This is a genomic window from Nonomuraea recticatena, from assembly GCF_039533245.1.
GTDB lineage: Bacteria > Actinomycetota > Actinomycetes > Streptosporangiales > Streptosporangiaceae > Nonomuraea > Nonomuraea roseola.
Genome location: NZ_BAAATE010000030.1, coordinates 53,636 through 107,998, shown reverse-complemented (window position 1 = coordinate 107,998; position 54,363 = coordinate 53,636). Strand labels below are relative to the sequence as shown.

Here is a 54,363-nt window from a genome sequence, read left to right as displayed (position 1 = left end):
GGTCCAGCCGCCGCAGCGGCAGCCAGGCCTCCAGCTCCTCCCCCGCTGCGCCGAAGATCTCGGCCAGGACCCCCGGCATGGTCAGCACCGAGGGCCCGGTGTCGAAACGGTGAGGGCCGAGCTCCGCCGTGCCGCAGCAGCCGCCGGGCTCCTTCCGCGCCTCGATCACGGTCACCTCGCGTCCGGCCGCGGCCAGGTGAACCGCCGCGGACAGGCCGGCCAGCCCCGCCCCGATCACCACGTCCATCAAGCTCTCCTGTCCGTGACCTGGCGGGCCAGCTCCGCCAGCGCCGCCGAGGCCTCCTCCGGCAGTCCCGCCCTCTCCAGCGCCGCCGTCGCCTTCCTGGTCAGCAGGTCGATGCGCCGCTCCACGGCCTCCAGGGCGCCGCACGCGACGATCAGCTCCCGCGCCGCCGCGACCTCGGCCTCGTCGCGCACGTCGTCCACCGGCGTGTGGCCGTGACCCCCTGTGCGCCGCCTGGCCTCGGCCAGCAGATAGGTCTGCTTGCCGAGGAACAGGTCGGCGCCGGCGGGCTTGCCGGTGAGCGCGGGATCGCCGAACACGCCGAACACGCCGAGCACGTCGTCACGCAGCTGGAACGCCGGTTGCCTCAGGCACCGCTCCTCGCCTCGCGTGCCGTCATGTGGCCGGCCTGAGCCGGACCGTCGAGCGCCCCGGCCGGGGCACCCTCTTCGGCGGCGTCGCCGTCAGCGGCGGCCTCGGCGCTCGCGCTCGTCACGCACGTCGCCGTCGGTCTCCACGCGCTCCCTGCGCACCTGGCCCGAGACGGTCTCCTGGTCGGTCACCTGCTCCTTGGCCAGCCGCACCCGCTCGACGGGGACGGCCTCGGTGTCCACGACAGCGCGCTCCTCGTAGAGGGTCTCGTCGTACTCGGCCTCGGAGATGTCCTTTCCGCGCATCGCGGCGTCCCTGTTGGCGTCGGTGATCGGCTCCCGCTCCAGCCGTACCTCCTCGCGGGTGACCGGTACGGTCACCTGCTCGGTCTCGGTCACCACGTACTTGCGCAGCCGCGCCCTCCCGCTCTCGCGACGCTCCTTGCCGACGCGCAGGTGCTCCTCCGAGCGTGTCATCGCCTCGTCGGACCTGCCCGCCTGGGTGGGAAGGCCGGCGCCGGAGGTCCCTGTGTCGCCGGACCGTCCGGTCTTCCTGCCTGCGCCCTGACCGGGGACCGGGCCGCGGCCGTCTCCGCTCTGCCTGCCCGATGCCGCGCTCCAGTCGAGCCCGTAGTAGCGGTAGAGCTCGCGCTCCTCGTCCAGCGAGAGGTGGCCGCCGGACTCGACGTCGACGCGCGGCGCGCCCTTGATCATGGCCTTGTCGTAGGTGACGTCGACCCGATCACCGTCCACCCGCGCGGTGCGCAGCGGGACGAAGGACTCGTGCATGCCGAACAGCCCGGTCCTGACAGTCAGCCACTCGGGCTCATTGGTGTGGTCGTCGAGGTAGACGTTCTTCACCTCGCCCACCTTGGCCCCGTCGCGGTCGAAGACCGTCCGCCCGATGACCGTCTGGATCTGCTCCTGCGTGATCACGTGCAACTCCCCCTTGTGTGGTTCTCCGAGGGAATTGCCCGCGCCTGTCAGGCGGTTATCGCGGTTTGCCGGAGTGTGGACACAATGCGTACCTCGCCGAGGGAGAGCTTGGAACGGCGGCGACGGCGGCAAAGGATCGCCGCGTCCGGACAGGCGGTCTCTGTGCCGGTTGTTTACGTCCCCTCACGCTACCTTGAGGGGGTCCCTGGCGTCGTCGAGCCGGTCGGCGCTCAGGTTCCTGGTCAGGCTCTCTCCCTCGATGTCGAGATCGGGCAGGATGCGGTCGATGGGGCGGGGCAGCCACCAGGCCGCGCGGCCGAGGAAGGACATCACGGCCGGCACCAGGGTCAGCCGGACGACGAACGCGTCGACGAGCACGCCGACGGCCAGCGCGAAGCCGATGGACTTGATGATCGGGTCGTCCATGAACACGAACCCTCCGAAGACCGCCGTCATGATCAGCGCGGCGGCGGTGACGACACGGGCGTTGTGGCCCAGGCCGTTGACGGTGGCCTGCTGCGGGCTGTCGCCGTGGACGAAGTCCTCGCGCATGCGGGAGACGAGAAAGACCTCGTAGTCCATGGCGAGACCGAACAGGATGCCGATGAGCAGGATCGGCAGGAAGCTCACCAGCGGTCCCGGCACGTCGACGCCGAACAGGCCGGCCAGATGGCCCTGCTGGAAGATGGCCACGGTGATGCCGAACGTGGCGCCGACGGTGAGCAGGAAGCCCAGCGCCGCCTTGATCGGCACCAGCAGGGAGCGGAAGACCAGCATGAGCAGCAGGATCGACAGCCCGGCGACGAGCACCAGGTAGACGGGCATCGCCGCGGCGAGCTTCGCCGACACGTCGATGCCGATGGCGGTGGCGCCGGTCAGGGCGATGTCGGCGCCCCTGATGCCCGCCACGCGCTCCCTGATGGCGTGGACGGCCTGCTCGGTGGCGGCGTCGGCGGGACCAGCCTCGGGGATGACGGTCATCAGCACGGTGGTGCCCTGCGGGTTCGGCTGCGGCCGGGAGACGTGCAGCACCCCGTCCGTGGCGTCGATCAGCTGCGCGGCCTGGGTGGCGGCCGCGCCGGTGGCCGCAGCGGTGTCGCCGGTGACGGCGGCGATCAGCCGTCCGTTGAAGCCGGGTCCGAAGCCCTCGCTGATCAGGTCGTAGGCCTCGCGGGCCGGCGAGCCAGGGGCGGCGGTGCCCGCGTCGGGCAGTGCCAGACGCATGTCCTGGGCGGGCAGGGTCAGCGCGCCGAGCCCCACGACACCGGCCAGCAGGATCGGAACGCGCAGCCGGGTGACGATCCTGCCCCAGCGGAAGCCGAATCCCTCGCGACCCCGGTTGTGCGCCTGTCCGCCGCGCTGCCTGCGGGGCAGGACACGGGAGCCCGCGAAGCCCAGCATGGCGGGGAGCAGGGTGAGGGCGACCAGGACGGCCAGCGCGACGGTGCCGGCCGCGGCCAGGCCCATCACGGTCAGGAAGGGAACGCCGACCACGAAGAGGCCGGCCAGAGCGATGACGACGGTGGCGCCGGCGAAGACGACGGCCGAGCCCGCGGTCCCGGTCGCGCGCCCCGCGGCCTCCTCCTGCGCCATGCCCTCGGTGAGGTACTGGCGGTAGCGGGAGGTGATGAACAGCGAGTAGTCGATGCCGACGGCCAGTCCCAGCATCAACGCGAGGATGGGCGCGGTGCCGGTCAGCTCCAGCACGCCGCTGAGGGCGAACAGCCCCGCCATCCCCGCCGCGACGCCGATCAGCGCGTTGAGCAGCGTCATGCCCGCGGCGACCAGGGAGCCGAAGGTGACGACGAGCACCAGGGCGGCGACCAGAACACCGAGCGCCTCGGTGGAGCCGATCTCCACCTCGGCCCTCATGACCTCGCCGCCGTGCTCCACCCGAAGACCCCGCGCGGAGGCGCCGACCTGCTCGTACGCCGTGCGCTGGGCGGCGGTGACCTCGTCGACGGCGGTGGCGAACTGGACCTGGACCAGCGCGTAGCGGCCGTCCGGCGTGACCGACCCTGCCGTGAAGGGGTCGATGGCGGCGATCACGCCCGGAACCCTGCCCGCCTCCCCCACGACCGCCGCGACCGCGGCCTTGTCGAGCTTCCCGCCCTCGGGCGCGGCCATGACGATGGTGCCCGTCGCGCCACCCGCCTGCGGGAACTTCTCGCGCAGGGAGTCGAGCGCCCGCTGGGACTCCGTGCCGGGCATCGTGAAGTTGTCGCTGGTGGGGCCCATGAAGGCGGCCGCGGCCCCGCCCAGCAGGGCCAGCGCGAGCAGCCAGACGGCGAGCACGCGCCCTCGGCGGCGGAAGGAGAACCGGCCGAGCCGGTACAGCACAGAAGCCATGAAAGTGGACGTCTTTCTCGAAGTTCAGCGGGGTTGGCGGCCGAGGGTGCGCAGAGCGCCCTGGATCAGCTCGGCACGCAGGTCGTCGTCCCCCACCGACACGTCCGCCGCGCAGGTGACGGCGACGGCGCCGACGACCATGTACGCGGTGACCAGGGCCTTCGGCTCGGTCGAGCCCTCCACCATCGCGGCCATCAGGCGGGCCACGACGGCGGGCACGGCGCCCAGCGCGGGGTGGCCGGCCAGCACGGGGATGTCCTGGAACAGCACTTTGACCTCGCGCCGGAAGCGCATGGCCAGATCGACGAAGCCGGTGACGGCCGCCTCGGCCGCCTCCTCGCCTTCCAGACCGGACAGCCGGGCGTCGAGCGCGGCCAGCCCTTCGCCCGCGGGGGTCAGCAGTTCGGCGAGGATCGCCTCCTTGCTGACGAAGTGGTACAGCAGGGACGCCTTCGAGCAGCCCGCCACCTGGGCGATGTCATGCAGCGACGCGCCCTTGTAGCCCTGCGTGGCGAACAGCTGCAGGGCGGAGTCAAGGATGTGGCCACGTAGGGCGGAGGGAGGACGTGCCATACCCCCACAATAGCTGTCCGATCGGTCAGCTCTGACCGATCGGACAGGACTGCGCGGGCGGCTTGTTATTAGATCAATTCTCTAGAAAAATGCTCTACTATGGCATCCACGGCGGTGGTGACCGGCGGCAACAGGGGCATCGGGTACGCGGTGTGCGAGCGGCTGGCCGGCGAGGGGTTGCTGCTGGTCGCGAGGGATCCCGAGGGTGGCGCCCGGGCGGCGGCGGGCATCAGGGGCGACGTGGAGCTCGTGACCGGCGACCTCGGCACGATCGCGGCCGTCAGGCGGCTGGCAGGCGAACTGCGCGACAGATGCCCTCGCGTGGACGTGCTGGTGCACAACGCGGGGCTGTGGCCGAGCCGCCGCACCCTGACCGAGGACGGTCTTGAGGAGTCCTTCGCCGTCAACCACCTGGCTCCGTTCCTGCTCAACCATCTGCTCGAGGACAGGCTCGGCCGCGTGGTGCAGGTCAGCGCCGGGCTCTACGTCAAGGGCAGGGTCGAGGTGGGCAGGACCGCCGTGGGCGCGGACTTCCACCAGATGCGGACATATGCGGATACCAAGCTGTGCAACCTGCTGACCGTGCCGCTGTTCGCCGAGCGCTGGCGGGCCTCGGGCATCACGATCGACGCCGTGCACCCCGGCGTGATCCGCACCGGCCTCGGCGACCGGAGCGGGCCCGTCGGGTGGCTGCTCAAGCTCGTCAAGCGCAGGTGGGCCGCTCCCGAGGAGGGCGCGGGCCCCGTCGTGGGGCTGGTCCACGACGGCACGGGCACGGGCAGGTACTTCCACCTGACCGAGGAGGTCCCCCTGGAGGGACCCGCGCAGGACGGCGAGCTGGCCGGACGCGTGTGGGAAGAGGCCGAGGCGCTGACGTCGGCCAGGTGACCAGGCACAAGCGCAGCGAGGAGACCATGAGGCGGCTGCTCGACACCGCACTCGAGGTCTACCCCGGCGATTTCACCCTGAGGGCCATGACAACGCGCAGCGGCGTGAGCATGGGCAGCCTGTACCACCACTTCGGCAGCCTCGAGGGACTGGCGGCGACGCTCTACAGCCGGTGCATGGGCGACCTCCTCGACACCCTGCTCGCCGCCGTCGCGGACGCCCCGAGCGCGCGTGACGGTGTACGGCGGGCGGTGCTCGCCTATCTCGGATTCACCGCCGACCACCCGGACAAGGCCCGCTTCATCCACGCGGCGCCGTACGCCATCGACCTCGGCCCGCACGCCGAGCGGATCGCGGCGGACAAGGCGCCGCGCCTGGAAAGGCTGACCGCCTGGATCCGGCCGCACATGGACGAGGGCACGGTCGCGAGCCTGCCGATGGCGCAGGTGGAGATGCTCCTGATCGGGCCGGTCGCCGAGGTGACCAGACGGTGGCTGGCAGGCGCTCCGGAGATCGACCTGGCCGAGTCCGCGCGGGTGCTGCCGGACCGGATCTGGCAGTCGCTGCGCGGGTGACCTGTCCCAGGCTCTCCTACTCGGAGAGATGAGTCGGGATCGCGCTGGTTGGCGCTGAGGCGCATTCGTGATCAAGCTGCGGAAACTCGGTGGCTGCCGGGTGGCCGGGTCTTTAGAATCCGGGCTGTGATCAAGCGTGGGGTGGCGCGGGGTGCGGGCCGGTGACGCAGGCCGAGGACGTCGCGCGCCTGGTTCGGGAGGTGTTCGGCGAGGATGTCGTCGGGGCCTACCTGCACGGGTCGGCCGTGCTCGGCGGTCTGCGGCCGTGGAGCGATGTCGACGTGCTCGTCGTCGTGCGAAGGCCCCCGACGCCGGACGAGCGCAGGGCGCTCGTCGGCGAGTTGCTCGAGATCTCCGGCGAGAGGGCTCGGCGCGGGCCCGCCCGTCCCGTCGAGCTGACGATCGTCGTGCAGTCCGACGTCCGCCCCTGGCGCTACCCGCCGACCTGCGCGTTCCTGTACGGCGAGTGGCTGCGGGACGACTACGAGCGCGGCGAGGTGCCGTCGCCGTCACCGAGTCCCGATCTCGCGCCGTTGATCACGATGGTGCAGCTCGGGAACGCCCCGCTGTCCGGGCCGCCGCCCGCCGAGGTGCTCGACCCCGTCCCGTCCGGGGACCTTGTCCGCGGCATCGTCGCGGGGCTGCCCGCGCTCCTGGAGGACCTCGAGTCGGACACGCGCAACGTCCTTCTCACGCTCGCCCGCATCTGGACGACCGTCGCGACCGGGGTCATCAGGTCGAAGGACGCGGCGGCGGACTGGGCGCTCGCCCGGCTGCCCGCCGAGCATCGGCCCGTGCTCGCCCGCGCGCGAGCCGTCTACCTCGGAGCCGAGGACGAGCGCTGGGACGACCTCCTGCCCCGCCTGCGACCACACGCCGACCACGTCGTCGGCGCGATCGAGCGCCTGACCACGCCCGGCGGACCCGGCGGACCCGGTGGACCCGGTGGAGCACGGCGACGGTGACCGCGCTCCGTAGAGCCATCACGCCGCCCACGACCACATTTCTGGCCGCCTCCTGCGCCTGCGGGCCGAAGCCGCCCACCGACGAGGCGCCGCGCGACGACACCACGGCGTTCGGCCGGGCCGTCCGCCAGTTCTCGGGCGGGGGTCACCTCGGCTCACAGCCGGGACCGGGCGCCCGTGGGGCCGTGGACAGGCGATCGTCGCGAGCCTACGCCGTCCCGGCGGCCAGATCGTCGAAGTAGGGCTTCATCGCCGGGAAGTAGTCGTCGAAGTCCGGCGTGGGCGAGCCGTCGCGGGCGGCCACGAGCAGGTCGAGGTAGTACTCCCACCCGGGCCCCACCTCGCCGAGGCCCTCCTCGCTGTCGAGATGGTGCACGAAGCGCAGCTCCGTCGAACCGTCGTTCTCCGACAGCAGCAGCTCGATCCGCCACCTCCCCCACTCGTCGGTGGCCGACACGGCCAGCCGCCGCGGCGGGTCGCACTCCTCGACGAGCAGGTCCATCCACGGAGCCTGCTCCTCGAACACCAACTGCACCTTGATCGTCCGGCCGGGGCCCGCGTCGCCCTCCCACGGGCCGTACCAGCGGGCCGTGCGTTCGGGCTCGGTGAGGCTGGCCCACACGTCCTCGGCAGGGGCGCGGAAGGTGCGGGTGAGGACCAGATCGCTTCCCTCACCGGTGCGGAAGAGGCGGCCTGTGGGTCTGGGACTCATGCGGTGTTCTCCTGGGCTCGGGCCGCCGGTCCACGCGTACGGCGTTCGCGGCGGGTGCGGTAGACCTCTGTCTCCAGCGCGTCGAGACGATGTTCGAGGCCGGAGGGCTGGACGAAGGGGGTGAGCCATTCGACGAGTTCAGCGAACCGCTCGGGGGCGAGCACGTAGAACCGCCTCCTGCCGACGAGCTCGTCGCGAACCAGCCCACTCTCCCTGAGGACGCGCAGGTGGCGGCTCACGGCGGGCCTGCTGATCTGGAAGCGGTCGGCGATCTCCCCTGCGGAGAGCCGCGAGTCGCGCAGCATCGTCAGGATGGCCCGTCGTACGGGATCGGCGATCGCGCCCGCCACCTCGTCCATACCTGGAAGCGTAACCTACAAGTTACGCTTTCGGTAGAGGTCCCGATGCTCCTCAGCCGACCTTGGGCGTGGCCCGCATGCCGACGTAGCAGACCTGGGAGCCGTCGGTCAGGGTGGAGAAGACCACGGGCATGTAGTCCTCACTGAAGGAGGGGCCGGCGCCCGAGGCGGCGAACACCGTCTCCGACACCGGGGTCAGCTCCATGTCCAGCGGCGGCGAGAGGTCCTTCATCCCGTCGACGAACTCGTACAGCATGCGCGCGCCGCCGCCCTCCCCCTGGGTGACGGTGATGACGACGCCCTCGCGCCTGTAGCTGCCGACCAGCCGGGACATGTCCACCACGGGCGGCTCAGCCGGCGGCCCGAAGGCCTCCGGCATGCGCACCCCCGCCAGCTCCTCCAGCAGCTCCCTGAACAGGTCGGCGTACAGCTGGCGGGCGCCGCCGCCGTTGGTGAGCAGGACGACGGCCACGCCCGCGTGCGGGACGACCCGCAGGTAGCCATACTGGCCGATGGCCGCGCCGTCGTGACCGTAGCCCGCGATGCCGTTCCAGTCGTAGAGCGTCCAGCCCAGTCCCCAGGCGTCGGCGCTGACGGTCCACTTGTCGGGGACCTCGACCTCGCGCCGCTGCATGGCCGCGACGGCTTCGGCCGACATCAGGCGGGTGCCGTCGGGGGCGAGCCCGCCGTCCAGGTGCATCCGGGCGAAGCGGGCGACGTCGCCCGCCGAGACGATGACCCTGCCGTACGGCCCCGCCGAGCGCGGCATCAGGTCCCAGGCGGGGGCGGGGTCGGGACGCCGGCCGGGCTCGCCCAGGTGGCTCATCGCCACACGGTGGCGCAGCGCCTCCTCGGGCAGCGTCATCGAGCGCTCGAGGCCAAGCGGCGTGAACAGCAGGTCCTTCAGCGCCTGGTCCCAGGTGACGCCGGTCAGCACCTCGACGATGCACCCCAGCACGACGTAGCCGAGGCTGCCGTAGGAGACCGCCGTGCCAGGCGGGCAGTCGAGCGCCACCCCCTTGGCGGCCTCGACGTAGGCGGCCAGGCAGTCGTCGCCGCGGCCCGAGTCGAAGGTGAAGTCGTTGGTCACCCCACCGGTGTGGCTGAGCAGCTGCCGCACCGTGATCGAGGCGGTGGCCTCGGCGTCGGGGGTGGCGAACTCGGGCAGCACGCTCACGACCGGCGCGTCGAGATCGAGCTTGCCGGAGTCGGCCAGCCGCATGATGAGCGTGGCGGTGTAGACCTTGGCGATCGACCCGGACAGGAACACCGAGTCGGTCGTCGCCTCCACCCCGGTCTCGGTGTTCAGCACCCCGCTGGCCAGCTCGTGGATCTCGCCGTCGACCAGCACGGCCAGCGTCGCCCCCGGCACGTGGTGGGCGGCGCGCAACTCGTCGAGCCTGGCCTGCCAGCGCCCGCGGGAGAAGCCACGGCCCTCGGCGTCCAGCGATCCCCAGCCCCCCGCGGCCTTCCAGTTGCCGGCGGTGTCCCAGTTCAGCTTCGTCATGATCTCTCCCAGCGTTGCGCACGACGTCCTCGCGATGCGAACACTGTACGCATATGGGTAGAGTGTACGCAAGGTGCGGGTGCGGGATGGTCAGTCGCGCTCGGCCCACGCGCCCGCCAGGCCGGCGACCGCCTGGTCGAGCAGTTAGGGGGAAGGGCGAAGCTCAGACGCAGGCGGTCGCGGTGGCGGCCGTCCGGGGAGACCGTCCACGCCGCCGCGCTCTTGACCAGCGCAGGAACGGTCGCAGCGGGGAACCGGCGGCCGGTCGGGCAACCTGACGTGTCCGGCGCTCAGCGCTCGGCGGCGAACCTCGCGATCCAGCGGCGTTGCCATGGCGTCTCGACGGCGCGGTGGTGATGGTGCTCGCGGGTCCAGGCGACGGCGTCGGCCGGGTCCACCCCTGACAGCACGGCCAGGCAGGCGATGACGGTGCCCGTCCTTCCGACGCCGCCACCGCAGGCGACCTCGACCGCCGCACCGGCCCTGGCCCGCTCGTGCAGCGCGCGGATGCGCAGGACCGCCACGTCATGGCTGCGCGGCAGCAGGAAGTCCGGCCACTCGATCCACTCGCACGGCCAGCGCAGATCCTCTTCGTGGCGGCGGCGGAGCCGCTCTGAGCCGAGGTAGAGGCCGAAGTCGGGCACGGGCCCCTCGGGCAGCGGACGGCGCAGCCCACGACCGCGAACCCAGAGGCCGTCCGGCAGCCGGATGGCGCCGACGAGCGAAGGCCCGCTCATGGCGCCACGCTCCCCAGCCGCCGCCTGGCGCGGTGGTTGGCGACGTTGAGGCGGTTGCCGCACAGGTCGCCGCAGTAGCGGCGGCGGCCGGGCCTGCTGGTGTCGACGAACACGCCGCGGCACCCGGGAGCGTCGCAGGGGCGGAAGCGCTCGTGACCGAGGGCCCTGACGACGCCGAGCAGCCCGATGCCGACGAGCGCCGCCAGCTCGTCGGCGAGCGACGCGCCCCGCGCGGTCGGGACGTACCACTGCCACCGGCCGTCGGGCTCACGCTGGAGGACCGGGCTGAGACCTGCGCGCATGGCCAGCACGGTCCCTCCCGCGACGGCGTGCTCCTCCGTGGCGGTCTCCAGGACGCCCCGGACCTCCCTCCGGAACAGATGGACCTCTCGGAGGTCGTCCTCGGTCGGCGGCCGGTCCGCGAGCGCGTCGAGCCGGAGATCGCGCTCGGCCAGGAAGCCCGCGAGCGCTTCCGGGTCGGGCAGGGCCTCGCCCATGGTGGAGCGCACGGTGGGCGAGGTGTTGACCAGGTCGCCGGCCACCCCCGCCCCCACCGTGTAGTCGCTGATGGAAATCCGCACGCCTCCCCCTCAGTCGGTAACCGATTAACCGCAACTATAACCCTTACATTGGCATTCTGTGTCGAGCCACTCATGGCTGGAGTGGCTGACGTGGCGGCCCGGCTGGTGCGGCGGCCCTAGCGTGCCGTCCGCCGTCCGCGCAGTAGGGTCCACCCCCCAGCCGTCGTGGGTGCCAGCTGGATTTCCGGTGGAGGGCGGCTCCAACAGACTCCTTCCATGACGATTGATCAGACCGTGCGGCCGGCCACCGGCAGCGACTACGCCAGGCTCCTCCAGCGCGTCACGGCCGCTGGACTGATGCGGCGCAGGCCCGGGTACTACGTGGCCAGGGCGGCCGTGGTCGGCGGCCTGTACGCCGGTGGGCTCGCCGCCTTTCTCGCGCTGGGCGACTCCTGGTGGCAGCTGCTGGTCGCGACTTTCTTCGCGGTCGTGTTCGCCCAGGTGGCGCTCATGGGGCACGACATCGCGCACCGTCAGATCTTCCGCACCGAGCGGCCGAGCAGGATCGCCGGGTGGTTCGCCGGCAACCTGCTCGTGGGCATGGGCTACGGGTGGTGGATGGACAAGCACACCCGCCACCACGCCAACCCCAACCACGAGGAGCTCGACCCCGATGTCGCCCCCGACGTCCTGATCTGGTCGACCGACCAGGCCAGGGCGAGCAGGGGTCTGCCGCGGTTCATCGGCCGGCGGCAGGCGGCGCTGTTCTACCCGCTGCTCCTGCTTGAAGGCCTCAACCTGCACCTCTCGGGCTTCCGGTCGCTGCGCGACCCGAGGACGAAGCACCGCCTGGTGGAGGGGACGCTGCTGAGCATCCACGTCGCCGGCTACCTCGCCGCGCTGTTCCTGGTGCTGTCGCCCGGCAAGGCGCTGGTCTTCTTCGCCGTCCACCAGGGCCTCTGGGGGCTGTACATGGGCTCGGTGTTCGCGCCTGGACACAAGGGCATGCCCACGCTGAAGCCGGGCGAGAAGCTCGACTTCCTGCGCAAGCAGGTCCTGACCACGCGCGGGGTGCGCGGCGGCTGGTTCGTCGACGCCGCCATGGGCGGGCTCAACTACCAGATCGAGCACCACCTGTTCCCGAACATGCCGACGCCGCACCTGCGCCACGCCCAGTCCGTCGTCCGCGCGCACTGCGCCGAGATCGACGTGCCCTACTACGAGACGGGGCTGATCGAGTCGTACCGGCAGATGCTCAGGCACCTGCACGCGGTGGGCGCGCCCCTCCGCGCCTGAACACGCGATCCCCGATGGACGCTGACCGCCCTCCGCCCGGTCCCCGGGGAGGAGGGCGGTCAGCGCAGCAGCTTGTCGAGGCGGATGGGCAGGTCGCGGATGCGGATGCCGGTGGCGTGGTGCACCGCGTTGGCGATGGCCGCCGCGGTGCCGACGATGCCGATCTCGCCGATGCCCTTGGTGCCCATCGGGTTGAGGTGCGGATCGTCCTCCTCGATCCAGACCGCCTCGATGTCGCGCACGTCCGCGCACGCCGCCACGTGGTACTGGGCGAGGTCGCGGTTGAGATAGTCGCCGAACTCCCTGTCCATGAGGCTCTCCTCGAACAACGCCGTCGACAGACCCATGGTCATACCGCCGATGAACTGTGAGCGCGCGGTCTTCGGGTTGACGATCCTTCCCGCGGCGAACACGCCGAGCAGCCGCAGGACCCTGGCCTCCCCCGTGTCGACGTCCACGCCGACCTCGGCGAACTGGGCGCCGAACGCGTGCCGGGAGAAGCGCTCCTGCGCGCCGACCTCCTCCTTGGTGTCGGCGGCGGCCTCCAGACCGGCCGAGGGCAGGTCGCCGCTCCTGGAGACCTGTTCCCGCAGCGCCTCACAGGCCCGTACGACGGCCGTGCCCCAGGAGGCGGTGCCCATCGACCCGCCCGCGAGAGTGGCGGGGGGCAGCGCGCTGTCGCCGATCTCCACCGTGACCCTGTCGGGTGAGGTGCGCAGGGCGTCGGCGGCGATCTGGGTGAGCACCGTGCGGGCGCCCGTGCCGATGTCCGTGGCGGCGATCCTGACGGTGTAGCGGCCGTCGGGCTCCAGCCGGGCGCTCGCCTGGGAGGGGCTGCGATAGGCCGGGTAGGTGGAGGCGGCCACCCCGGTCCCGATCAGGGTCCGTCCCACGAGCCGCGCGCCCGGCGTGGGATCACGGTCGGCCCAGCCGAACCTCCGCGCCCCCTCGCGCAGGCAGGCCACCAGGTTCCTGGAGCTGAACGGCTCGCCGCTCTCCGGATCGGCGTCGGGCTCGTTGCGTACGCGCAGCTCGACGGGGTCGATCCCGCAGGCGATCGCCAATTCATCCATGGCCGACTCCAGCGCGAACATGCCGGGGGCCTCTCCCGGCGCGCGCATCCAGCTCGGGGTGGGGACGTCGAGCTTGACCACCCTGTGGGTGGTTCTCCGGTTGGGGGCGGCGTACATGATCCGGGTGGGCGTGGTGGTCTGCTCGACGAACTCGCGGATGGTGGAGCACTGCGCGATCGCCTCGTGCACGATCGCGGTCAGCCGGCCGTCCACGTCGGCGCCGAGCCGTACGCGCTGGATCGTCGGGGTGCGGTAGCCGGTCACCGCGAACATCTGCTGGCGGGGTACGGCGAGCTTGACCGGGCGGGTGACGTGCTTGGCGGCCAGCGCCGCGAGCACCACGGGGGCGAGGGGCTGCCCCTTGGACCCGAACCCGCCTCCCACGTGGGAGGCGATGACCCTGACGTTCGCCGGCGGCATGGTGAACAGCGCCGCCAGGGTGGCGCGGACCGCCGACGCCCCCTGGGTGGAGTCGTACAAGGTCAGCCCGTCGGCGTCCCACCTGGCGACGGTGGCGTGCGGTTCCATCGGGTTGTTGTGCTCGGCGGGCGTGCTGTAGGTCGCGTCGACCCGGATCGGCGCCGCCTCCATGGCCGCGTCGGGATCGCCGTGCTCGCTGTCGGTGGGGTAACCGGCGTTGACCTTCTCCGGCCGGTACAGCCCCGGATGGTCGGCGCGCAGCTCGGTGTCGTGCGGTTCGCCGGCGTAGTCGACCGACAGCGACCTGGCCGCCTCCCCCGCCGCCTGCAGGGTCTCGGCCACCGCGACGGCGATGTACTGGCCCCGGTAGGCGACCCGCGCGGACTGCAGCACGGACAGCTCGGCGTTGTCGGCCGGCGCCAGCCTGGGCGCGTTGCGGTGCCAGATGATCGCGATCACGCCGGGGATGGTGAGCGCCGCCTGCACGTCTATCGCGCGCACCTCGCCGCGGGCTATGGACGCCTGCACGGGCACCGCGTAGGCCAGCTCGTCGGGAGAGTGCTCGTAGGCGTAGCGGGCGCGGCCCGTCACCTTCTCCATGCCCTCGACCCTGTCGAGCGCCGTGCCGACGTACGGCCTGGCCGTGGTGGTCATGACGCCAGCTCGCTGAGGACGCGGACGAGGACGTTTCGGACGAGCGGCACCTTGAAGGCGTTGTCCGGCAGCGGGCGGGCGCCGGCCAGCTCGAGGTCGGCCGCTCTGGTGAACTCCTCGGCGGTGGCGGGCGCGCCGCGCAGCGCCGACTCGGCCAGCGTGGCCCGCCATGGCACGTGGGCGACCCCGCCCAGCGCGATGCGGCAGTCGCGGACGACCCCGTCGGCCTCGTCGAGCGCCACCGCGACCGACACCACCGCGAACGCGAACGACGCCCGGTCGCGCACCTTGCGGTAGCGCGAACGGGAGGCGTACGGCAACGCGGGCAGCTCGACCGCGGTGATCAGGTCACCGGGTTCCAGCACGGTGTCGCGCTCGGGCTCGTCGCCCGGCAGCCGGTGCAGCCCCGGCATCGGCACGGTACGCGCCCCTTGGACGCCCTCGACATGCACGCTGGCGCCGAGCGCGGCCAGGGCGACGGCCATGTCCGAAGGATGGGTGGCCACGCAGCTGCTGGAGTGCCCGATGATCGCCAGGTTGCGGTGGTCGCCCTCGCGGGCGGGGCAGCCCGAGCCTGGCCGGTGCTTGTTGCACGGCTTGGCGATGTCCTGGAAGTAGGAGCAGCGGGTGCGCTGCAGGAGGTTGCCGCCGACGGTGGCCATGTTGCGGATCTGGCCGGAGGCGCCCGCCAGCACCGCCTGCGCGAGCATCGGGTAGCGGCGGCGCACCACGGGATGGGCGGCGAGGTCGCTGTTGCGCGCCGCCGCGCCGATCAGCAGGCCGCCGCCTGAGCTCTCCTCGATGGCCTCCGACGTGGCTCGGGTCACGTCCACCAGCACGGCGGGCGTGGCCACGCCCAGCCGCATCAGATCCACCAGGTTCGTGCCGCCGCCGAGGTACATGGCCTCGGACTGCCTGCTCAGCGCGGCGACCGCCGACCGCGCGTCGGCCGCCCGCTGGTAGTCGAAGGGTTTCACCGTGCCACCTCTCCTATCGCGGCGACGATGTTGACGTAGGCGCCGCAGCGGCACAGGTTCCCGCTCATCCGCTCGCGGATCTCCTCCTCGTCGAGGACGGGCTCGGCGCGCACGTCCTCCGTGACCACGCTCGGCCAGCCCGCGGCGGCCTCGGCCAGCATGCCGACCGCCGAGCACAGCTGCCCCGGCGTGCAGTAGCCGCACTGGAGGGCGTCGTGCGCGATGAAGGCGGCCTGGAGCGGATGCGGCGTGTCCCCGTCGGCCAGCCCCTCGACCGTGGTGATCTCCCGATCGTCCAGGGTCACCGTGAGCGTCAGGCACGACTTGACGCGCCTGCCGTCCACCAGCACCGTGCACGCCCCACACTGACCGTGGTCGCAGCCCTTCTTCGCGCCGGTCAGGTCGAGGCGTTCCCTGAGCGTGTCGAGCAACGTCTCGCGGGTGTCCACGACCACCGGGTACTCGTCGCCGTTGATCGACAGCAGCATGTCCGTCATGACCGGAACGTCGGGCCCTGAAACAATCACGGGCGCTTCCTACCCGCCCGTTCTCGCCGCGCATCCCGACTCGCCGACGATTTCCACGGAGCGGACCCATTCATGGCCCGCAGGTGAGACAACGCCCCTGGCGAAGCGATCTCAGGGGAGGACGGCGAACTCAGACGTAGTAGCCCTCGACCGGCACGCGGGCCTCCTCGAACAGGGCGGGCCCCTCGAGCCGCGCCCCCGCGACGGCGGCGGGCGGCTTGAGCGTGCCGAGCTGCTCGGTCGACAGCGCGAAGACCACCCTTCCCAGCCCCGACCGCTCGATGGCGCCCGCGCACATGCCGCAGGGCTGGCAGCTGGTGTACATCGTGGTGCGGGCCGCGCTCTCGGCGGCCAGTTCGCGCCCCGCCCATCGGGCCAGTTTCAGCTCCGGGTGCGCGGTGATGTCGGCGTCGGAGAGGCTGCTGTTGCGCTCCTCGAGGAGCACCTCGCCGTCCGCGCCGACCAGGAGCGAGCCGAACGGCGGGTCGCCGCCCTCGCGCGCCTCGGCCGCGAGCTCGATGGCCCTGCGCAGGAAGAGTTCGTCGGCGTTCGTCATGGTCGCTCCGTTGATCGGGGTCGGTGGGCGGCGAGCGCGGCGAGGGCCTGCCAGGCCGTCTCGGGGCGGCAGGTCTCACGCGGGTCGCCGTTGAAGGGGTCGAGCACGACGGTGTCGGCGCCGAGGCGACTCAGTTCGTCGAGGTCGTCGAGGATCTGGTCGATCGTGCCCTCTCCTGCGAGCCTGTCCGCTCCGGTGACCGGCTTCTCGGTGAGCCTCAGGGCGATGCGCGGGACCATGCCGGGGCTGGGCCGTCCCTGCTCGTCGGCGAGGTCCCGCAGCCGCGGGGCCGCCTCGCGCAGCCAGCCGAGGGTGTTGCGCAGGGGGTGCCATGGCTCACCCAGGCGTATCGCCCTGCGCATGCCCTGGTCGCTGTTGCCGCCGATCCAGATCGGGATCCGGCCGGGGCCGTAGTCCTCCTCGTCGGCCCATGCCGTACGCAGGGTCCGCACGTACTCGTCGGTCAGCGCGCCGCGCCGGTGGAAGTCGACGCCGAGCGCCTCGAACTCCTGCCGCGCCCACCCGATGCCGACGCCCAGGACCAGCCGCCCGCCACTGAGCTGGTTGAGGTTGGCCGCCATGCGGGCGACCAGCAGCGGGTGACGGTAGGGCATGATCAGCACGGTGGTGCCGAGCCGGATCCTGGGCACCACACCGGCCAGCCAGGACAGCGTGGTGAAGGGCTCGTAGAAGGGCGCCGGGTACTGCTCGGCCACGTCGGGCGTCACCACGAGATGGTCGGACAGCAGCAGCAGGTCGTAGCCGAGCCCCTCCACGTTCTGCGCCCATCGGCGCAGCACGGCGGGGTCGGTCCCTGGCCCGAAGTTAGGTACGTTCACTCCCAGAAGCACCCGACCAGGCTATTGCCGACGTCCGGGGCGCCGGAAGTGCGAGCTACCGGTACATGGCGGCTCCTGCCGGGAATCTGCCGGTAATCTGGCGCGATGGCCGAGAGTCTCGATAGCACCGACTGGTCGATCCTCGCCGAGCTCCAGCGCGACGGCCGCCTTCCGCTCACCGAACTGGGCCGGCGGGTCAACCTCAGCTCCTCGGCCGCGACGGAGCGGGTCAGACGGCTGGAGGCCGAAGGCGTCATCACCGGTTACCGGGCCGAGGTGGACCTGACGAAGGCGGGCTTCGCCGTCCTGGCGGTGGTGCGGCTGAAGTACCCCGGCAGCCGTCACGAGCCGCTGCACCGGCTCCTCGAGGAGCGCTCAGAGATCCTGGAGTGCCTGCGCGTCACCGGCGAGGACTGCTACACGCTCAAGATCGCCGCCACCACCATGAGACATCTGGAGCGGCTCGTGGACGAGCTGGCGCAGTTCGGCAGCACCACCACCAGCATCGTCTACAACCAGACCCTGCCCTACCGAGGCCCCCAGCGGGTCACCCCCGCGTGACCGGGTCACGCGTTCCGCGACGGCGAACCGGGTCCTGGCTCGGTGCGCCCGGCCCCAGGCCTACCGCCTTCAGCCCTCGGGCTCAAGCGGTTCCTGTCCGACGCGCCGTGAGCGTGGCGCCGGGCGGCACCCGCCGGGTGAGCCCGCAGGCCGTCCAGGTGTAGGTGAGGTGCTCCGACAGGTTGGTGAGCGTGGTCGTGCCGCCCTCGTGGCGGACCGCCACGCTCCCGCCGCCGACCGGGATGCCTGAGACGGCCAGCCAGTCGACGCCGGCGGGCAGTGAGGGCTCCGTGGCGATCGCGCCGCCGTGCGGCCGCACCCCCAGCAGGCCCTCGACCACCTGGCTGACCAGCGTGAACGACACCTCCGGATAGTCGCCGTTGCGCCCGCCCGCCACGTGCTCGCCTTCGCGGGAGGCGTAGATCTCCCTCATCCACCGCCAAGCCGCCTCCGGTCTGCCGTGCCGGAAGAACGTGTCGGGCAGGTACGTCCACGCCTCCACGTTGTGCGGCCTGCCGGGACCGCCGGCCTGGGCGTCGATGTGGTCCAGCAGGTCGTCGTCGGCGGTGAGCCGCTTCAGCGCGGGGAACCAGCTGCTCTCCATGCCCCAGCCCGTGACCGGCGTGCCGTCCCTGGTGAAGCCGCGCACGCCCTTCCACTCGGAGGCGTAGTGCCGGCGCAGGTCGAGAGCTCGCCGCTCGTAGTCGTCGCCGTCCAGGCCGCGCGCCCTGCACAGCTCGGCCATCGCCAGGAAGGCGGCGTACCGCGCGGCGACGCCGTCACCTGCCACCGCCAGCGGCTCGCCGTCCTGCTCGTTGTAGGTGGCGGTGCCGTCGAAGATGCCCTCCCCCATGGCGGTCGGGGGCAGCTCGACCGCCCGCCGGTAGTAGTCCCACAGCACGGGGTCGTCGACGTAGGCGCGGTCGCCGGTCCACCGGTAGGCCACGGCGCCGGCCTCCACCAGCTCGTACACCGCGGGCGCCTCCCTGACGAACGCGCCGGGACCGCGGTAGTCGATCGCGAGGTAGGAGCCGTCGAAGTTGAACGCCCACACGGGGCGGTGGCCGTGTTCCTCGGTGGCGGAGGCGGCGAAGCAGCGCAGCATCGTCAGGTTGGCCTCGTCGAGGCCGAGCAGGTGGGCGCCGGGGAGCTGGTGGACGAAGTCGCGCAGGTAGAAGCCGCTGCGGTGGGCGTACCCCGCCCAGTACGAGGGCAGGTAGACGCCCTCGCCCGTGCCGGACGGCTGCCGCTCGTCGACGTCGAGCGGGCCGCGCGAGCCCGCCGGATGCGCCCAGCGCAGCGCCCTGTCGCACGCCCACTCGAACATCGCCACCAGCTCCTCGTTGGAGGAGTCGATACGCATGAGAACCTTCCGATCAGGGGCCGAGGCTCGGGCGGACCACCAGCTCGCCTGGGAGCAGGAGGCCGGCCTGGGGGGTGACGCCGTCCTCGACGATCCGCAGCAGCCGGCTGACCAGCGCCTCGGCGATACGGCGGAGCGGCAGCCGTACGGTGGTCAGGGCGGGTTGCAGGAACGCGGTGACGGGAAGGTCGTCGAAGGCGACCAGGGCCAGGTCGGCGCCGATCTCCACGCCCTCGGCCCTGGCGGCGGCGTAGACGCCGAGGGCGAGCCAGTCGCCCCCGGCCACGATCGCGGTCGGGCGGGCGCGGCCCGCGAGCAGCTCACGGGTGGCCGCGACGATCTCGCCCGGGTCGTCGCCCGGCACGGAGAACTCCTGCCCCGCCATGCCGTGGCGGCGCACCCCCGCGAGGAACCCGTCGCGCCGGTCGTCCATCCACGGCTGCCCGGAGGAGGAGCCGAGGAAGGCCACCTTGCGGTGCCCTCTGGCCGCCAGCAGGCCTACCAGCTCGATCACCGCCTGGACGCTGTCGACGTCCACCCACGACTGCGGGTGCCCTGGCTCCGTGCGGCCGAAGGCGGCGAAGGGGAAGCCCTCCGCGGCCAGATGGGCCACACGGGGGTCGTCGCGCAGTATGTCGGACAGCAGGAAGCCGTCCACCGTGCGCCCGGCGATCAGCTCGTCGAGCGCCTGCTCCTGGCTCTGCCCAGGGCGCGGCCTCACCAGCAGGATCCGGTAGCCTGCCTCGCCGGCCGCGGACACGACCGCCTCGAGGAAGCCGCCCATCAGCGGGTTGGGGTTGGCCGGATCGTCCACCGGCGTCGGGTAGGCGATGATCCGCCTGGTGCCGGACTTCAGGGCGCGCGCCGACTGGTCGGGCCGGTAGCCGAGCTCCTCGATCAGCGCCGTCACCCGCTCCAGCGTCTCGGCCCTCAGCCGGTGCGGGGCGTTGAGCGCGTTGGAGATCGTCTGACGTGACACGCCGGCCGCGCGCGCGACGTCCTCGATGGTGACCCCGCGCTCGCGTGGCCGACGTGTCGTCACCTAGTCTCTCCTCAGCTTGAGCAGGCCGCCCATGGGCACCTCGACCAGGCACGCTCCCGCCTCGAACCGCAACCTGTCGGCCCTGACGAGCGACCCTCCGCAGTCGAAGACCTCGGCTCGCGCCTCGCCCTCGCCGTAGAGGACCACGCGGGGGTCGGGGTCGGCGTTGGCGACGAGCACCTCGCCCGTGCCCGGAACGTCCACGGCGAAGGGAGCGTAACGGGCGATGATCGTGGTCTCCCCATCGTAGGCCCGCACGAGCGGGTAGCCGTGCTCAGGCTGGGCCGGCTCCAGCACGCCCAGCTGCAGCGCGTCGAGGTGGCGGCGGAAGACCCCCAGCCAGAACCCGACGGCGGCGAGCTGGTCGGGCCGCTGCGCCGCCAGGTCGACCGACAGCTGCGGCACCGAGAACAGCGCGTTGATCAGGTGCACCGCCACCTGCTCGGCGGGCTCGTCCGGGTGCCAGAGGATCATGTCCGAGTGCACGGCGACCGGGCCGGCGGTCAGCCGCAGGTCGATCGTGCGCTGCCGGTTCTCCTGCGGGCTGAGCGGGCAGTCGGTCGCCCGCACCATGTTCGCGTACGGCCACAGCCCGGGGCTCGTGTACGGCTGGCGGTGCTCGATCAGCACCTGCGGCCTGGTACGGCGCAGCCGCGCGTCGAGGTCGTGCAGCAGCCGCCGCACCCCCTCGTCGACCTCCGCGCAGTCGGCGCCGTCGGCGGGCGCCGGATCGCCGCCGGGTGTGGCGAACCGGTCCACGAAGTCGATCTTCAAACCGTCCATGCCCCACAGCTCGACCGCCTGGGCGAGCCTGCCGACGAGGAACGCGCGCACCTCGGGGTGGCGAGGGTCGAGCACCGCCGCGTCCATGTGGTCGAGGTAGCGCAGGAACCTGCCCTCGAAGCGCTCGAAGGCCGCGTTGTGCTTGCCGACGAACGGCAGCGCGTACCACAGCATGTAGGCCATGCCGTCGCTCTGGACCCTGCGCACGTGGCTCGCGATGTCGGGGAAAGCCTCCTTGTTGGGCTCCCAGTCGCCGCAGAAGGCGTAGCCGCGGGCCCGGTCGGCGGTCTGCCAGCCGTCGTCCACGATGATCGTCTCGCACCCGAGCCGCTTCGACAGCCTCGCCTGCAGCTCCACCGCCTCCTCGGTGAGCTCCTGGTGCATGCTGTACCAGGTGGAGTAGACCGGCAGCCTGGCCTGACGCGGCGTCGGCGGCAGGTGGCGGCCCTGCTGCCACCACTCCGCCACGCCGGCCAGGGCCGCGGAGTACAGCCGGTCCGACAGGTCGATCCTGACGCGCAGCCCGTCGCCCTGCAGGGTGAAGACGAACTCGCCGGTCTCCTCGATCAGTCCTCCGGTGAAGCTCACCGGCGCCACCGACTCCGCCAGCGCCGCCGTGCACACGTTGGCGCCCGCCGTACCGACCAGGCTCACCACGGGCGCGCCGACGGTCAACCTGGCCGACATCGGCGCGTTCCAGATCGGCGGCACCCAGCGGGTGCCGCTGCCCGGCGTCCAGAAGGCGACGGTGTTCACGCACGGCACCTTCCACTGCACCCCCGTCGCCTCGGGGGCGTCGATCAGCCAGACGCCCTCGGCGACCGGCGTCACCGTGACGTCGGTGGTCCCCGCGACCGCCACCTCGACCCCGCCCGCGTGGACCACGGTCGTCTCGCCGAGCGCGTGCGGCTCCCAGATCTGCATGTCTATCCCTTCGTGGCACCGGCCAGCAGGCCGGAGATGAACTGTCGCTGGAGAACGAGGAAGAGGATCATCATGGGCAGCGAGGAGATCGCCGTGCCCACCATGACCTGGCCGAAGTCGGTCCTGGCCAGCCCCTGCAAGGTGGCCAGCGCGACCGGCAGGGTGTACATCTCGGGCGTGCGCAGCGCGATCAACGGCCACAGGAAGTCGTTCCACGCGCCGAGGAAGAGGAAGACCGCCAGCGCCGCCAGCACGGGCCGCATCACCGGGACCACCACCCGCCACAGCACCCGCAGCTCACCCGCGCCGTCCACCCGCGCCGCGTCCAGCAGCTCGTCGGGTATGGCCAGCAGCGACTGCCGCATCAGGAAGATGCCGAACGGCACCGACAGGCTCGGCAGGATCAGCGCCGGATAGCTGTCGATCAGCCCGAGGTCGTTCATCATCTCGAAGATCGGGATGATGGTCACGCCGCCGGGGATGACGAGCGTCGACAGCAGCAGCACGAAGAGCAGGTCGCGGCCCTTGAAGGAGAACTTGGCGAAGGCGTAGCCCGCCAGCAGCGACACCACGATCGCCCCCGCGGTCTGCACGACAGCGACGTACAGCGTGTTCCCCAGCACCCGCACGAGACCGATCGACTCCTCCAGCTGGGCCGTGTTCGCGGCCAGCTGGTCGCCGGGGTAGAACTTCGGCGGCCAGGAGAAGATGTCGGCCGTGCTGTGCGTGGCGGCCATGGCCAGCCAGTAGAACGGGCCCACGCACAGCCCGAACACCACGGCCAGCGTGAAAGTGAGCGTCCAGCCCTTCATTTCTTCTGCAACCTCATCTGTGCGATGCCGAACACGGCCACGATCAACGTCAGGGCGTAGGCGATCGCCGCCGCGTAACCGAAGTCGAAGTAGCGGAAGCCGTTCTGGTACAGGTAGAGCGAGATCGTCAGCGTGGAGTTGTCAGGGCCGCCGCCGGTCAGCACGAACGGCTCGTCGAACAGCTGCAGCGTCCCGATCGTCGACAGCACCACCGTCAGCGCCAGGATCGGCCGCAGCTGGGGCACCGTGATCGACCAGAACCTGCGGGCCGCGCCCGCGCCGTCCACCATGGCCGCCTCGTAGAGTTCCTTGGGGATGCTCTGGAGGCCTGCCAGGTAGATGACCGCGTTGTAGCCGGTGTAGTGCCAGGTCAGCGCGATGACGATGGAGATGCGGGCCCAGAACGGGCTGCCCAGCCAGTCGATCGGCGTCACGCCGAAGAGACCGAGCAGCCAGTTGAGCAGGCCGGCGTCCTTGCGCAGGATCACCGAGAACATCACGCCGTAGGCGACCAGGCCCGTCAGGCTCGGCATGAACACCCCGAGCCGCCACAGGCCGCGCAGCCGTACGAGGGGGGAGTTGAGCCCGAGCGACAGCAGCAGCGCGAACAGCAGCATGATCGGCACCTGGACGACCAGGATCAGTCCGGTGTTCCAGAGGGAGGTCCAGAACAACGGGTCGTTCACCAGCCGGACGTAGTTGTCGAGCCCGACGAAGCTGCGGGCCCCGCCCGCGCCGGTGGTCAGGCTGATGTACATCGCGGCGATGATCGGATAGGCCTTGAAGACCAGGAAGCCGAGCAGCGCGGGCATGATCAGCAGGTAGGGGATGTTCCGCCTGGTCACGTACGACCGCCTGGTCCGTGCCCGCTCCCGCGGCCTGGACAGCGTGAGCGTCATCCGGCCAGCTTCCTGTTCGTCTGCTGGGCCAGCAGCGTGGCGGCCTCGGTCAGCGCGGCGGCCGGGTCGGCGCCCTTGAGCAGCACCTTCGTCTGCGCGTCACTGGCGATCTTCAGCGCCCTCGCGTAGTCGCCCGAGTAGTAGGTCGCGTCGGCGCCCTCGGTGAGCGCGTCGACGAACGGCTTGAGCGCGGGCTGGTCACCGTAGTACGTCTGGGGCTCGGTGTACCGCGGGTCGGAGTAGGCCGCGGTCAGCGCGGGGAAGACGCCGCCCTCCTTGAACACCTTGTTGATCACTTCGGGCTTGGTCAACGCGTACTCGACGAACGTGTACGCCTCCTTCTGGTGCGGGCTGGTGCCCGACACCGCCAGGTGCGTGGAGTTGACGATCGCGGTGCGCTTGCCGCCGGGCGTCACGGCGGGCGGCTGCATCACGCGCCACAGGCCCTTCTGCTCCGGGCGCATGTCGGGGATGTAGCTGACCGCCCACGCCGCCCACGGCAGCACGGCCAGCTTGCCGCCGCTGATGAGCTGCTTGGCCGTGCCCTCGCCGGAGGTGTCGGCGACGATGCCCGCGTCGTTCATCTTCTTGAGCAGCGTCATGGCCTGGACGGCGGGCGCCGAGTTCAGGGTCACCTCGCCCTGCCCGTTGAAGTAGAACGCGCCCTGCTGCTGGAGCAGCGACTGGTAGAAGTCCATGTCGACGCTGCCCGCCGCGGACTTGTTCAGGCCGATGAGGAAGGCGCCGGTCTTCTCCTTGAGCTTCTTGCCCGCCTCGATCGCCTCGTCCCAGGTGGTGATCTTCTCCACCTCGACGCCCGCCTTGTCGAACAGGTCCTTGCGGTAGAAGAAGCCGACCGGGTTGACCTCCCACGGCATCGCGTAGACGCCGCCGTCCTTGCCCGTCACGGTCGGCCACAGGCCCTTGGCGAAGGCGTCCTTGTGTGAGTCGGCGCCGAGCTTCCGCAGGTCGGCCAGGCCGCCGGGGAACTTGTCCATGTAGCCGGGCAGGTAGTCGATGCCGATGTGCAGCACGTCGCCCAGGCCCTTGCCGCCCGCGGCCATGCCGATGGTGATCTTGTCCCAGATGGCGGGGTTGCCGACGGCCTGGACGGTGACCTTGATGTTCGGGTTGGCCTTCTCGAAGTCCTTGGCGACGGCGGCCAGCCCGTCGGAGGCGGGCTTCCACGACCAGACAGTGATCTTGACGGGGCCTGCCTGCCCGGCTTCCTCGGTGGTGCCGCAGGCCGCGGCGAGAGCACCGGTGAGGAGGACGGCGAGGGCCGCGCGACGGTCGATCATTTCGTTCCTTTCGGGGGGTCAGGGCCTGCGTGCGGTACGCAGGCCCTCGGCCAGGCGGTCCACGGCCTGGCTCGGGGTGGTGGCGTGGGGGGACAGCCGGATCCAGTGGCCGCGCAGCGTGGTGGTGAGCCCCGCTCTTGTGAGGGCGGCGTGGACGTCCTCCGGATCGCGTCCAGGCAGGCGGAGGCAGGCGATGCCGCCGCGCTCCCCGGGGGGAAGAGCGTCGTGCGGGATCTCCGCGCCGGCGGCTCTGGCGGTGTCGAGGAGGCCGCCGAGGGTGTCGGCGAGCCTGGCGGCGATGGCCTCGACACCCGCGGCGGCGACGAGATCGAGGGCGGCGCCGAGTGCGGAGACGGCCGGATAGTCGGGGTTGGTCAGGGTGTGCGCGGCAGCCCCCCGCAGTGGCTCGCGGGGGTGACTCTCCGATGCCAGCGGGTCGTGGACGCCCGACCAGCCGCCGAGGCCCGGTGAGAGGTGGCGGGCGACGCGGTCGCGGACCATGAGGAGGGCCGCGCCCCACCCCGCCCTGAGCCACTTCTGGCCGCCGGAGGCGAGCACGTCGGCCGCCTCGACCTCCAGCGGGACCGCGCCGAGGCCCTGGATGGCGTCCACGACCAGGACCCGGTCCGGTCCGAGGAGCTCCTTGAGCGCGCCCAGGGGCGCCCGGTGGCCGGTCAGCGCGTCCACCGCGCTGACCGTGAGCGCCCTGACGTCGGGGGTCAGGTGCGCGGCCACGACCTCGGGGGTCACCCGAGGGGCGTCGATCCACCGCACCCTTGGGCCTCCGCGATCCTGGAACCGCAGCCACGGGTAGACGTTCGAGGGGAACTCGCCGCGCCGCACCAGCACCACCCCCTCGTCCGTGGCGCCGCGGCCGAGGGCGGCGGCGGCCGCGAACAGCGCGTGGCTGGTGGAGGTGGCGAAGGTGACCTCGTGCGGCGCGGCCCGCAGGAACAGGGCCGCGCTCGCGCGGACCTCCTCGGCCCGCGCCGCCAGCACGTCCACCGCCTGCTCGCCCGTGCTCAGCCGCGTCGCCTCGACGAGCGTCATGGCCACGTCGTGCGAGAGGGGGCCCACCCTGGCGAAGTCCAGATAGCCGGGAAGGTCATCGAATCGCTGCAGGTAGCGCGCCAGTTGAACGTTCATATCAACACGGCGCTGCATGGAGGCTCCAGACCAGAGAGGGGGGATATGAACGTTCAATATAGGGCAGACCGGGCGCGCCGGGAAGACCCCGGGCGCGCCCGTTCGTGGGGATCAGTACTCGGTGGTCAGCGTGACGCCGCCGAAGTCCGTCACGCCGTACAGGCTGACGTAGTTCCAGCTGTTGGGCTGGACGTCGGCCACCAGGCTCTCCGCGGTGCCAGGACCCGTGGACCGGGCGTCATGGGAGGTGACGGTCGCCCATCCCGCCCTCTTGACGTACAGGTCGGCGTTGCCCGTGCCGCCGGAGGAGGTGACCTTGAGCCTGGTCACGCCCGAAGGGATCCACAGGTAGAAGTAGGCGTGGTTCCGGTTGCTGTGCCCGATCCCGGTGCGCCTGCAGTCCTCGCCCATGAGGCGCGGGTCATCGCCAGGGCAGTCGGGAAGGGCGGGCGGCTCGGCGCAGGCGCCCGCCGCGCACGCGGTCAGCCAGGTCCGCCAGTCGGCCTCGTGGTCGAGCGAGCGCAGCAGGCCGCCGGCGGCGCTCCAGTCGCCCGTCCTGTAGTGGCCGAGCAGCGTGGCGACCTCGGCGCGCTGACGCTCGAACATGTACCGGACGGCGAGGTAGCCCCAGACGTAGATCCGGTTCTGGCCCTGGCCGTAGGCGGTGTCGAAGAGTTCGCGCAGCGTGTGGCTGTGCTTGGCGGCCTCCGTGTGGGCTGTGGTGTTGGGCAGGCCGCGGTAGGACCACGAGACGTACTCGGCCAGCCCCTCGCTCCACCACACGACGGGCGTGGTCGGGGAGCCGAAGTTCCCGTACAGGTCGAAGCGGCCGTCAAGGTAGTGCGTGTACTCGTGGTTGAGATTCCACACCGCGAAGTCGGGCCGCTCCCACGTCGCCTCGTAGGCGATGAAGCGCGCCTGGTTGCCCGCCGCGGCGGGGTCGCCTTCCAGGTACATGCCGCCGTTGTTGGTGTCGATGCCGTAGATCGGGCCCGCGTAGGTCCGGTAGTCGGCGCTGGAGTCGAAGACGACCACCTCCAGCGTGGCGTTGCCGTCATCGGCGACGGGCCTGCCGCCGGAGGCGACCAGGCCGTGGAAGAAGGCGTCCTGGTTCGCCAGGCTCGCGCAGGTGGTCGCGAACTGCGCCGCGGTCATGTCCTGCGCCAGGATGCGCAGGGCAGGGCCACAGGTATGGGTCAACGGCAGGGCGACGGCCTTCAGCCTGGCGGGCAGGTCGCACACGTCGTAGTACGCGCAGTCGGCGGGGACGCTGTCGAAGGTCACGTCCGCGATGCCGATCCAGAGCGGAGCGGTCCTGCCGGTGATCGAGTACTCCTCCAGCATGGCCTTCACCATGGGTTTGACGGTCGGGACCAGGTCGGCGTGGCTCAGGAACCTGGCCAGCTCCCGCCCGGCGTTGACGGTCATGAACTCCGACTCGGTGCCGAGCAGGTCCAGATGGTTCTCGGCGAAGGCCTTCAGGGAGTGCAGCAGGCCGTGGTCGGCGGCGACGGCGGCGACGAAGTCGGGCCTCCAGTGGCCGCGGAAGATCGTGTTGAAGGCCTCGTAGACGGCGTTGCGCATCCACCACGAGGCGTTGTGGGCGCTGTCGTAGGAGTCGAGCAGGCGCTTCATGACCGGGATGTAGCGGGCGTTCTCTCCGGAGCTCGCGGTCAGGATGACCGCCTCGGTGAGCACCTCTCCGTTGGCGTCGGAGACCGTCCTGGAGGCGGGCGCGGCGAAGAACGCGTCGAGCCCCGCCCGCACCGCCACCTGCAGGCTCTCGGTGTACGGCCCGACCGCTTCCCTGTTGTACCACTGCACGTAGTAGCCGGCGCGCAGGTAGAGCAGGAGCTGTTCCACCGAGGTGGAGTTGTCGCCGGGATAGGAGGGGGCTGCGCTCCGGAGGGCGTTCGCCACGGTGATCATCTGCGATTCGCGAAAGGCCCCACGGGCGTCGTCGCCGGTCAGCGTGAACAGCGTGTTGACGCACGAGACCTGCGCCGCCTTGATCGCGGCCGCCAGCGCGTCGCCCGTTCTGGTGGTGAAGACGGTGACATCGCAGGCCGCCGCCTTGGTGGAGCGGGCGGAGGGACGCGGGCGGGTCGGCTGCGCGGCGGGGTCGTCGTAGTCGCGCCTGCTCTCCTTGCGGGGCTCGGCGAGCGGCGGCAGTTCGGTGGCGGGCAGCGGCTCGGCCTGCCGGTGCGGGGTGGCGGCCGAGGCGTCCCCGGCGGGCGGCGGCTCGGCGCCCTGCGGGACCGCCGCCCCTGGCGCCGTCACGACGGCCTCCGCGCGCCCGGCGACCGCGGGAGCTTCGGAGCGCCCGGCGACCGTAGGGGCCTCGGCGCGCGCGGCGACCGTGGAGGCTTCGGAGCGCCCGGCGACCGCGGGGGGCTCGGCGTGCGCGGCGACCGCGGAGGGCGGGGCCGCCGCGGATAACTCGAGGGAGTCGGCGCGGGAGGCGGGGGCGAGGCCGCCCGCTCCGAGGCCGAGCGTCAGGGCGACCACGGCCGCCTTCAGCATGGATTGCGCGATTCTCATCGCCACTCCTGGGGGGATGGAGCGCGGGAGGGCCGGGCCCCCGAACATCCGGCCGGCCGCGATGGGCTACGTGATGCGTAACATGTCACACCGTTCAAGCGGAATCAAGGCCGAATTTTATGAACGTTCATAGTGCATCGTCGCCGTCTCCGCTCTGCACTGCCGCCATCTCGCCACACCGCCGCAGGACCTCACGTCACCGAACGGTCTTCGGCCGGAATGGGCGTAACGGTCAGGCTCGGGCAGGGCGGGTTCGGCGCGGTGGGGCGGCTGGAGCGTGCGCGGGCTCGAACAGTTCGATGAGGTTGCCGGCGGGATCGGTGAGCAGGATCTGGCGACCGCCGGGGCCGGCGACCACGTCGCTGGAGAAGGACGACACGCCGGCGCCGCGGAGCCGGTCGATCTCGGCGTCGAGATCGTCGACGATGAGATGGATGCGGTTGCGCCCGGCGGTGGCCCCCTGAGGGGTGGCGCGGGCGCCGGAGCTGGCCGGTCCGGACAGCAGCAGCCGCAGCGGTCCGCGCACCACGTCGGCGAAGGCGGGCGCGGCATCGGTGTTCAGGGTGAAGCCGAGGTGGGCGGTGTAGAAGCCGACAGCGGCGGCCACGTCGTCGACGAGGTAGCGGACACTGGCGAGCTGATCGGGCACGGTCATGACGGGACCTCCTGTGGCGCGAGAACAGGCAACAGGTAACGGATGCGGGTGTCGATCTCGGCCACGGTGCGGGCGAAGGCAGGATGACCCGCCCCCTCAGTGCGGCCGGCCGTGGCCGGGTCGGGGATGCTCCAGTGCAGGCGCCGAGGGTGGCCGCCGAAGTCGGGGACGACCTCGCGGACCTTGTCGCACAGGCTGATCACGTAGTCGAACCGACGGCCGGCCACGGTGTCCAGGTGCCGCGGACGCCGACCGGCCAGGTCGATGCCGTAGCGCTCGCGCAGGGTCCGTACGGCGTCGGGATGCAACTCCTGCCGGGGATGACTGCCCGCGCTGGTCACCTCGACGCGGCCGCCAGTGCGATGGCGGAGCAGGGCTTCGGCGATCGGTGAACGGGCGCTGTTGCCCGTACAGGTGAACAACACGGCGGTCCCGCGCACGGACGACGGCGGTGGCGACGGCGGGGCCGGATCGAGGCGGAGCGCGGGATGCAGAGCGGCACCGGTCGCGGCCAGCGCGCGGGCACAGCCTTCCAGTTCCAGATGGTAGTAGCTGTCGCGGGCGTCGAAGCTGCTGCGCCGCGAGGTGATCAGCCCACTGCCCGCAGCAGCCGCAGATGATAGGAGACCAGATTCTGCGGCTGGCCGACCAGCTCGACCAGCTCGCGAACGCGGTAGTCGCCCGCGGCCAGCTCGGTCAGCAGTCGCCACCGCAGCGGATGGGCGGCCAGTCGCAGGAATGCCGGAGCGCCTTGGGCCGAGGACACCACGCCATAATACATCAAGCCAGTTTGATGCATCTCCGACCGGGGCCGAGATGTCAGGAGCCGCCCGGGGCCACCAGGCCTGATTCGTAGGCGAGGACGACGAGCTGAGCGCGGTCGCGGGCATGGAGCTTGGCCATGGCTCGGTTGATGTGGGTTTTCGCGGTCATCGGGCTGATCACCATGCGGGCCGCGATCTGGTCGTTGGACAGGCCGTGCGCGACCAGGGCGACGGCCTCGCGTTCGCGGCTGGTCAGGTCTTTCAGCCCCGTGCCGGCGCCGGCGATGAGCGGCTGGGTGATGTACCTGTTGATGAGCTTGCGGGTGATCGAAGGGGCGAGCAGCGCGTCACCGCGCGCCGCGACGCGCACGGCGTGAAGGAGGTCCTCGGGCACGATGTCTTTGACGAGGAATCCGGCCGCGCCGGCGCGCAGCGCGTGGAAGACGTATTCGTCGAAGCCGTAGTTGGTCAGGATGACGACGTGCACCCCGGCCAGCGCCGGGTCGGCGGCGATGCGCCGGGTCGCCTCGATGCCGTCGGCGACCGGCATCTGGATGTCGATGAGAGCCACGTCGGGCAGATGCTCCTTCGCCAGAGCCACGCCCTCTGCCCCGTCGCCGGCCTCGGCCACCACCTCGATGTCGTCTTCCAGGTCGAGGAGCGCGCGAAATCCGCTGCGGATGAGTGGCTGGTCGTCGACCAGCAGGACACGGATCATGGCGTCTGCCCCACAGGAAGTTCAGCCTGGACGGTGAAACCGCCCTCGCTGCGCGGCTCGGCGCGCAGCCGGCCGCCGAGTGCCGTGACCCGTTCGCGCATCCCGAGCAGCCCGACGCCGGGCGCAGGGGCGGCGTCTGGTGTGGCCCTGCCGTCGTCGTCGATGCGTATCGCGAGGCCGTCCGGGCGGCAGTCGATCCGGACCGACGCGGAAGCGGCGGCGGCATGACGGGCGACGTTGGTGAGCGACTCCTGCACGATCCGGTAGACGGTCCGGCTCACCGCCGCCGGCACGTCATGTCGTTGCCCTTCGATCGTCAGCGTCGCGTCCAGGCCGATGCTACGGGCCCGTTCCACCAGCTCAGGGACGTCGTCGAGCCCACGCGGCGGGGTCGTGTCGTCATCGCGCAGCGCCTGCAGCGTCGCGCGCAGTTCCCGTGCCGCCTCACGTCCGGCCTCCTGGATCGCCAGCAGGGACTCCGGCACCTGTTCACCACGCCTGCGGGCGACGTGGACGGCGACTTCGGCCTGCACTTTGATGATCGAGATCTGGTGGGTGAGCGAATCGTGCAGCTCCCGCGCGATGTGCAGCCGCTCCTCGTCGGCGCGGTGCTGCGCGATCTCCTCCCTGGTGCGCTCGGCTTCCTCCGCCCGTCGCTCGGCCTGCCGCACCGCTTCACCCGCGGCGCCGGCCGCGACCAGCCAGGCAAGCTCGAGCGCGCCTCGGGCCTGCGCGAACGCCTCACCCGTGTCGTGCAGGCCCGAGGCCAGGGCCGCGAGTGGGAGGAGGGCCAGCACGGTCACGCTCGCCGCCACCGTGATCGCGCGGTGTCCCGCCCGCACGGCGGCGTACACCGCGAACAGGTAGGCGACGGCAGGCACGTCGAAACCGGCCGCGTGATGGCCCACCGCGCACAGTCCGGTGACGACCAGGACGGGAACAGGGGCCCGGCGGCGCGCGACCAGCGCCAGGCCGCCCGCCGTCAGCAGCGCGTAGCCGAACAGGTCGAGGTTCGTGGTGGAGTGCTGCCCGGACAGCCCGGTGACCAGCAGCGCCGCCGCCACGCAGATGGCGATCGTCCAGTCTGTGACCCAGGCCCTGACATCGGGCCGTCCTATGCGCATGCGCGCACTGTAGCCGGACGTCCGCCTGGGTGACTCCTGCGCGCGGATGATCGGCCGGCTACCGCGCACGCGGTACTTTCGCGGCTCCTGCGGCGTCCGCGGTAGCCGGCTGCGGCATCGGCGTCAGCGCACATCGCCTGCGTCTGCTGGACGACCGGCGGGCGGTGCGGCGGACATGATCAGACGACGCCCAGTCGTAGGAGAGGAAGCACCTCATGCCAGTTCGATTCTTGCTCGTCGTGGCCGGAGCCGCCCTGATCGGTGGTTTCGGGCTTGCCGCACCGGCGGCCGCGCACGTCTTGGTCCAGCCGGACCCCGCCAGTGCCTACACCTTGACCGCCGGGCGGCTCTGGTCTCTGGTGGCCGTGCTGCTGGGGCTGGCCGGCGCGGTCATCGGCGGGCTGGCTCTGGCCCGCCCCGCCAGTCGTCTCGGCACCGGCACCGGGCGAGGCGGGGCCATGATGGCGCTGGCGGCGGGGCTGGCCGGTGCGGTCGTCGGCGGGCTGGTCGTCGCCGCAGCCGAGGGTGGTCCCGGCACCGGCTACGGAATAGTCGGGGGCTACCTGGCCCTGGCGACAGCGCTGATCGCCATGGCCCTCGGCGGGCTGGCTCTGACCCGCGCCCGCCGCACCGGCTGACCCGGATGCGGGCCGGCCGCACGCGGCGCGGTCTCGAACGGCCCGGCGGCGCTCCGGTGGAGCGGCCGGGCTCCCCCACTGCTCGGGTCGAGGCCACCGGGGTGGCAGCCGGCCTGGAGAGGGCCGGCCGTCAGAGCATGCAGGATCGCGCGAACCGCTCACGGTAGGCCGAGGGGGTGAGGCCGGTCTGGCGGCGCAGCTGCGTCCGCAGGTTGGCGGTGGTGCCGAGGCCGGTGGCTCTGGCGACCACGTCGAGACTGGGCTCGCCGCGTTCGATGAGCCTGCAGGCCAGCGCGACGCGCTCGCTGGTGAGCCAGGCGAGCGGGGTGGTGCCGACCTCCGTGTGGAAGCGCCGGTGCAGGGTCGCGGGGCTGACGGCGGCGCGGGCGGCCAGGTCGGCGACGGTCAACGGGCGGTCCAGACGCTCCTGGGCCCAGGCCAGCACCGGTGCCAGCGAGGTGTTCCTGATCTCGGGCACGGGCCGTTCGACGAACTGGCGCTGGCCGCCGTCGCGGTGTACGGCGAACACCAGGCGGCGGCTCACCGCGTTCGCGACCTCGGCGCCGTGGTCGCGGCGGATGAGATGCAGGCCGAGGTCGAGAGCCGCGGCGCTGCCCGCCGCGGTCAGCACGTCGCCGTCGTCCACGAACAGCACGTCGGGCTGGAGCCGTACGGACGGGAAGCTGACGCGGAACAGCTCCGCCCAGCGCCAGTGGGTGGTCGCCCTGCGGCCGTCGAGCACGCCCGCCGCGGCCAGGGTGAACGCGCCGGTGCAGAAGCTGACCAGGCGGGCGCCGCGGCCGGCGGCGCGCCTGATGGCCTCCAGCACCGCAGGGGCAGGCGGCGTCTCAGGATCGGGCCTGTTGGGCGCGATGACGGTGTCCGCGCGCTCCACCGCCTCCAGCCCCGCGATGCCCGACATCCTGAACAGTCCCGCGTGCATGACGACCTCGCCGGGGGCGCAGAGCGTGAAGTCGTACCACGGCCTGCCCAGCTCGGGACGGCGCAGGCCGAACAGCTCGGTGGCCACCCCCAGCTCGAAGGGGTTCGAGCCGTCGTCGACGATCATCACGACCCGATGCGAGGATTCTTGCGGCATGTGCGATTCCTAGCACTCACTGCCCCGCCAGGCCAACCGCCAGAGTGGCGGCATGAGCAACCAACCGATCGACCTGCAGGCCGCGCTGGCCTCCTTCACCGCACTCTGGAGCCCGCGGATCGTCGCACGGGTGAACGACTACGACGTCAGGATCGCCAAGGTCGAGGGCGAGCACCTCTGGCACGCCCACGACGACACCGACGAGTTCTTCCTGGTGCTGGACGGCGAGCTGGCCATCGCGCTGCGCGACGACTCGAGAACGGAACGGACCGTCACCCTGCCCAAGGGCGCCGTCTTCGTCGTCCCGCGCGGGGTCGAGCACAAGCCGTCCTCGCCCGCGGGGGCCTCGATCCTGATGTTCGAGCCGACCGGCACCCTGAGCGTGGGCGATCGCCACGAGGCCGTACCCTCCCACGTCGACGCCACCACCGGCCATGCCCTCACCGGATCCGCCCCTGCCAGGTGAGGACCTGGCGGGGGGGGCGACCGGCGAAGGCCTTCTCGCCGGCTTTCCTACCCCGACGGCTGGCGTGCTGGGCGCGACCCACGTCTCGGTCGAGACCCATGGAATGGGCCTGACCGTGCGCGAGCACGTGGCCATGTTGGAGGAAGGCGCCAAGACCTATCAGCGGCAATCCTGGTAGTCGCACTCCGCTGTCGGTACGCGGGTCAGGTGGGCAGGTCGGCCACGCAGCATGCAGGAGGCCCGTGGGTTCGCGCCGTCACACCGACCGGCTCGTAGATGCGCCGCCGCCCTGGGTGAAGTAGGGGGGTCGTCAAGGCTCGTGTCACCAGGCACACGCCATCGCATCGGCGGGGCTGTTACCCACCCAGCAGGGGTTGCGCTGTGGGACGTACGGCACCATCGACGTCCAGGCCGGCCAGGAGCCGCAGGGCGTCCGCGGTGGGGCTGCCGGGGGCCGCGGACAGCACCAGCAGCTCCATGCCCGATTCATCCGGCGTCGCGAAGTTCTCCTGATGCAGTTCCAGCAGTCCGACCAGCGGGTGCCGGTAGGCCTTGCGTCCATGAGTGCGGGCGCGCACGTCCGCTCGGGCCCAGAGGCGGCGGAAGCGCTCGCTGCCCATCGCCAGCTCGCCGATGATCGAGGCCAGGCGGGGGTCCTCGGGGTATTTGCCGGCGGCCAAGCGCAGGTGCCCGACCACGTCGAGAGTGCACGTCTCCCAGTCTGCGTAAAGGCCGCGCTCGGCCTCCTCAAGGAAGATGTGCCGGGCGGTGTTCAGGCCCGGCAGCGGCCGGCCGAAGAGGAGCCTGGCGAGGCGGTTCCCTGCGAGCACGTCCAGGCGGTGGTCCATGATCAGCGCGGGTGCGTCGGCGACCAGGTCGAGGACGCGCAGCAGCTCCGGCCGCACCCGCCCGCCCGGTGCCTTCGCGCGGCGGCGGCGCTGCCGGGCGAGCCGGTAGAGGTGCCCGCGTTCGGTCTCGTCGAGGCCGAGGACGCGGGCGAGCGCGTCGAGCACCTGCTCGGAGGGCTGGGTCGCGCGGCCCTGCTCCAGGCGTACGTAGTAGTCGACGCTGACTCCGGACAGGTGCGCGACCTCTTCGCGGCGCAGCCCTTCGACCCGGCGTCGGCTGTCGGTGGGGATGCCAGCGGCCGCCGGGTCGACCCGCGAACGCCGGGTCCGCAGGAAGCCCGCGAGATCGTCCATGCCCTCAGTATGGCCTCGTTGGTGCCCGTGAAGGTGGTCCTGCCGTTACCAGGAAGTCCCGTCCGATGGAAGAGGCGCCCCTGAACGCTGGGCGCCGCGGCTCCCAGAATCGAAGCCACCCGATCCGAAGGAGTGCCCATGAAGACGCTGATCGTCTATGCCCACCCGGAGCCGAAGTCGCTCAACAGCTCGCTGAAGGACCTCGCGGTGTCCACATTGGAGACCGCCGGGCACGAGGTACGGGTGAGCGATCTGTACGCGATGAACTGGAAGGCGGTCGTGGACGCCGCGGACTACGGCCCCAACGCCTCAAGCCCGCTGAAGGTCGCACTGGACTCGGGCCGGGCCTTCGACGCCGGGACGCTCACCCCGGACGTCCTCGCCGAGCAGGAGAAGCTCCTGTGGGCCGACACGATCATCTTCCAGTTCCCGCTGTGGTGGTACACGATGCCCGCGATCCTCAAAGGCTGGGTGGACCGGGTCTTCACCTACCACTTCGCGTACGGCGTCGGCGAGCACAACGACGTCAAGTACGGGGAGCGTTTCGGCGAGGGGACCCTCGCGGGCAGGCGGGCGCTGCTGTCGGTGACCGCCGGCGGCCCGGAGTCGCATTACGGCGAGCGCGGGATCAACGGCCCCATCGACGATCTGCTGTTCCCGATCCAGCACGGGATCCTGTACTACCCGGGGATCGAGGTACTGCCGCCGTTCGTGCTGTACGGCACGGACCGGACCACCGACGAGGATTTCCCGGACATCGCCAAGGCGTGGGAGCAGCGGCTGCTGACCTTGGAGTCGACCGAGCCGATCGCGTTCCGGCGGCAGAACTTCGGCGACTACGAGATCCCGTCGCTACACCTGAAGGAAGGGCTGGAGCCCGCGGGCCGCTCGGGATTCGGGCTGCACGTGCGGCCCTAGTGTCGTGAGTCGTTAATTCGCTGGCAGTAAGTGGCTAATACTCCAGCCGCACATCGCGGTTGGGCCAGCGGTAGTCGTGAGCGCTATAGCACTGCAGGCCCACTGCATTATACCAAAATAACGAAATTCCGCATCTTTTACTAATTGCGGAGTAATCGCTACATTGGCGGCCATGGCGGCAACTGAGAAGAAATTCATTGCTTCTGGAGAATTGCGACTGTGGACCGAACGATTCGGCGACGCCCGGGATCCGGTCGTGCTGCTCGTCATGGGCACCGCCACGCCGGGCCTCGGCTGGCCGGACGAACTGGTGGACACGCTCGTCACGGCCGGGCGGCAGGTCATCAGGTACGACCACCGCGACACCGGGCGGTCGGGGCGGGTGGACTTCGCAGCGCACCCGTACTCGGTGGCGGACCTGGCCGGTGACGCCGTGGCGGTGCTCGACGGGTACGGCGTCGCCGCGGCCCACGTCGCCGGCGCCTCGTTGGGCGGCACGATCGGCCAGTGGCTGGCCGTACACCGGCCGGAACGCGTGACGGCGCTGACCGCGATCATGACGAGCCCGATGGGCGCCGACGCGGGTCCCGCCTGGGCGCGGGCCATGGCCGGCCAGGAGCCCGACCCCGGCGACCTGCCGCCGCCGTCGTCCCGGTTCCTGGCCCACCTGGCCCGCTCGGCCGCCGCGCCGCGCACCACGCGCGAGGAGCACGTCGCCGCCAACCTGGAGACCTGGCGGGTGCTGAACGGCGAGGCGCTGCCGTTCGACGAGGAGGCCGCGCGGCGGTTCGTCGAGGAGTCGTACGACGTCGCCGCGGATCCGGCCGCGGCGCTCAACCACGACGCGGCCGGGCGGCTGATGACCGAGGACCGGCGCGCCCCGCTGGCGTCGATCAAGGCGCCGACGCTGGTCGTGCACGGCAGCGAGGACCCTCTGCTGCCGCTGCCGCACGGCGAGGCGCTCGCCGCCGCGATCCCTCATGCCCGGCTGGAGGTCGTCCCCGGCATGGGCCACTCGTTCCTGTCCCCCGGCCTGCCACGCCACATCGCCGAACTGCTTCTCACCCAGCCGTCCTGACCGCCGGAGTCGCCTCAAACGGCGGGGCGGACGTAGGCGCCCCGCCCGCGCACCGTCTCCACCCGACCCGCCTCCCCCAGCAGGGCGATCACCTTGCGGACCCGCTCCCGGCTGACACCGTGCTCGCGGGCGAGGCGGGCCTGCTACGGCAACGCCTACCCCTGCCGCAGCTCACCCTACTTATCGATCTTTGAGCTGTTGTCGCTGGTAGTGGCTTCGTCGGGCGCGGGTTTGATGGCGTCGTCGCCAGCGTGACCAGTGCAGGATGTGGGGCCGACGGGTAGGTGGCCGGGTCAGCAGGGCGAAGAGGCGGCGGATCTCGTTCGCGGAGATCTCGATAAGCGGGCCGGTTCCGGCCGGTGGGGCGGGTCTGGCGCCGAGGGCGGCACGGGTCACGGCGAGGAAGGACCGAACAGGTCCGCGAACTCGCGGCCCGGCTCGCACGACCCGTCCCGGACACGCGAATCCCAGAGGGCCGACCTGGTGGTTCGCGCGATCAATGAGCGCGTCGTCGTGTGCGCAGGGAGGTCTCGCGGCAGGACGCGCCTCAGTGGGTTGCCTGCCGTACGGCCTGGTCCCGGATCCCGCTCAGCACGGCATCGAGCAATCGGTCGAACTCCGCTATGGACCCGAAGCCGGCTTGGAGAGGTGCGAGGGCGACCATTGTCGGGTAGGCGGTGGCGTCGATCGCGGGCCTGCCAGGGCTGCCGCTGAGGACCGCCAGCAGATAGCCGTTGAGAAAGCTGAACAGCGCCATCGGCGCGTCGGCGGCTACCTGGTCGGGCAGGCCGGCCTGGCGCATCGCCGAGACCAGACGTTCCAGGGCTGCCAGGGCCACCGGCGAGGTCTGAGGGCGGGTGGCCAGCAGCGGGAACACCCGAGGGTGCCGGTAGGCCATCCGCCGGTAGTCGTGCGCCGTGCGGCGGGCCACCTGTTCCCAGTCGTCGGGCGCCTCCTCCGCGCCGGACTCCATCTCGGCGATCACGGCCTCGGAGATCGCGTCCAGCAGCGCGGCCTTGCCCTTGATGTGGTGGTAGATCGACATCGGGTCGACTCCGAGGTCGTCGGCGAGCCGCCGTACCCCGAAGCGATCCAGGCCGTCGCGGTCGACCAGTGCGACGGCGGCGGCCGCGATGCGTGCGCGGTCGAGCCCCGCCGAGGTGCCCCGTGTGCGTCCGGTCACGTCTGCTCCTCCTCGGTTGCCAAATCTACACCGTAGAATCTACGGTGTCGGAGAAATCTACGGCGTAGGTTTAGGAAGGAAAGAGTATGCCCGGCACTATCAACCGTCTCCCGTCCGAGGGGGAGCCCCTGAGCGAGGTCACGGTCGCGGAGCGGCCGCCGCAGCCGGACTGGTCGACGATGACGGAGGAGGAGCTGGTCGCCTACCGCGAGGCGGAGAACCGCTGGCGGGCGTCCAGCGCGGCGCGGGCGATCCTTGGGAATCCGGATCCCGGCGCCGCCATCGGCTGGCAGCAGGTGGCGCTGCCAGGCCACGAGCTGCCGGTCCGGGTGTACCGGCCGGCGCCCGGGCCCGACGACACAGGCACCGGCCTACCACTCGTACTCCACGTGCACGGAGGCGGCTTCGTGGGCACAGCGGCGCAGAGCGACTGGATCAACAGCCACCTGGCCGCCCAGCTCCCCGCCCTCGTCGTCTCGGTCGAGCACCGCCTCCTCGCCCCGGACAATCCCCTGTCGGCGGCCGTCGACGACGGCTGGGACGTGCTCCGGCACGTCGTGCGGCATGCCGCACGGTGGGGTATCGACCCGGCGCGGACCGCCGTGTTCGGCGAGAGCTGCGGCGGGTTGATCAGCGCTCTGGCAGCGATCCGGGCCAAGGAGGCCGGCCTGCGCCTGCGGGCCCAGGTGCTCGTCAACCCCCTCGTCGATGTGACCGAGACGATGCTCGACCACGCCTCGGTCACCCAGCACGCCCGCACCCCGACCCTCGCAGTACCGCAGCTGCGGCTGCTCCAGCGGCTCGCCGTTTCCCCGGAGACCGACGCCCGCGCGCTCTCGCCGCTCTACGCCGACGACCTGAACGGGCTGGTCCCCGCGCTGGTGGTGGTGCCGACCCACGACCCAGTGGCCGACCACGGCCGCCGCTACGCCGAACGACTGCGAGCGGCCGGGACATTCGCGCAGCTCTCCGAGTACCCCGGGGCGGCGCACGCGTTTCTCAGCACGCCGGGCGTGGCGCCCCAGGCCGGGGCCGCGCGGACGGAGATCCTCGAGTTTCTCCGAGTCACCCTGACCGCGTGAGGCGAAAGGAGGCACTCTGATGACGAGGACACCTCAGCGGAAGTCGTGCAAGCCGCCTACGCGCGCGACCCCGCGGGCGGTCATCCCCGCTTCCCTTCGGCGGACTTGTGGGACATACCTCCGCGCATGCGCGCGAGCTGTCCTCGCTCTGCCCCCTCAGGCCGGTTCAGGTTGCGGACAGACGCAGCCGGAATCGCTTCACAGTTGCCACAACCGCACGGTGTCGTCCCTGCTGCCGGTGGCCAGGAGCTTGCCGTCCGGGCTGAACGCCACCGGGCCGACGAGCCGTTGTGGCCGGTGAGGGTAGCGGGGTCTTCCCGGGTGAAGGCGTAGTAGGCGGTCTGCAGGACGGCGGCCAGGCCTGCGGCGCCCAGCCCGATGAGCAGGCGGCGGCGGGCGTGGACTTGCCGGCACGGCGGGCGAGCACTGTCGTCCCGCCCAGCAGGGCAGCGACGATAGCAACGGTCACCCGCTCGCGGGCATCTCGCCGCTCTGACCAAGACAGAACATGCGATCCGCCAGCTCGCCCAGGACGCTTCGCCTTGCGATGCGCAGCGACGTCCGATAGCTCGCCGGCGATGTCAGGGGTCTGAGGAACATTGGAACCGGATCGTGCGCCAAGCCGTCTCCGCGCAGGTCATCGATGTGCGCTTTCATGTCGAGCCTCTTCGAGCGCGATTGCCCGCAGATACTTTCAATGCCCCAACCATCACCGACACCCTGGCGCGTGGTTCGGCCCATGCGATCCGGCTCGGCCACGCCCGCGTCGCTGCCCGAGTACAGGACCACGCACGCGCGGCATGAACGTGGAGATCCTGTCCGGCGTGCCAGAGGAAGCCGAGTGCGGAAAATCAGGTGTAGGGATGATCTGCTGGGCGTGAACACGAATCAGGGGAACGGCGAAGGAGGCGTGTCCATGGTTCTTCTCTGAAGGGCAGGCATGCCAGTTCCCCCTCCGCAGTCGGCTCCGCCAACCGCTGAGACCGACGCACAGCTCATCGAGGTGTCACTGCGCCGCCCCGAACGGTTCGGCGCGCTGTTCGACCGGCATCACGAGGCCATTCACCGCTACGTGCACCTCCGTCTCGGGGAATCGGCGGCGGACGACATCGCCGCGGAGACGTTCCTGCGAGCCTTTCGCGGCCGTACGCGCTACGACCTGTCCCGCCCCGATGCCCGTCCCTGGCTGTACGGCATCGCCTCCAATCTGGTCGACGGCCACCGGCGCGCCGAGGCCCGCAGGTATCGCGCCCTGACCAGGAGTGCCGAGGTCACCGATGTCGTGAGCCACGACGAGCGTGTGGTCCAGCGGGTGTCCGCCGCCGTCATGCAGCCACGACTGGCCGCCGGTCTGGCCGCGCTCTCGCCCGGTGACCGGACCGTGCTGCTGCTGGTGGCCTGCGCCCAGCTCACCTACGAGGAGATCGCCGAGGCACTCGGCGTGCCGCGCGGCACCGTCGGCTCGCGGCTCAACCGGGCCCGCAGGAAACTCCGCCCGTTCATCACCATCGAGGAGTCGTCATGACCGATGACCTGCAGGAGATCAAGACGTCCCACGACGCGCTGCCCGGTCCCTCCGCCACGGCCATCGTCAAGGCGAAGGACTTGCTCGCAGCCGAGGCGGTGGCGGAACGAACGCCTCATACCGGCTCTGGCAAGCACCGCCTCCTGCTCAGGACGGCCGCGGTCGGCCTGGCGGCAGCCGTCGCCGCAGTCGCCTTCCTGACCGGTGCCGACGGTGGTGCAACCCCGGCCAACGCGGCGGAACTGCTCCAGGAAGCGGCCACGGCCGCCGCCCGGCAACAAGCGCCACAGCCGGGCCAGATCCTCTACGTCAACCGCACGGACCAGATCAGGATGACCGTATGGGGTCACGGGCGCGGCCGTTCGGAGGTTACTCAGGAAGTCCGCCGCGAGTACTGGATTCCCGCCGCCGACCCCGGCGGCGCGCTGACCCGCCTCACCTACGGCAAGCTGCGCACCCACACCGGCCCGGTCCCGACCAGTATGGAGACCCCGGGCACAGTCGAGTTCCAGCGCGCCGGGCCGTGCACCGTGCACGTGCTCTCGCCGGCCGGTGGCGGCGACCTCCCCGCTGACCCGGACCAGTTGCTCGCCCGGATTCGCGCGGACGCCGAGGCCTCGGTCAGGAACGAACAGCCCGAGCCCGGCACGGCACCACCCAGCAAGGACCAGATCGAGCGGCTCATCGAGCGCACGGTGACAAGCCGTCTCGTCACCCTGGCCCAAAACCCCTTCCCCGGTCCCGGCCTGCGTGCGGCGGTGCTCGACGCGCTGTCCCAGATGCCCACCGCCACCATGCGCACCGACCTCGCCGACCTGGCCGGGCGACGGGGCATCGGCGCCTCGATCAGATATCAGGGGCCAGACGGATGGGAGCGCGCCGAATTGATCTTCGAACCCGGCTCCTACCGCTTTCTCGGCTGGCGACACCTGTCCGAGCCACCCGGCGCTGGGGTGCAAAGCAATGCCAGCGCCGTACTGGAAACCAAGATGGTCAACGCCATGCCGAAGATCCCGGCCGGCGCTCCCGAAGCGGTGACCTGCTAAAGTCCCGAAACCGGTACGAACCGTAGCGACAGAGATCACCAGCCGTCCCGAGAACCCGAATAACGGCTACTGCATGGCCTGCCAGGCTGCGGCCTCGGCTGCTTGTTGTACCGCCGCTGCTTCTAGTGCTCTTTGCTGGCGCTCCCGATGATCATGCTGGCCAACGCCATCAAGGCCAGCGCCCGCGACCACCAGGCCGTCGCCGCCGACTGGAGAAACGCCGCCCGCACTGCCGGGATACGTCGCACGCCGGCGACCACCGCGGCGGGCGACGGCACCTCGAACCGGCGCCGCCAGTGGCCCGTCTCTGAACCAGATCGGGTAATTGATCTCGAGCGGTAAACCAGGACCTCGGCGGGATGACTGGTCCGTTACCGGATCTGGAAGTTGACCTTGACCGAGCCCTTGGTCAGCTCAGGTCGTCGTAGACGTCCCTGGTGATGGCCTTGAGGGCTTTCAGTACCTGCTGCTCGCTGAGGCCGTCGTCGGAGGCGGCGGCCTGGTAGTGCCAGTAGAAGACCCGTAGGGAGACGTTGCCCCAGCGGGACACGAGGATTCCCCTGGCGAGGTTGCCGTTGTGGCCCTGCTTGTCGCCGACTCCGTAGTAGAGGCTGGCTTCGTCGCCGATTCCCGCGACCGGGCGTTCGTTGCCGACGGCGGAGCCGGATATCGACCGCTGCGCGGATTCCTGGTCCTCAGCGTAGGTGTCCAAGCCGAGTGTCAGGTTGACCTCGACGGTGGCATGGAACTTGCCCTGGCGGGCGGTGTGGGCGGGCTCCCAGCGCGGCCCCCGCCGGATGATGGGCTCCTGCTTGTCGTTGACGGTCTGCAGGTCGTCCTCGGCCCCGGGCCTGCAGGCCGCTTCGGGGGCGTACTTGGCGAGGGTCTCCCGTTCGAGGAGCTCACACGCGTCGGGGACGGTGGTGAACTTCGTGCTCGACTTGGGGGCCGCCGGAGGAGGGCTGGTTGAGACTTCCGCGATGGGGGCCGAGCAGGCGCCCCCACCGATCATGACCACCGCTGCGGCTGTCACCAGTGTCACCTTGTTCATGACTAGCAGACGCTAGTGTCCGCCAAGACTGTCCGCCAAAAGATCAATAGCCCAGGAAGGTTCGGTGACGAGCCACTAGCAGGCGACGCCGACGGCCAGTGGCACCTGTACGGGCCAGAAGGCGAGATCGGAGTCGGCGGCTTCGGCCTGTTCGGCCCCATCGCACGGCCCCTACTTATCGTTTAGCGTAAATATCGACATTCGATAAGTAGGGAGCTGTGTCATGGCCAGAGCACAGACATCCGCCCGCTGGCTCGAAGCGCTCCTCTGGTGCGCGGTGGCGTTCGCCCTCCTCGTGCTGGCGCTCGGCGCCTTCCAGATCCTCAGGAGCGACGGCGTCGACATGCGCGCCGTCTGGTTCAACCCCTACTCCACCGCCACCCAGGCCGATGCCCCGCTGACCGAGCCCTCGGGCCCGCCCGGCACGGTGAGCCTGGTGACGTCCAACTTCGACAGGACCATCATGGTCGCCCAGCCCACCCTCTACCAGCGCTTCCTGCTCCTGGTACCCGACCTGCTGACCACCCTGCTGCTGGGGGCGGTGGCCCTGGTGTTCCTGCGTGTGGTCAGGACGCTGCGTGCCGGTGACCCCTTCATCCCGCCGAACGCGCGCAGGTTCGCGGTGATCGGCGGGCTGCTGATCGGGCTCGCCGTCCTGGTGCCGTGGGTGGAGCAGCTCGCCATGGGCGGGCTGGTGTCCGGCACGCCGCTGGAAGGCACCTCGATCACCGGCAGGGACGACTTCAGGTGGGCGGGGCTGGTGGGCCTGGGCGTCCTGGCGCTGGCCGAGGTGTTCAGGCACGGCGCCAGGCTGCGCGCGGACACCGAAGGGCTGGTCTGATGCCGCCCGAGCAGGAGCACCGCATCAGCGTGCGCCTGGACAAACTCCTGGCCGACAGGGGCATGACGCTCACCGAGCTGGCCGACAGGGTCGGGGTGACGATCGTGAACCTGTCGATCCTGAAGAACGGCAAGGCCAAGGCCATCCGCTTCAGCACGCTGAGCGCGATCTGCCGCGAGCTGGAGTGCCAGCCGGGCGACCTGCTCGGCTACGACGGCTGAGTCAGCGCGGCCGGCTCGGCCCGTGGGCCTGGTCGCGCAGCCACTCCTGGAAGGCCTCCAGCCTGCCGCGCAGCCCCTCGTCGGAGGCGGCCAGGATGCGGACGGCCGGCAGATCAGCATTGCGCCCCGCCGACCGCGACGGTGGCCACGGGGATCCCCGCGGGCATCTGGACGATCGACAGCAGGGAGTCGAGCCCGTCGAGGTACTTCAGCGGCACCGCCACCCCGATGACGGGCATCGTCGTCACGGAGGCCGGCATGCCGGCAGGTGCGCGGCCCCGCCGGTTCCCGCGATGATCACCTTGAGGCCGCGGGAAGCGGCCTACCTGCCGTACTCGATCGCGATTTCATGGAGGCGGGTGAGCAGATCGTGGCGCCGGGACATGCGCGACGGCATCGACGCGAGCCACACCGCGTCATCACGTGCGGCGGACATCGCGTCCGGGGCGGCGCGTCACGCCATACCGGCGACATACCGGTGTTCCCTATGCTGACGAACCCTCGTCCGCGGATCATGCTGAAGGAACCTCGTGCCCCGTCCCGTGCTCGTAGTGGTCGTCGCCCTGCTGCTGTCGCTGCTCCCCGGGGTGTCCCACGCCGCGGGCCCTGGCGTGGTGGGGACGGCGGGGAACCTCATCCGGGAGGTGGAGCCACGGGCCGATGGCATCAAGCACATGGACTCCAAGGCGATGATCGCCGCGTTGAAGGCACTCAACGTGAACACCTACGTCTATCCTCTGGCCGGTGGCTACGATCACTGGGACGACCTGCGTAACGAGTTCCTTCTGGCCGCCGCGGACGCCGGTATCAACGTGTGGGTCATGGTCTACGCGCCGAGCCAGTCGGCCGTCTCCCGGCCGCACGGGCACGACTACGTGAAATGGTCCAGCGAGCTCGCCACTCTCTCGAAGATCCATCCGAACCTGATCGGCTGGACCGTGGACGACTACGGCTTCGACCTCAAGACGTTCACCCCGGCGTACGTCAAGCAGATGCGTGACGCCGCCAAGGCGATCAATCCCTCGTTCAAGTTCATCCCGACCGTCTACTACAGCCAGTTCACCGATACGTTCGCCGCCGAGCAGGCCCCGCTGTTGGATGGGGTGATCTTCCCCTTCCGCGACGAGCCGGTCCGGGACACGTCGTGGACGTGGAGCCTGTCCTACCAGGTCAAGCAGGTCGTCCAGCGCCTCCCCGACACCGACATCTACCTGATGCCCTACGTCCACCCGCTGAGCCGTACGGCCCTGAAACCGACCGTGGCCTACGTCGAGGCGATCACCAAGAAGGCGCTCGAGCACGTCGCCGCGGGAGAACTCGCCGGGATCCTGCAGTACAAGCTCCCCTACCTGTCCCGTGACCCCGGGTGGACGCGCCCGGCGACCGACAACCTCGCCCGGACCGGCAACGGACGACTCAGCTTCGTCGTACAAGCCGACACTCCCACCAGCCCCGGGATGTGGTGCAGCGCCACGCGGACGGTCCAGCTCACGCCCGGCGCGACCAAGCGCGCGGTGAGCTTCTGGCATCGGGACAACCGCGGGTCCGGGAGCCCGGCCGGCTACCACATGAAGCAGCTTCTCCTCAACGGCAAGGTGGTGTGGGAGCGGGACGTCGCCGCCGATGAGTACGCCTGGCAGCAGACCACGATCGACCTGACGGCCAAGCTGACCGGGGCGACGAGCGCGACACTGCAATGGCGGCTGTACGAGCGCAAGGGCGTGGGCGACAACTTCGTCGACGTGCGCGTGGATGACATCGCCGTCACCGGCCTGCAGATGAGCGACCCCGGCGTGGAGAACGCCGCCACCTGGACGGCCGGCCTGGCCCGGCAGGGCGGCCCTGTCTACTGCTCCGCCCAGGTCTACCACCAGAACTACGGCGCCGATCTCGGCACGCGCATCGCCAAGCTGTACGCCGGATAGTCCCGAAGTCCTCGACGGAAGCCTTTTCCTGCGATCAGACGTCCGGAAATCTTCCACGGAGTCAGATCCACGGCAGGGGCGCACCACCCAGGTAGCGGCTCTCCTGGCCATCTTCTCGGCGTCAGGGGCCCTCTCCCGCTGTCTCTCCTGCCACACCGGCCTTTCAAGATCACAATCTGTGGTCGACCAGGTCGCCGGGAGTGGCGGCGCCGCGGCCGCCTGGCCCGCTGATGTCAGCGCCAGCGCGGCCGTCACGGCCAACGCGAGGGTACGGCTGCCGGCCCGCGCTGCGCGTGGCAGGCCGAGGGCGGCTCGGCGGTCACAGGCGCGCCGGGCCGAGGGCGTCGCTACGCGTGGCCGTCGTCCCCCACGGGAAGTGAGGTCGCGCGAACCACGAGCTGCGGATCGAAACGACCCCGCGTGTCCTCCTCGTCCTCGATGCCGAGCAGGATCCGGACCGCGCTGGCGCCGAGCGCCGCGGAGGGATGCCGGATGGAGGTGAGCGGCACGATCGCGAAGTCAGCGAACTCTATGTCGTCGTAGCCGACGAGCGAGAGATCCTCCGGTACCCGGACCCCCGCCACGATGAGCCCGTGCAGGAGCCCGAGCGCGAGCAGGTCGTTGCCCGCCAGGATCCCGTCGGGCAGGCCGGACCTCGGGCGATCGAGCAGCGTCCGCGCGACCGTCTCGCCGACCTTCGCGGTCTGGACCTGCACGCGGACGACCTCGAGCGAGGCCGGCGCCATGGACTCGGCGACCGCCCGCCTGGCCCCCGCCAGACGCAGGTCGATGTGCGGGTGCGTGCCGCCCACGAACAGCAGGCGCCGCCGGCCCTGGGCGAGCAGGTGGGAGGCGGCGAGGTAGCCGCCCCGCTCGTTGTCGCCCGAGATGGCCGGATAGCTGTGTGGGCCCGGGGCGATGCCGACCAGGACGAACGGTGTCCCCCGCCTGCTCAGCCCGAGCAGTTCCGTCGGAACGTCGCCCACCGGAGCGGCCACGACGCCGCTCACCTGCTGGGACTCGAAGAAGTTGATGTAGGCGCGCTCGCGCTCGGGGCTTTCGTCGCTGTTGGCGACCAGGATGAAGCGGCCGTGCGCGGCGGCCTCCTCCTCCGCGCCCGCCGCAATCTCCGCGTAGACGGGGTTGCTCGTGCTGGAGACGAGCAGCCCGAGCGCGAGGCTGTGGCCGACGCGCAGCCGCCGCGCCGCGTCGTTGCCGACGTAACCGAGCTCGTCGGCGGCCGCGAGGACGCGCCGACGCAGCTCGGGCGAGACCCGGTTGGGCTGGGTGAAGGCGTAGGAGACGGTCGCTCGCGAGACTCCGGCACGCGCCGCGACGTCGCCCACCGTGGGGGCGGAACCGTCCCCCTTCGACCGCCGTGGCACCGGTTCAGAGGTCATCGGACTCCTTGTCGTCCATGGTCGACTGCAAGCCTAGCGCAGTCGTGAATCGATTCACGCCGCACCATTGACACCCGATCGGGCGACGCGTAATCTGCCCGAAACGCTGTGAATCGATTCACAGCATGTCATGGAGTTGGCCTCTCGATGGCCGTACCCCCGCCATGGACATCTGCGAGAGGAGCCACACGTGGCCTTGCCGCATGCGACGACGACACCGTCCGGGATACGGGAGCCCTCCCTGGCCGGCCGGAGCCGCCGCAAGGTGGGCGTGCGCGCCCCGTGGTGGTTCGTGGTCCCGGCGATCGCGGTCTACCTCTTCATCGTCGTCGTCCCCAGCGTCAACGGCGCGCTGTTCTCCTTCACCGACTGGAACGGGCTGCGACCCGACTGGTCGGTGGTCGGCCTGGACAACTACGCCAGGGTCTTCGCGGACCGGACCGCCCGCGACGCCCTCGTCAACACGCTGGTCCTGGCCGCGGCCGCGACGGTGGTGCAGAACGTCGTCGGGCTGCTGCTGGCCCTCGGCGTCAACAGCATGGTCAAGAGCCGCTACGTGCTCCGCGTGATCTTCTTCGCCCCGGTGGTGCTCACGCCGCTGGTCGCGGGGTACGTGTGGAGCTTCCTGCTCTCGCCCAACGGCGCGGTCAACGACGCGCTGCGCGCCGTCGGCCTGGGCTCTCTGGCGCACGACTGGCTGGGTGACCCGGACACCGCGCTGTACGCGATCGTCGCCGAGATCGTCTGGCAGTTCTCCGGCTACTCGATGGTGATCTACCTGGCGGGACTGCAGGCGATCCCCTCGGAGGTCCTGGAGGCGGCCACGATCGACGGGGCGGGCGCGTGGAGCAAGTTCCGCCGCGTCGTGCTGCCCCTCCTCAACGGCGCGGTCGTGATCAACGTGATGCTCTGCCTGATCGGCGGGCTCAAACAGTTCGACCAGGTGATGGCCATGACCGGCGGCGGGCCCGGCACCGCGACGGAGACGATCTCCACGACGATCTACAAGAGCGCCTTCTCGCTGGGCGACTTCCCGTTCTCGATCGCGCTCGCGGTCGTCATGACCGTGGTCATCGCGGTGCTGGCCGGGATCCAGTTCCGCCTGACGCAGAGGAAGAGCTCCTGATGCACGCGCGATACACCTGGCGGACGCTCACCCGCGAGGCCACGCTGATCCTGCTGGCCCTGGTGTTCCTCATCCCGCTGGTCGGCCTGGTCAACGTGTCGCTGAAGTCGCAGGACAGCCAGACCAGCGCCCTGGCCTTCGACTTCCCGCCCACCCTCGACAACTACGCGCAGGCCTGGAACCAGGCCAGCCTGGGCGCGGCGCTGGCCAACAGCTTCGCCATCACGGCCGTCAGCGTCGTCCTCATCATCGCCTTCTCCGCTCTGGCCGCCTACCCGCTGGCCAGGGTGACCCGCGGCTGGTCGCGCTACACCTTCTCCTTCGTCATCGGCGGGCTGCTCATCCCCGGTCAGCTCGCGCTGCTCCCGCTGTACGCGACCATGCGGGACCTGGACCTGCTCGGCTCCATCTGGTCGGTGATCCTGATCAACGTCGGGCAGCAGATGCCGTTCTCGGTCTTCCTCTACACGATGTTCCTGCGCGAGCTGCCGCTCGACTACGAGGAGGCGGCCCTGCTCGACGGGTGCGGCCCGGTGCGCTCGTTCGTCACCGTCGTCTTCCCGCTGCTGCGGCCCGTCACCGGCACCGTGGTGATCCTCAACACCGTCGGCATCTGGAACGAGTTCTTCACACCGCTGCTCTACCTGGGCGGCAGCGACAACACCACCGCTCCGGTGGCCATCTACGGCTTCGTCAGCCAGTACGTCTCCCAGTGGCCGCTCATCTTCGCCGGCCTGGTGATCAGCGTCATCCCGATCCTGGTCGTCTACTTCGCGCTGCAGAAGCACATCATCAAGGGCTTCGCCGGCGGACTCAAAGGCTAGCCCCCACCCTCAGGAGTCTGACATGAAGATGATCACAACGCTGGCCTGCCTCGCTCTGGCGGCCACCGCGTGCTCCACCTCGACCGGCGACACCACCGGCGCCTCCTCCGCCGACCAGATCCTGACACTGGCCGCGGCGGGCCAGGGTCCGGCCAAGGCCGCGGTCGAGGCGTTCGAGAAGGCCAACCCCGGCGTCACCGTGAAGACCACCTTCACCGAGGACGACGCCTCCTACCAGCAGCAGCTGCGCACTCAGCTCGCCTCGGGGACCGCGCCCGACGTGTTCCGCATGTGGCCGGGCGGCGGCAACACGATGGCCGTGCGCGACCTGGGCGAGGACGGCATGCTCATGGACCTGTCGGGCGAGAGCTGGGCGGGCGGGCTGAGCAGCGACCTCAAGTCCGTGACCAGCGACCTGTCGGGCAAGGTGGTGGCCGTCCCTGTGACGATCGGCGCCATCGGCGCGGTGTGGAACGACCAGGCCGTGCAGAAGAGCGGGCTGAGCAAGCCGACCACGTGGCCCGAGGTCCTGCGGTTCTGCAAGGACGCCAAGGCCAAGGGCGTCGTGCCGTTCGCGCTCGGCCTGAAGTCGGCGTGGGTGACCCAGCTCGTGCCGTACGCGCTGACCGCCTCCCTCGTCTACGGCCCCAACGCCGGTTTCACCCAGCAGCAGAAGGACGGCAAGACGACCTTCGCCGCCTCACAGTGGAAGCAGGCGCTGGAGAAGTACCTGCGGATGCGCGAGGAGGGCTGCTTCAACGACAGTCCCAACGGCGTCGGCTACGACGAGCAGATGCAGATGTTCGGCCAGGGCAAGGCGCTGGGCGTGGTGCACGTGCTGTCGGCGGTGCAGTCGGCGGTCGAGTTCGCCCCGCAGGGCACCACCTTCTCGATGACCCCGTTCCCCGCGACCGACAGCGCCGACGGCACCTACGTGCCGGTGTCGGTGGGCATCGTCTACGGCGTCAACGCCAAGGCCAAGAACCCGGACCTGGCCAGGAAGTTCATGCGCTTCCTCGCCTCCCCCGAGGGTCAGGCGCTGTACGCCACGGCCTCGGGCAGCAGCCCGGCGCTGAGCAGTCCCTCCTTCAAGGCCGACGCGCTGCAGCAGCCGGTGCTCGACGCGGTCGAGTCGGGAAGGTCCACGCTCTACCCGGATCAGGGCTGGCCCAACCCGAAGGTCCAGCAGGAGCACCTGACCTCGATCCAGGAGCTGTTCAACGGGACCGTGAACGTGCCCACGGTGCTCACCCGCATGGACGAGGCGTTCGCCTCCGCCAACTAGCTCCCGCTCCCCCACCTTCGAAGGAGACCATGACGTTGGGCATCGCCTCGCTCGAGACCATCCCGCAGAACGCGGAGCCGTCCGGCCGCAGCACGCGCCCCGCGCAGTCCGGCGCGCGGCTCGATCCCCCGGCCGCCCGGTGACGGCCGCGGTGGAGACGGGCATGGAGGCCTGTCTGTGGATCACGCCCAAGATCTTCGACGACCTGCGTGACCCGGGGCCAGGGATGGCGGCGTTCTTCGACCACCACGCCGCCTGGCTGAGCGACCGGCCCGTCACGGTGGTGTTCTGCGCGGGCAACGGCGATCACGTGCTCAACTACGCGGGCGGCCACGCCTGGGACGACCGCTTCGACTGGGCCCGCTACAACTGCTTCGCCCTCGGGCCCGGCGGGCCCGCCGCCATCGCCAGGGCGCACAACCGCGACTGGCTGGCCAGGGTGCGCGACGGCGGCGAGCGCTCGGCCAACCCGTACTCGGCGGGGCCGATGTTCACCCTCTCCGACCAGCCCATGGACTACCGCACGCTGGCGGGGATCTACGCGGCCGTGCGGGCGGAGGCGGGCAGGCACGGGCTCCGGGTGAAGCTGCTGGAGTATCTGGAGCCGGGCCCGGAGTTCTGCCGCAGCGAATGGAAGACCGTCAGGCACCCGGAGGCGGCGGCAGGCTCCGCCGACGCGGGAGGCCATCTGGTCCCCGGGGTCATCGACGTGACGGCCCCGCTTTCGGCCGACCCTCGTCCGTATGCCGCCTTCCCCTCCGGCATCCCGTCGGGGCTGCCTGCCGGAGACTTCGTCGCCGCGCAGACGGCGGCGTTCGCGGCCGACTTCGGGCTGGACGGCGTCATGCTCGGCAACCAGTTCGGCCTGGTCGGGTTCTGGCACCCGGACAACGCGCCACCGCTCACCCCCGAGCGGTCGGCCGGGATCGAGCGGTTCTTCCTGCGGCTGCGCGAGGCCATGGGCGAGCGCCTCGTCTACTGGATGGACACCTACTGGCGGGCCGAGGTCGAACGGGCGGCGTGGGGCATGACCGACACCGCCTACCAGACCCTCGACGCGATCCTGGTCAGCACGTTCGCCGTGCTGGTCGAGCGGACCGAGATCGTGCCCAACCTGCTGAGCAAGGCCGCGCTGGGCCGGCCCCGCACGCTGCTCGGCCTGGACTTCGTCGACCCCTGGTACTGGTACCGCACCTACCTCGACGACCGGCGCACCTACCTCTACCAGCGGGAGGTCCTGGCCGCGCACGCCGCCTCCGTGGCCGGTGTCTCCTTCTTCGCCAACGACACCTTCGGCCACTTCGTGCCCGAAGCCGAGCTGACGGCCACGCTCGAGGTGGTCAGGAAAGGGGAGATCGGCGCGGCGACCCGGCTCTGACACCGGGACGGCGCGGCGGCCCACGTCGCGAAGGCGGCGTCGCCGGCGCCTCGTCCCTACGTGGTGCGGAGGAGCAGCGACCACAGGCACTGCTTCCTGCGGCCCGCGGGCGGCTCCGTGAGTGAGGCGGGGCTCAGCACGAGCCCGGTCGCGGCGTGGAGGCGGCGCCTGTGCTGCTCGTCGGCCCCGACGAGCGCGGGGTGATCGGCGTTCGCGTCCAGCATGCGCCTGGCCGCGGGCATCGTCAGAGCGAGGTCCTGCCACTGCCTGACCAGCGCGTCGTGGAGGTCGCGCGGCCATTCCTCCAGCACCGCGTCGAGCCTGGCGTCGAACGCCCGGTACCAGCGCCGCTGCACCTCCTGGAGGAAGCCGCCGAAGTCGCCGAACTCGGCGTCGACCTCCGTGGCCAGGCCGGGCGGTACGGTCGTCAGCCCGGAGGCCAGCACGGCATGGACCAGCTCATGGCGGCGATGCACCCGATCCCACGACATCGTGGACACCTACTCTGTGTCGGAAACATACACACTGTATGTCGTATACTTCCCGCATGCCACCTGTCAAGAGTCGTCGTGAGCAGTATTCGCAGGCGACCAAGGCCGCGCTGCTCGAAGCGGCCACCCGTCGTTTCGCCGAACACGGCTTCGCCGGCACGGCGCTCGAGGATGTCGCGGCCGACATCCAGGCCAGCCGTGGCGCGGTCTATCACCACTTCGCCAGCAAGACCGCGCTGTTCGAGGCGGTGGTCGAGGCGCTGGAGACCGAGATGATCCGCGAGGTCGTCGAGGCGGTCGCGACGACGCCCGACACCTGGCAGGCGGCGATGACGGCGATGGAGATGTTCCTCGACCACTGCTGCGACCCCGACTACGGACGCGTGGTCTGGCAGGAGGCGCCCATCGCGCTGGGCTGGAAGCGCTGGAAGGAATGCGAGGAGAAGTTCGCCTACGGCCTCATCGAGCAGCTCATCAAGGCACTCGTCGACAGCGGGGAGGTGCCGCCGCTGCCGCTGGAGCCGATGGCCCGCATCACCTTCCACATTCTCGGATCCGCGGGGATGGCGCTGGCCGAAGCCCCCGCGCAGGACAAGCGCAGGGTCAGGGACGAGTACTCCGTGGCGATCAGGCACCTGCTGAACGGAGCGCGCAGGCGGGCCGACAGCCCTTCCTGACGCGTTGCCCGGGGCGCGCCGCATCCTGCGGAACCCGGGCCGGCCGTCATCCCAGGATGAGCTGATACTGCCGGTGGGCGCGCCATTCGACCGTCAGCACGGTGGCGTCGTCCTGCAGCCGTTCGTGCTGGTGCTCGAGGATGGTCTGGATCAGCCGTCGCAGGGTCTCGGGAGCCGGCACGCCGTCGGCTTCGCGGCGGATGACGAAGTCGATGAAGCGCTCGATGCCGAACCGCTCCCCCTCCGGGCTCTGGGCCTCGATGATGCCGTCGGTGTAGAACAGCAACCGGTCGCCGGGCTGCAGCCGATAGTGGAGCACGCCGGTGGAGGTCTCCATGCGAAAGCCCATCGGGGGGTCGGGGAGGCTGGCCAGGGTGGCGACCAGGCGGCCCTCACGGATCACCAGCGGGGGGTGGTGTCCCCGGTTGACCCAGCTCAGCAGGCCGCTCTGAAGGTCCAGGGAGGCCAGGATGCCGGTGGCGAAACGGCCGGTGAACTGCTCGGCGATCTCCGCGTCGATGGTCTCGCTGGTCGCGAACAGATCCGCGCCCTGACGGCGGCTGTTACGGCAGGCGCCCACCGCGAGGGTGGCGGTCAGCCCCGCGGCGGTGTCGTGGCCCATGGCGTCGAAGATCGACAGATGCAGCGTGTCGCCGTCGATGGCGTAGTCGTAGGCGTCGCCGCCGACGGCGTAGGCAGGCTCGAGAGCGGCGCTGACCACCACGTCGTTGTTGGCGAAGGTCCCTGGCGGCAGCAGGTTCCACAGCACCTCGGCCGACAGCGCCATGGGGCTGGTGCGCACCAGCTGCGCGTAGGAGTCGCTGTGGGGACGCTTGCTGACGACCAGCACCGAGATCAGGGCCGCCAGCTGGCTGACCCGCCACTGGATGATCTCCCCGCCCTCCGGGACGGTCACCCCGAGCACGCCGACCCGTTCGGTTCCGTCCAGCAACGGCGCCCACAACCGCATCGGGCCCTCGCCCGCGGGCGCGTGGGCCCTGTCGGCCGCGTGCGGATCGGAGACGGAGCGCGCCTGGACGATCTCCACCTGCCGAAAGGCCCGCCCTGCCATGGTGACGTCGACGCGGATGGGTTCGAGCGGCTTGCCGAACGCGTCGTGCTGGCCCGGCAGCGGCACGAGCAACTGCTGCTGCAGGTCGGCCACGTAGATCAGGGTCTGGGAGAAGCCGACCAG

At 70.9% G+C, this 54,363-nt stretch carries 58 protein-coding genes and 2 pseudogenes (2 of these 60 only partly in view); 21 read left to right on the top strand and 39 right to left on the bottom strand.

Going from position 1 to position 54,363, the window contains the following annotated elements:
* The 5 genes from ABFX50_RS39120 to ABFX50_RS39100 all read right to left on the bottom strand — a co-directional run.
* Nucleotides 1-247, bottom strand: the 5' portion of a protein-coding gene (locus ABFX50_RS39120) for a phytoene desaturase family protein (RefSeq protein ID WP_346153861.1). Its footprint begins 1,166 nt before the window's first position; the window shows 247 of its 1,413 coding nt (coding positions 1-247); the start codon lies at nt 245-247; its stop codon lies off the left edge, out of view.
* Entirely contained in the window at nt 247-582 is a 336-nt protein-coding gene (locus tag ABFX50_RS39115; protein ID WP_346153859.1) for a polyprenyl synthetase family protein, read from the bottom strand. Before ABFX50_RS39115 ends, ABFX50_RS39120 begins: the two co-directional genes overlap by 1 nt.
* Before the next feature lie 126 nt (nt 583-708).
* Nucleotides 709-1,551, bottom strand: coding sequence for a DUF2382 domain-containing protein (locus ABFX50_RS39110; protein WP_346153857.1), 843 nt, complete (start codon nt 1,549-1,551; stop codon nt 709-711).
* A 183-nt stretch (nt 1,552-1,734) separates the two neighbouring features.
* Nucleotides 1,735-3,900 carry an MMPL family transporter gene (locus ABFX50_RS39105; RefSeq protein ID WP_346153855.1) on the bottom strand — a complete coding sequence of 722 codons (2,166 nt, stop codon included), beginning with the start codon at nt 3,898-3,900 and terminating at the stop codon, nt 1,735-1,737.
* A gap of 24 nt (nt 3,901-3,924) precedes the next feature.
* Nucleotides 3,925-4,473: a TetR/AcrR family transcriptional regulator gene (locus ABFX50_RS39100; protein WP_346153853.1), complete on the bottom strand. Its 549-nt coding sequence runs from the start codon at nt 4,471-4,473 to the stop codon at nt 3,925-3,927.
* Nucleotides 4,474-4,572: 99 nt separating this feature from the next.
* Here ABFX50_RS39100 and ABFX50_RS39095 point away from each other — a divergent pair, with 99 nt between their 5' ends.
* From ABFX50_RS39095 to ABFX50_RS39085, 3 genes are all read left to right on the top strand, one after another.
* Nucleotides 4,573-5,361 carry an SDR family NAD(P)-dependent oxidoreductase gene (locus ABFX50_RS39095; protein WP_346153851.1) on the top strand — a complete coding sequence of 263 codons (789 nt, stop codon included), beginning with the start codon at nt 4,573-4,575 and terminating at the stop codon, nt 5,359-5,361.
* Entirely contained in the window at nt 5,358-5,936 is a 579-nt protein-coding gene (locus tag ABFX50_RS39090) for a TetR/AcrR family transcriptional regulator (protein WP_346153849.1), read from the top strand. Before ABFX50_RS39095 ends, ABFX50_RS39090 begins: the two co-directional genes overlap by 4 nt.
* Before the next feature lie 161 nt (nt 5,937-6,097).
* Nucleotides 6,098-6,901 (top strand): aminoglycoside adenylyltransferase family protein, encoded by an 804-nt coding sequence (locus ABFX50_RS39085; RefSeq protein WP_346153847.1) that lies wholly within the window; start codon nt 6,098-6,100, stop codon nt 6,899-6,901.
* 208 nt (nt 6,902-7,109) lie between these two features.
* Here ABFX50_RS39085 and ABFX50_RS39080 read toward each other — a convergent pair whose 3' ends face one another.
* The 5 genes from ABFX50_RS39080 to ABFX50_RS39060 form a co-directional block, all read right to left on the bottom strand.
* Nucleotides 7,110-7,613, bottom strand: a complete 504-nt coding sequence (locus ABFX50_RS39080; RefSeq protein ID WP_346153846.1) for an SRPBCC family protein — start codon at nt 7,611-7,613, stop codon at nt 7,110-7,112.
* Complete coding sequence (locus ABFX50_RS39075; protein WP_346153845.1) at nt 7,610-7,972, bottom strand: metalloregulator ArsR/SmtB family transcription factor; 363 nt, start codon at nt 7,970-7,972, stop codon at nt 7,610-7,612. The genes ABFX50_RS39080 and ABFX50_RS39075 overlap by 4 nt, the downstream gene beginning before the upstream one ends.
* A 52-nt stretch (nt 7,973-8,024) precedes the next feature.
* Entirely contained in the window at nt 8,025-9,479 is a 1,455-nt protein-coding gene (locus ABFX50_RS39070) for a serine hydrolase domain-containing protein (RefSeq protein ID WP_346153843.1), read from the bottom strand.
* A gap of 290 nt (nt 9,480-9,769) precedes the next feature.
* The gene (locus tag ABFX50_RS39065) at nt 9,770-10,216 is read right to left on the bottom strand and encodes a phosphatase domain-containing protein (RefSeq protein ID WP_346153841.1); all 447 of its coding nucleotides are present in this window, start codon (nt 10,214-10,216) and stop codon (nt 9,770-9,772) included.
* Nucleotides 10,213-10,797 (bottom strand): CGNR zinc finger domain-containing protein, encoded by a 585-nt coding sequence (locus ABFX50_RS39060; protein ID WP_346153840.1) that lies wholly within the window; start codon nt 10,795-10,797, stop codon nt 10,213-10,215. Before ABFX50_RS39060 ends, ABFX50_RS39065 begins: the two co-directional genes overlap by 4 nt.
* A gap of 216 nt (nt 10,798-11,013) precedes the next feature.
* Between ABFX50_RS39060 and ABFX50_RS39055 the strand changes: the two genes are divergently transcribed.
* Nucleotides 11,014-12,033, top strand: coding sequence for a fatty acid desaturase family protein (locus ABFX50_RS39055; protein ID WP_346153838.1), 1,020 nt, complete (start codon nt 11,014-11,016; stop codon nt 12,031-12,033).
* Nucleotides 12,034-12,092: 59 nt separating this feature from the next.
* Here ABFX50_RS39055 and ABFX50_RS39050 read toward each other — a convergent pair whose 3' ends face one another.
* The 5 genes from ABFX50_RS39050 to ABFX50_RS39030 all read right to left on the bottom strand — a co-directional run bounded on the left by ABFX50_RS39050 (nt 12,093) and on the right by ABFX50_RS39030 (nt 17,091).
* Complete coding sequence (locus ABFX50_RS39050; RefSeq protein ID WP_346153837.1) at nt 12,093-14,180, bottom strand: xanthine dehydrogenase family protein molybdopterin-binding subunit; 2,088 nt, start codon at nt 14,178-14,180, stop codon at nt 12,093-12,095.
* The gene (locus tag ABFX50_RS39045; protein ID WP_346153835.1) at nt 14,177-15,157 is read right to left on the bottom strand and encodes an FAD binding domain-containing protein; all 981 of its coding nucleotides are present in this window, start codon (nt 15,155-15,157) and stop codon (nt 14,177-14,179) included. The genes ABFX50_RS39050 and ABFX50_RS39045 overlap by 4 nt, the downstream gene beginning before the upstream one ends.
* Nucleotides 15,154-15,654, bottom strand: a complete 501-nt coding sequence (locus ABFX50_RS39040) for a (2Fe-2S)-binding protein (protein WP_346153832.1) — start codon at nt 15,652-15,654, stop codon at nt 15,154-15,156. The genes ABFX50_RS39045 and ABFX50_RS39040 overlap by 4 nt, the downstream gene beginning before the upstream one ends.
* A gap of 160 nt (nt 15,655-15,814) precedes the next feature.
* Nucleotides 15,815-16,240, bottom strand: coding sequence for a nucleoside deaminase (locus ABFX50_RS39035; protein ID WP_346153831.1), 426 nt, complete (start codon nt 16,238-16,240; stop codon nt 15,815-15,817).
* Entirely contained in the window at nt 16,237-17,091 is an 855-nt protein-coding gene (locus ABFX50_RS39030; RefSeq protein WP_346153829.1) for an LLM class flavin-dependent oxidoreductase, read from the bottom strand. Before ABFX50_RS39030 ends, ABFX50_RS39035 begins: the two co-directional genes overlap by 4 nt.
* Before the next feature lie 93 nt (nt 17,092-17,184).
* On the opposite strand from ABFX50_RS39030, the gene ABFX50_RS39025 reads away from it, so the two are divergent.
* Nucleotides 17,185-17,640 carry an Lrp/AsnC family transcriptional regulator gene (locus ABFX50_RS39025; RefSeq protein ID WP_183644619.1) on the top strand — a complete coding sequence of 152 codons (456 nt, stop codon included), beginning with the start codon at nt 17,185-17,187 and terminating at the stop codon, nt 17,638-17,640.
* A gap of 82 nt (nt 17,641-17,722) precedes the next feature.
* Here ABFX50_RS39025 and ABFX50_RS39020 read toward each other — a convergent pair whose 3' ends face one another.
* The 13 genes from ABFX50_RS39020 to ABFX50_RS38960 all read right to left on the bottom strand — a co-directional run bounded on the left by ABFX50_RS39020 (nt 17,723) and on the right by ABFX50_RS38960 (nt 31,712).
* Nucleotides 17,723-19,003, bottom strand: a complete 1,281-nt coding sequence (locus ABFX50_RS39020) for a hypothetical protein (protein WP_346153827.1) — start codon at nt 19,001-19,003, stop codon at nt 17,723-17,725.
* Between the two features lie 13 nt (nt 19,004-19,016).
* Nucleotides 19,017-20,045, bottom strand: coding sequence for a LacI family DNA-binding transcriptional regulator (locus ABFX50_RS39015; RefSeq protein WP_344835352.1), 1,029 nt, complete (start codon nt 20,043-20,045; stop codon nt 19,017-19,019).
* A complete protein-coding gene (locus ABFX50_RS39010; protein ID WP_346153825.1) occupies nt 20,046-21,752 on the bottom strand; it encodes a glycoside hydrolase family 36 protein in 1,707 nt (568 codons plus the stop codon).
* Between the two features lie 2 nt (nt 21,753-21,754).
* On the bottom strand, nt 21,755-22,564 hold the full coding sequence (locus ABFX50_RS39005; protein WP_346153823.1) for a carbohydrate ABC transporter permease: 810 nt from the start codon (nt 22,562-22,564) through the stop codon (nt 21,755-21,757).
* Complete coding sequence (locus ABFX50_RS39000) at nt 22,561-23,463, bottom strand: carbohydrate ABC transporter permease (protein WP_346153821.1); 903 nt, start codon at nt 23,461-23,463, stop codon at nt 22,561-22,563. The genes ABFX50_RS39005 and ABFX50_RS39000 overlap by 4 nt, the downstream gene beginning before the upstream one ends.
* Entirely contained in the window at nt 23,460-24,764 is a 1,305-nt protein-coding gene (locus ABFX50_RS38995) for an ABC transporter substrate-binding protein (RefSeq protein WP_346153819.1), read from the bottom strand. The genes ABFX50_RS39000 and ABFX50_RS38995 overlap by 4 nt, the downstream gene beginning before the upstream one ends.
* 18 nt (nt 24,765-24,782) lie before the next feature.
* Nucleotides 24,783-25,910 carry an aminotransferase class V-fold PLP-dependent enzyme gene (locus ABFX50_RS38990; protein ID WP_346153817.1) on the bottom strand — a complete coding sequence of 376 codons (1,128 nt, stop codon included), beginning with the start codon at nt 25,908-25,910 and terminating at the stop codon, nt 24,783-24,785.
* 111 nt (nt 25,911-26,021) lie between these two features.
* Nucleotides 26,022-28,451, bottom strand: a complete 2,430-nt coding sequence (locus tag ABFX50_RS38985; protein ID WP_346153816.1) for a M9 family metallopeptidase — start codon at nt 28,449-28,451, stop codon at nt 26,022-26,024.
* 232 nt (nt 28,452-28,683) lie between these two features.
* Nucleotides 28,684-29,106: a VOC family protein gene (locus tag ABFX50_RS38980; RefSeq protein WP_346153814.1), complete on the bottom strand. Its 423-nt coding sequence runs from the start codon at nt 29,104-29,106 to the stop codon at nt 28,684-28,686.
* Nucleotides 29,103-29,546: an arsenate reductase ArsC gene (locus tag ABFX50_RS38975; protein WP_346153813.1), complete on the bottom strand. Its 444-nt coding sequence runs from the start codon at nt 29,544-29,546 to the stop codon at nt 29,103-29,105. The genes ABFX50_RS38980 and ABFX50_RS38975 overlap by 4 nt, the downstream gene beginning before the upstream one ends.
* A gap of 149 nt (nt 29,547-29,695) precedes the next feature.
* The gene (locus ABFX50_RS38970) at nt 29,696-29,872 is read right to left on the bottom strand and encodes an ArsR/SmtB family transcription factor (RefSeq protein ID WP_346153811.1); all 177 of its coding nucleotides are present in this window, start codon (nt 29,870-29,872) and stop codon (nt 29,696-29,698) included.
* A 53-nt stretch (nt 29,873-29,925) separates the two neighbouring features.
* On the bottom strand, nt 29,926-30,588 hold the full coding sequence (locus ABFX50_RS38965) for a response regulator (RefSeq protein ID WP_346153809.1): 663 nt from the start codon (nt 30,586-30,588) through the stop codon (nt 29,926-29,928).
* The gene (locus tag ABFX50_RS38960) at nt 30,585-31,712 is read right to left on the bottom strand and encodes a sensor histidine kinase (RefSeq protein ID WP_346153808.1); all 1,128 of its coding nucleotides are present in this window, start codon (nt 31,710-31,712) and stop codon (nt 30,585-30,587) included. Before ABFX50_RS38960 ends, ABFX50_RS38965 begins: the two co-directional genes overlap by 4 nt.
* Before the next feature lie 215 nt (nt 31,713-31,927).
* Between ABFX50_RS38960 and ABFX50_RS38955 the strand changes: the two genes are divergently transcribed.
* A complete protein-coding gene (locus ABFX50_RS38955; protein WP_346153806.1) occupies nt 31,928-32,350 on the top strand; it encodes a DUF6223 family protein in 423 nt (140 codons plus the stop codon).
* A gap of 130 nt (nt 32,351-32,480) precedes the next feature.
* Here the strand turns inward: ABFX50_RS38955 and ABFX50_RS38950 are convergent, their stop codons facing one another.
* A complete protein-coding gene (locus ABFX50_RS38950) occupies nt 32,481-33,449 on the bottom strand; it encodes a helix-turn-helix domain-containing protein (RefSeq protein ID WP_183644655.1) in 969 nt (322 codons plus the stop codon).
* A gap of 52 nt (nt 33,450-33,501) precedes the next feature.
* Between ABFX50_RS38950 and ABFX50_RS38945 the strand changes: the two genes are divergently transcribed.
* A complete protein-coding gene (locus tag ABFX50_RS38945; protein ID WP_183644658.1) occupies nt 33,502-33,915 on the top strand; it encodes a cupin domain-containing protein in 414 nt (137 codons plus the stop codon).
* A 356-nt stretch (nt 33,916-34,271) separates the two neighbouring features.
* On the opposite strand, the gene ABFX50_RS38940 is transcribed toward ABFX50_RS38945, so the two are convergent.
* On the bottom strand, nt 34,272-35,117 hold the full coding sequence (locus ABFX50_RS38940; protein WP_346153804.1) for a helix-turn-helix transcriptional regulator: 846 nt from the start codon (nt 35,115-35,117) through the stop codon (nt 34,272-34,274).
* 138 nt (nt 35,118-35,255) lie between these two features.
* Here ABFX50_RS38940 and ABFX50_RS38935 point away from each other — a divergent pair, with 138 nt between their 5' ends.
* Both ABFX50_RS38935 and ABFX50_RS38930 read left to right on the top strand, forming a co-directional pair.
* Nucleotides 35,256-36,035 (top strand): NAD(P)H-dependent oxidoreductase, encoded by a 780-nt coding sequence (locus ABFX50_RS38935; RefSeq protein WP_346153802.1) that lies wholly within the window; start codon nt 35,256-35,258, stop codon nt 36,033-36,035.
* A gap of 211 nt (nt 36,036-36,246) precedes the next feature.
* Nucleotides 36,247-37,113, top strand: coding sequence for an alpha/beta fold hydrolase (locus ABFX50_RS38930; protein ID WP_346153800.1), 867 nt, complete (start codon nt 36,247-36,249; stop codon nt 37,111-37,113).
* Between the two features lie 180 nt (nt 37,114-37,293).
* On the opposite strand, the pseudogene ABFX50_RS51535 reads toward ABFX50_RS38930, so the two are convergent.
* Both ABFX50_RS51535 and ABFX50_RS38925 read right to left on the bottom strand, forming a co-directional pair.
* A pseudogene (locus tag ABFX50_RS51535) lies at nt 37,294-37,521 on the bottom strand (IS701 family transposase); the annotation flags it as partial.
* 139 nt (nt 37,522-37,660) lie between these two features.
* Nucleotides 37,661-38,296: a TetR/AcrR family transcriptional regulator gene (locus tag ABFX50_RS38925; protein ID WP_346153798.1), complete on the bottom strand. Its 636-nt coding sequence runs from the start codon at nt 38,294-38,296 to the stop codon at nt 37,661-37,663.
* An 86-nt stretch (nt 38,297-38,382) separates the two neighbouring features.
* Between ABFX50_RS38925 and ABFX50_RS38920 the strand changes: the two genes are divergently transcribed.
* A complete protein-coding gene (locus tag ABFX50_RS38920; protein WP_346153796.1) occupies nt 38,383-39,378 on the top strand; it encodes an alpha/beta hydrolase in 996 nt (331 codons plus the stop codon).
* A 198-nt stretch (nt 39,379-39,576) separates the two neighbouring features.
* Here ABFX50_RS38920 and ABFX50_RS51530 read toward each other — a convergent pair whose 3' ends face one another.
* Together ABFX50_RS51530 and ABFX50_RS38915 are read right to left on the bottom strand one after the other, a co-directional pair.
* A complete protein-coding gene (locus tag ABFX50_RS51530; protein ID WP_428834722.1) occupies nt 39,577-39,651 on the bottom strand; it encodes a hypothetical protein in 75 nt (24 codons plus the stop codon).
* A 192-nt stretch (nt 39,652-39,843) separates the two neighbouring features.
* Nucleotides 39,844-40,137 carry a hypothetical protein gene (locus tag ABFX50_RS38915; RefSeq protein ID WP_346153794.1) on the bottom strand — a complete coding sequence of 98 codons (294 nt, stop codon included), beginning with the start codon at nt 40,135-40,137 and terminating at the stop codon, nt 39,844-39,846.
* Between the two features lie 181 nt (nt 40,138-40,318).
* Here ABFX50_RS38915 and ABFX50_RS38910 point away from each other — a divergent pair, with 181 nt between their 5' ends.
* The 3 genes from ABFX50_RS38910 to ABFX50_RS38900 all read left to right on the top strand — a co-directional run bounded on the left by ABFX50_RS38910 (nt 40,319) and on the right by ABFX50_RS38900 (nt 42,291).
* Nucleotides 40,319-40,903, top strand: coding sequence for an RNA polymerase sigma factor (locus tag ABFX50_RS38910; RefSeq protein WP_346153792.1), 585 nt, complete (start codon nt 40,319-40,321; stop codon nt 40,901-40,903).
* Nucleotides 40,900-41,949 (top strand): CU044_5270 family protein, encoded by a 1,050-nt coding sequence (locus tag ABFX50_RS38905; RefSeq protein ID WP_346153790.1) that lies wholly within the window; start codon nt 40,900-40,902, stop codon nt 41,947-41,949. Before ABFX50_RS38910 ends, ABFX50_RS38905 begins: the two co-directional genes overlap by 4 nt.
* 147 nt (nt 41,950-42,096) lie before the next feature.
* Nucleotides 42,097-42,291, top strand: coding sequence for a hypothetical protein (locus tag ABFX50_RS38900; protein WP_346153788.1), 195 nt, complete (start codon nt 42,097-42,099; stop codon nt 42,289-42,291).
* Nucleotides 42,292-42,358: 67 nt separating this feature from the next.
* Here the strand turns inward: ABFX50_RS38900 and ABFX50_RS38895 are convergent, their stop codons facing one another.
* The gene (locus ABFX50_RS38895; protein WP_346153786.1) at nt 42,359-42,982 is read right to left on the bottom strand and encodes a hypothetical protein; all 624 of its coding nucleotides are present in this window, start codon (nt 42,980-42,982) and stop codon (nt 42,359-42,361) included.
* A gap of 241 nt (nt 42,983-43,223) precedes the next feature.
* Here ABFX50_RS38895 and ABFX50_RS38890 point away from each other — a divergent pair, with 241 nt between their 5' ends.
* A complete protein-coding gene (locus tag ABFX50_RS38890; RefSeq protein WP_346153785.1) occupies nt 43,224-43,841 on the top strand; it encodes a DUF2975 domain-containing protein in 618 nt (205 codons plus the stop codon).
* Nucleotides 43,841-44,062 carry a helix-turn-helix domain-containing protein gene (locus tag ABFX50_RS38885; RefSeq protein ID WP_346153783.1) on the top strand — a complete coding sequence of 74 codons (222 nt, stop codon included), beginning with the start codon at nt 43,841-43,843 and terminating at the stop codon, nt 44,060-44,062. Before ABFX50_RS38890 ends, ABFX50_RS38885 begins: the two co-directional genes overlap by 1 nt.
* 1 nt (nt 44,063) lies before the next feature.
* Here the strand turns inward: ABFX50_RS38885 and ABFX50_RS38880 are convergent.
* Nucleotides 44,064-44,498: pseudogene (locus tag ABFX50_RS38880) on the bottom strand (5-(carboxyamino)imidazole ribonucleotide mutase).
* Nucleotides 44,499-44,592: 94 nt separating this feature from the next.
* On the opposite strand from ABFX50_RS38880, the gene ABFX50_RS38875 reads away from it, so the two are divergent.
* Nucleotides 44,593-45,987, top strand: coding sequence for a hypothetical protein (locus ABFX50_RS38875; protein ID WP_346153781.1), 1,395 nt, complete (start codon nt 44,593-44,595; stop codon nt 45,985-45,987).
* 347 nt (nt 45,988-46,334) lie between these two features.
* On the opposite strand, the gene ABFX50_RS38870 is transcribed toward ABFX50_RS38875, so the two are convergent.
* Complete coding sequence (locus ABFX50_RS38870; protein ID WP_346153779.1) at nt 46,335-47,387, bottom strand: LacI family DNA-binding transcriptional regulator; 1,053 nt, start codon at nt 47,385-47,387, stop codon at nt 46,335-46,337.
* Between the two features lie 190 nt (nt 47,388-47,577).
* On the opposite strand from ABFX50_RS38870, the gene ABFX50_RS38865 reads away from it, so the two are divergent.
* From ABFX50_RS38865 to ABFX50_RS38850, 4 genes are all read left to right on the top strand, one after another.
* Complete coding sequence (locus tag ABFX50_RS38865; protein ID WP_346153777.1) at nt 47,578-48,513, top strand: carbohydrate ABC transporter permease; 936 nt, start codon at nt 47,578-47,580, stop codon at nt 48,511-48,513.
* Entirely contained in the window at nt 48,513-49,337 is an 825-nt protein-coding gene (locus ABFX50_RS38860) for a carbohydrate ABC transporter permease (protein WP_346153775.1), read from the top strand. The genes ABFX50_RS38865 and ABFX50_RS38860 overlap by 1 nt, the downstream gene beginning before the upstream one ends.
* Before the next feature lie 22 nt (nt 49,338-49,359).
* Complete coding sequence (locus ABFX50_RS38855; protein WP_346153773.1) at nt 49,360-50,622, top strand: ABC transporter substrate-binding protein; 1,263 nt, start codon at nt 49,360-49,362, stop codon at nt 50,620-50,622.
* A gap of 163 nt (nt 50,623-50,785) precedes the next feature.
* The gene (locus ABFX50_RS38850) at nt 50,786-52,000 is read left to right on the top strand and encodes a hypothetical protein (RefSeq protein WP_346153771.1); all 1,215 of its coding nucleotides are present in this window, start codon (nt 50,786-50,788) and stop codon (nt 51,998-52,000) included.
* Nucleotides 52,001-52,056: 56 nt separating this feature from the next.
* Here ABFX50_RS38850 and ABFX50_RS38845 read toward each other — a convergent pair whose 3' ends face one another.
* Nucleotides 52,057-52,491, bottom strand: coding sequence for a hypothetical protein (locus ABFX50_RS38845; RefSeq protein ID WP_346153769.1), 435 nt, complete (start codon nt 52,489-52,491; stop codon nt 52,057-52,059).
* 56 nt (nt 52,492-52,547) lie between these two features.
* Between ABFX50_RS38845 and ABFX50_RS38840 the strand changes: the two genes are divergently transcribed.
* Nucleotides 52,548-53,168, top strand: coding sequence for a TetR/AcrR family transcriptional regulator (locus tag ABFX50_RS38840; RefSeq protein ID WP_183644699.1), 621 nt, complete (start codon nt 52,548-52,550; stop codon nt 53,166-53,168).
* Nucleotides 53,169-53,214: 46 nt separating this feature from the next.
* Here ABFX50_RS38840 and ABFX50_RS38835 read toward each other — a convergent pair whose 3' ends face one another.
* A protein-coding gene (locus tag ABFX50_RS38835; protein ID WP_312895383.1) for a PP2C family protein-serine/threonine phosphatase crosses the window boundary here: on the bottom strand, nt 53,215-54,363 show its 3' portion. Its footprint extends 99 nt past the window's final position; only the last 1,149 of its 1,248 coding nucleotides appear in the window; its start codon lies off the right edge, out of view — the gene reads right to left on this strand; the stop codon is at nt 53,215-53,217.

Excerpts from the sequence above, each read along its gene's own strand:
- ABFX50_RS39105 (WP_346153855.1), bottom strand. The coding sequence starts at position 3,900 with ATGGCTTCTGTGCTGTACCGGCTCGGCCGGTTCTCCTTCCGCCGCCGA.
- ABFX50_RS39100 (WP_346153853.1), bottom strand. The coding sequence starts at position 4,473 with ATGGCACGTCCTCCCTCCGCCCTACGTGGCCACATCCTTGACTCCGCC.
- ABFX50_RS39095 (WP_346153851.1), top strand. The coding sequence starts at position 4,573 with ATGGCATCCACGGCGGTGGTGACCGGCGGCAACAGGGGCATCGGGTAC.
- ABFX50_RS39080 (WP_346153846.1), bottom strand. The coding sequence starts at position 7,613 with ATGAGTCCCAGACCCACAGGCCGCCTCTTCCGCACCGGTGAGGGAAGC.
- ABFX50_RS39075 (WP_346153845.1), bottom strand. The coding sequence starts at position 7,972 with ATGGACGAGGTGGCGGGCGCGATCGCCGATCCCGTACGACGGGCCATC.
- ABFX50_RS39070 (WP_346153843.1), bottom strand. The coding sequence starts at position 9,479 with ATGACGAAGCTGAACTGGGACACCGCCGGCAACTGGAAGGCCGCGGGG.
- ABFX50_RS39065 (WP_346153841.1), bottom strand. The coding sequence starts at position 10,216 with ATGAGCGGGCCTTCGCTCGTCGGCGCCATCCGGCTGCCGGACGGCCTC.
- ABFX50_RS39055 (WP_346153838.1), top strand. The coding sequence starts at position 11,014 with ATGACGATTGATCAGACCGTGCGGCCGGCCACCGGCAGCGACTACGCC.
- ABFX50_RS39050 (WP_346153837.1), bottom strand. The coding sequence starts at position 14,180 with ATGACCACCACGGCCAGGCCGTACGTCGGCACGGCGCTCGACAGGGTC.
- ABFX50_RS39040 (WP_346153832.1), bottom strand. The coding sequence starts at position 15,654 with ATGACGGACATGCTGCTGTCGATCAACGGCGACGAGTACCCGGTGGTC.
- ABFX50_RS39035 (WP_346153831.1), bottom strand. The coding sequence starts at position 16,240 with ATGACGAACGCCGACGAACTCTTCCTGCGCAGGGCCATCGAGCTCGCG.
- ABFX50_RS39025 (WP_183644619.1), top strand. The coding sequence starts at position 17,185 with ATGGCCGAGAGTCTCGATAGCACCGACTGGTCGATCCTCGCCGAGCTC.
- ABFX50_RS39020 (WP_346153827.1), bottom strand. The coding sequence starts at position 19,003 with ATGCGTATCGACTCCTCCAACGAGGAGCTGGTGGCGATGTTCGAGTGG.
- ABFX50_RS39010 (WP_346153825.1), bottom strand. The coding sequence starts at position 21,752 with ATGCAGATCTGGGAGCCGCACGCGCTCGGCGAGACGACCGTGGTCCAC.
- ABFX50_RS39005 (WP_346153823.1), bottom strand. The coding sequence starts at position 22,564 with ATGAAGGGCTGGACGCTCACTTTCACGCTGGCCGTGGTGTTCGGGCTG.
- ABFX50_RS39000 (WP_346153821.1), bottom strand. The coding sequence starts at position 23,463 with ATGACGCTCACGCTGTCCAGGCCGCGGGAGCGGGCACGGACCAGGCGG.
- ABFX50_RS38995 (WP_346153819.1), bottom strand. The coding sequence starts at position 24,764 with ATGATCGACCGTCGCGCGGCCCTCGCCGTCCTCCTCACCGGTGCTCTC.
- ABFX50_RS38990 (WP_346153817.1), bottom strand. The coding sequence starts at position 25,910 with ATGAACGTTCAACTGGCGCGCTACCTGCAGCGATTCGATGACCTTCCC.
- ABFX50_RS38985 (WP_346153816.1), bottom strand. The coding sequence starts at position 28,451 with ATGAGAATCGCGCAATCCATGCTGAAGGCGGCCGTGGTCGCCCTGACG.
- ABFX50_RS38980 (WP_346153814.1), bottom strand. The coding sequence starts at position 29,106 with ATGACCGTGCCCGATCAGCTCGCCAGTGTCCGCTACCTCGTCGACGAC.
- ABFX50_RS38965 (WP_346153809.1), bottom strand. The coding sequence starts at position 30,588 with ATGATCCGTGTCCTGCTGGTCGACGACCAGCCACTCATCCGCAGCGGA.
- ABFX50_RS38960 (WP_346153808.1), bottom strand. The coding sequence starts at position 31,712 with ATGCGCATAGGACGGCCCGATGTCAGGGCCTGGGTCACAGACTGGACG.
- ABFX50_RS38955 (WP_346153806.1), top strand. The coding sequence starts at position 31,928 with ATGCCAGTTCGATTCTTGCTCGTCGTGGCCGGAGCCGCCCTGATCGGT.
- ABFX50_RS38950 (WP_183644655.1), bottom strand. The coding sequence starts at position 33,449 with ATGCCGCAAGAATCCTCGCATCGGGTCGTGATGATCGTCGACGACGGC.
- ABFX50_RS38945 (WP_183644658.1), top strand. The coding sequence starts at position 33,502 with ATGAGCAACCAACCGATCGACCTGCAGGCCGCGCTGGCCTCCTTCACC.
- ABFX50_RS38940 (WP_346153804.1), bottom strand. The coding sequence starts at position 35,117 with ATGGACGATCTCGCGGGCTTCCTGCGGACCCGGCGTTCGCGGGTCGAC.
- ABFX50_RS38935 (WP_346153802.1), top strand. The coding sequence starts at position 35,256 with ATGAAGACGCTGATCGTCTATGCCCACCCGGAGCCGAAGTCGCTCAAC.
- ABFX50_RS38920 (WP_346153796.1), top strand. The coding sequence starts at position 38,383 with ATGCCCGGCACTATCAACCGTCTCCCGTCCGAGGGGGAGCCCCTGAGC.
- ABFX50_RS38910 (WP_346153792.1), top strand. The coding sequence starts at position 40,319 with ATGCCAGTTCCCCCTCCGCAGTCGGCTCCGCCAACCGCTGAGACCGAC.
- ABFX50_RS38905 (WP_346153790.1), top strand. The coding sequence starts at position 40,900 with ATGACCGATGACCTGCAGGAGATCAAGACGTCCCACGACGCGCTGCCC.
- ABFX50_RS38900 (WP_346153788.1), top strand. The coding sequence starts at position 42,097 with ATGATCATGCTGGCCAACGCCATCAAGGCCAGCGCCCGCGACCACCAG.
- ABFX50_RS38890 (WP_346153785.1), top strand. The coding sequence starts at position 43,224 with ATGGCCAGAGCACAGACATCCGCCCGCTGGCTCGAAGCGCTCCTCTGG.
- ABFX50_RS38885 (WP_346153783.1), top strand. The coding sequence starts at position 43,841 with ATGCCGCCCGAGCAGGAGCACCGCATCAGCGTGCGCCTGGACAAACTC.
- ABFX50_RS38870 (WP_346153779.1), bottom strand. The coding sequence starts at position 47,387 with ATGACCTCTGAACCGGTGCCACGGCGGTCGAAGGGGGACGGTTCCGCC.
- ABFX50_RS38860 (WP_346153775.1), top strand. The coding sequence starts at position 48,513 with ATGCACGCGCGATACACCTGGCGGACGCTCACCCGCGAGGCCACGCTG.
- ABFX50_RS38855 (WP_346153773.1), top strand. The coding sequence starts at position 49,360 with ATGAAGATGATCACAACGCTGGCCTGCCTCGCTCTGGCGGCCACCGCG.
- ABFX50_RS38850 (WP_346153771.1), top strand. The coding sequence starts at position 50,786 with ATGGAGGCCTGTCTGTGGATCACGCCCAAGATCTTCGACGACCTGCGT.
- ABFX50_RS38845 (WP_346153769.1), bottom strand. The coding sequence starts at position 52,491 with ATGTCGTGGGATCGGGTGCATCGCCGCCATGAGCTGGTCCATGCCGTG.
- ABFX50_RS38840 (WP_183644699.1), top strand. The coding sequence starts at position 52,548 with ATGCCACCTGTCAAGAGTCGTCGTGAGCAGTATTCGCAGGCGACCAAG.